Annotated in this window: 57 protein-coding genes (2 of these 57 only partly in view); 42 read left to right on the top strand and 15 right to left on the bottom strand. The window is 70.3% G+C overall.

Annotated features, from left to right (window positions below):
* The 6 genes in view from Amac_RS04140 to Amac_RS04115 are tightly spaced (at most 58 nt apart) and all read left to right on the top strand, a layout consistent with a single transcriptional unit that may run on beyond the window.
* On the top strand, nt 1-359 hold the 3' portion of the coding sequence (locus Amac_RS04140; RefSeq protein ID WP_246268068.1) for a PaaI family thioesterase. The gene continues 25 nt to the left of window position 1, outside the view; only the last 359 of its 384 coding nucleotides appear in the window; its start codon lies beyond the left edge, outside the window; the stop codon is at nt 357-359.
* Nucleotides 356-1,285, top strand: a complete 930-nt coding sequence (locus tag Amac_RS04135; RefSeq protein WP_155352950.1) for an amino acid ABC transporter permease — start codon at nt 356-358, stop codon at nt 1,283-1,285. The genes Amac_RS04140 and Amac_RS04135 overlap by 4 nt, the downstream gene beginning before the upstream one ends.
* On the top strand, nt 1,282-2,067 hold the full coding sequence (locus Amac_RS04130) for an amino acid ABC transporter ATP-binding protein (RefSeq protein ID WP_281356244.1): 786 nt from the start codon (nt 1,282-1,284) through the stop codon (nt 2,065-2,067). Before Amac_RS04135 ends, Amac_RS04130 begins: the two co-directional genes overlap by 4 nt.
* Entirely contained in the window at nt 2,064-3,089 is a 1,026-nt protein-coding gene (locus Amac_RS04125) for an ABC transporter substrate-binding protein (RefSeq protein WP_155352949.1), read from the top strand. The genes Amac_RS04130 and Amac_RS04125 overlap by 4 nt, the downstream gene beginning before the upstream one ends.
* A complete protein-coding gene (locus tag Amac_RS04120) occupies nt 3,086-3,943 on the top strand; it encodes an ABC transporter substrate-binding protein (RefSeq protein WP_170322309.1) in 858 nt (285 codons plus the stop codon). Before Amac_RS04125 ends, Amac_RS04120 begins: the two co-directional genes overlap by 4 nt.
* A 58-nt stretch (nt 3,944-4,001) precedes the next feature.
* Nucleotides 4,002-4,472 (top strand): MarR family winged helix-turn-helix transcriptional regulator, encoded by a 471-nt coding sequence (locus Amac_RS04115; protein ID WP_170322308.1) that lies wholly within the window; start codon nt 4,002-4,004, stop codon nt 4,470-4,472.
* 14 nt (nt 4,473-4,486) lie between these two features.
* On the opposite strand, the gene Amac_RS04110 is transcribed toward Amac_RS04115, so the two are convergent.
* Nucleotides 4,487-5,254 carry an SDR family NAD(P)-dependent oxidoreductase gene (locus Amac_RS04110; RefSeq protein WP_155352946.1) on the bottom strand — a complete coding sequence of 256 codons (768 nt, stop codon included), beginning with the start codon at nt 5,252-5,254 and terminating at the stop codon, nt 4,487-4,489.
* A 62-nt stretch (nt 5,255-5,316) separates the two neighbouring features.
* Here Amac_RS04110 and Amac_RS04105 point away from each other — a divergent pair, with 62 nt between their 5' ends.
* The 6 genes from Amac_RS04105 (at nt 5,317) to Amac_RS04080 (ending at nt 11,565) form a co-directional block, all read left to right on the top strand.
* Nucleotides 5,317-6,438 (top strand): mandelate racemase/muconate lactonizing enzyme family protein, encoded by a 1,122-nt coding sequence (locus Amac_RS04105; RefSeq protein WP_155352945.1) that lies wholly within the window; start codon nt 5,317-5,319, stop codon nt 6,436-6,438.
* 16 nt (nt 6,439-6,454) lie between these two features.
* Entirely contained in the window at nt 6,455-7,852 is a 1,398-nt protein-coding gene (locus tag Amac_RS04100; RefSeq protein ID WP_170322307.1) for a flavin monoamine oxidase family protein, read from the top strand.
* A gap of 88 nt (nt 7,853-7,940) precedes the next feature.
* Nucleotides 7,941-8,846 (top strand): transporter substrate-binding domain-containing protein, encoded by a 906-nt coding sequence (locus Amac_RS04095; RefSeq protein WP_155352943.1) that lies wholly within the window; start codon nt 7,941-7,943, stop codon nt 8,844-8,846.
* 50 nt (nt 8,847-8,896) lie between these two features.
* Complete coding sequence (locus tag Amac_RS04090; protein WP_155352942.1) at nt 8,897-9,856, top strand: amino acid ABC transporter permease; 960 nt, start codon at nt 8,897-8,899, stop codon at nt 9,854-9,856.
* The gene (locus tag Amac_RS04085; RefSeq protein WP_155352941.1) at nt 9,853-10,617 is read left to right on the top strand and encodes an amino acid ABC transporter ATP-binding protein; all 765 of its coding nucleotides are present in this window, start codon (nt 9,853-9,855) and stop codon (nt 10,615-10,617) included. The genes Amac_RS04090 and Amac_RS04085 overlap by 4 nt, the downstream gene beginning before the upstream one ends.
* A gap of 21 nt (nt 10,618-10,638) precedes the next feature.
* Nucleotides 10,639-11,565 carry a hypothetical protein gene (locus tag Amac_RS04080; protein WP_155352940.1) on the top strand — a complete coding sequence of 309 codons (927 nt, stop codon included), beginning with the start codon at nt 10,639-10,641 and terminating at the stop codon, nt 11,563-11,565.
* 96 nt (nt 11,566-11,661) lie between these two features.
* Here the strand turns inward: Amac_RS04080 and Amac_RS04075 are convergent, their stop codons facing one another.
* The gene (locus Amac_RS04075) at nt 11,662-12,372 is read right to left on the bottom strand and encodes a GntR family transcriptional regulator (RefSeq protein WP_155352939.1); all 711 of its coding nucleotides are present in this window, start codon (nt 12,370-12,372) and stop codon (nt 11,662-11,664) included.
* Between the two features lie 129 nt (nt 12,373-12,501).
* Here Amac_RS04075 and Amac_RS04070 point away from each other — a divergent pair, with 129 nt between their 5' ends.
* The 4 genes from Amac_RS04070 to Amac_RS04055 are packed head-to-tail and all read left to right on the top strand — an operon-like array spanning nt 12,502 to nt 16,367.
* On the top strand, nt 12,502-13,407 hold the full coding sequence (locus Amac_RS04070; RefSeq protein ID WP_155352938.1) for a dihydrodipicolinate synthase family protein: 906 nt from the start codon (nt 12,502-12,504) through the stop codon (nt 13,405-13,407).
* Between the two features lies 1 nt (nt 13,408).
* Complete coding sequence (locus Amac_RS04065; protein ID WP_155352937.1) at nt 13,409-14,533, top strand: mandelate racemase/muconate lactonizing enzyme family protein; 1,125 nt, start codon at nt 13,409-13,411, stop codon at nt 14,531-14,533.
* Nucleotides 14,534-14,544: 11 nt separating this feature from the next.
* Nucleotides 14,545-15,336: an SDR family NAD(P)-dependent oxidoreductase gene (locus Amac_RS04060; protein WP_155352936.1), complete on the top strand. Its 792-nt coding sequence runs from the start codon at nt 14,545-14,547 to the stop codon at nt 15,334-15,336.
* Nucleotides 15,333-16,367, top strand: coding sequence for a M24 family metallopeptidase (locus tag Amac_RS04055; protein WP_155352935.1), 1,035 nt, complete (start codon nt 15,333-15,335; stop codon nt 16,365-16,367). The genes Amac_RS04060 and Amac_RS04055 overlap by 4 nt, the downstream gene beginning before the upstream one ends.
* Nucleotides 16,368-16,412: 45 nt before the next feature.
* Here Amac_RS04055 and Amac_RS04050 read toward each other — a convergent pair whose 3' ends face one another.
* Nucleotides 16,413-17,111, bottom strand: coding sequence for an SDR family oxidoreductase (locus Amac_RS04050; protein ID WP_218040867.1), 699 nt, complete (start codon nt 17,109-17,111; stop codon nt 16,413-16,415).
* 256 nt (nt 17,112-17,367) lie between these two features.
* Here Amac_RS04050 and Amac_RS04045 point away from each other — a divergent pair, with 256 nt between their 5' ends.
* Together Amac_RS04045 and Amac_RS04040 are read left to right on the top strand one after the other, a co-directional pair.
* Nucleotides 17,368-17,547: a hypothetical protein gene (locus tag Amac_RS04045; protein ID WP_155352933.1), complete on the top strand. Its 180-nt coding sequence runs from the start codon at nt 17,368-17,370 to the stop codon at nt 17,545-17,547.
* A gap of 1 nt (nt 17,548) precedes the next feature.
* Nucleotides 17,549-18,295, top strand: coding sequence for a hypothetical protein (locus tag Amac_RS04040; protein ID WP_155352932.1), 747 nt, complete (start codon nt 17,549-17,551; stop codon nt 18,293-18,295).
* Between the two features lie 92 nt (nt 18,296-18,387).
* Here the strand turns inward: Amac_RS04040 and Amac_RS04035 are convergent, their stop codons facing one another.
* Nucleotides 18,388-19,284, bottom strand: a complete 897-nt coding sequence (locus Amac_RS04035) for a zinc-binding dehydrogenase (protein WP_155352931.1) — start codon at nt 19,282-19,284, stop codon at nt 18,388-18,390.
* A 100-nt stretch (nt 19,285-19,384) separates the two neighbouring features.
* On the opposite strand from Amac_RS04035, the gene Amac_RS04030 reads away from it, so the two are divergent.
* Complete coding sequence (locus Amac_RS04030) at nt 19,385-19,777, top strand: winged helix-turn-helix transcriptional regulator (protein ID WP_155352930.1); 393 nt, start codon at nt 19,385-19,387, stop codon at nt 19,775-19,777.
* 109 nt (nt 19,778-19,886) lie between these two features.
* Nucleotides 19,887-20,015 carry a hypothetical protein gene (locus tag Amac_RS57160; RefSeq protein ID WP_281356243.1) on the top strand — a complete coding sequence of 43 codons (129 nt, stop codon included), beginning with the start codon at nt 19,887-19,889 and terminating at the stop codon, nt 20,013-20,015.
* A gap of 89 nt (nt 20,016-20,104) precedes the next feature.
* Here Amac_RS57160 and Amac_RS04020 read toward each other — a convergent pair whose 3' ends face one another.
* Together Amac_RS04020 and Amac_RS04015 are read right to left on the bottom strand one after the other, a co-directional pair.
* A complete protein-coding gene (locus tag Amac_RS04020; RefSeq protein WP_246268067.1) occupies nt 20,105-20,965 on the bottom strand; it encodes an NAD(P)-dependent oxidoreductase in 861 nt (286 codons plus the stop codon).
* A 217-nt stretch (nt 20,966-21,182) separates the two neighbouring features.
* Nucleotides 21,183-21,941 (bottom strand): SDR family NAD(P)-dependent oxidoreductase, encoded by a 759-nt coding sequence (locus tag Amac_RS04015; protein ID WP_155352929.1) that lies wholly within the window; start codon nt 21,939-21,941, stop codon nt 21,183-21,185.
* Between the two features lie 91 nt (nt 21,942-22,032).
* Here Amac_RS04015 and Amac_RS04010 point away from each other — a divergent pair, with 91 nt between their 5' ends.
* The 5 genes from Amac_RS04010 to Amac_RS03990 are packed head-to-tail and all read left to right on the top strand — an operon-like array spanning nt 22,033 to nt 25,815.
* Nucleotides 22,033-22,440: a nuclear transport factor 2 family protein gene (locus Amac_RS04010; protein WP_170322306.1), complete on the top strand. Its 408-nt coding sequence runs from the start codon at nt 22,033-22,035 to the stop codon at nt 22,438-22,440.
* A complete protein-coding gene (locus Amac_RS04005; protein ID WP_170322305.1) occupies nt 22,440-23,198 on the top strand; it encodes an SDR family NAD(P)-dependent oxidoreductase in 759 nt (252 codons plus the stop codon). The genes Amac_RS04010 and Amac_RS04005 overlap by 1 nt, the downstream gene beginning before the upstream one ends.
* Nucleotides 23,188-24,378: a thiolase family protein gene (locus tag Amac_RS04000; protein ID WP_155352926.1), complete on the top strand. Its 1,191-nt coding sequence runs from the start codon at nt 23,188-23,190 to the stop codon at nt 24,376-24,378. The genes Amac_RS04005 and Amac_RS04000 overlap by 11 nt, the downstream gene beginning before the upstream one ends.
* Nucleotides 24,375-25,370 carry an LLM class flavin-dependent oxidoreductase gene (locus tag Amac_RS03995; RefSeq protein ID WP_155352925.1) on the top strand — a complete coding sequence of 332 codons (996 nt, stop codon included), beginning with the start codon at nt 24,375-24,377 and terminating at the stop codon, nt 25,368-25,370. The genes Amac_RS04000 and Amac_RS03995 overlap by 4 nt, the downstream gene beginning before the upstream one ends.
* Complete coding sequence (locus tag Amac_RS03990; RefSeq protein ID WP_155352924.1) at nt 25,363-25,815, top strand: nuclear transport factor 2 family protein; 453 nt, start codon at nt 25,363-25,365, stop codon at nt 25,813-25,815. The genes Amac_RS03995 and Amac_RS03990 overlap by 8 nt, the downstream gene beginning before the upstream one ends.
* On the opposite strand, the gene Amac_RS03985 is transcribed toward Amac_RS03990, so the two are convergent.
* From Amac_RS03985 to Amac_RS03970, 4 genes are read right to left on the bottom strand one after another with little or no spacing between them, the layout of a single operon-like run.
* The gene (locus tag Amac_RS03985; protein WP_170322304.1) at nt 25,805-26,422 is read right to left on the bottom strand and encodes a TetR/AcrR family transcriptional regulator; all 618 of its coding nucleotides are present in this window, start codon (nt 26,420-26,422) and stop codon (nt 25,805-25,807) included. The genes Amac_RS03990 and Amac_RS03985 overlap by 11 nt on opposite strands.
* A 41-nt stretch (nt 26,423-26,463) precedes the next feature.
* Nucleotides 26,464-27,456: an ABC transporter permease gene (locus Amac_RS03980; protein WP_155352922.1), complete on the bottom strand. Its 993-nt coding sequence runs from the start codon at nt 27,454-27,456 to the stop codon at nt 26,464-26,466.
* A gap of 2 nt (nt 27,457-27,458) precedes the next feature.
* Nucleotides 27,459-29,942 (bottom strand): ATP-binding cassette domain-containing protein, encoded by a 2,484-nt coding sequence (locus tag Amac_RS03975; RefSeq protein ID WP_155352921.1) that lies wholly within the window; start codon nt 29,940-29,942, stop codon nt 27,459-27,461.
* A 5-nt stretch (nt 29,943-29,947) separates the two neighbouring features.
* Nucleotides 29,948-31,066: a substrate-binding domain-containing protein gene (locus tag Amac_RS03970; RefSeq protein WP_155352920.1), complete on the bottom strand. Its 1,119-nt coding sequence runs from the start codon at nt 31,064-31,066 to the stop codon at nt 29,948-29,950.
* A gap of 257 nt (nt 31,067-31,323) precedes the next feature.
* Here Amac_RS03970 and Amac_RS03965 point away from each other — a divergent pair, with 257 nt between their 5' ends.
* Nucleotides 31,324-33,108 carry a flavin-containing monooxygenase gene (locus Amac_RS03965; RefSeq protein WP_155352919.1) on the top strand — a complete coding sequence of 595 codons (1,785 nt, stop codon included), beginning with the start codon at nt 31,324-31,326 and terminating at the stop codon, nt 33,106-33,108.
* A 52-nt stretch (nt 33,109-33,160) separates the two neighbouring features.
* On the opposite strand, the gene Amac_RS03960 is transcribed toward Amac_RS03965, so the two are convergent.
* From Amac_RS03960 to Amac_RS03950, 3 genes are all read right to left on the bottom strand, one after another.
* Entirely contained in the window at nt 33,161-34,057 is an 897-nt protein-coding gene (locus tag Amac_RS03960; protein WP_155352918.1) for a cyclase family protein, read from the bottom strand.
* Nucleotides 34,058-34,150: 93 nt separating this feature from the next.
* Entirely contained in the window at nt 34,151-35,716 is a 1,566-nt protein-coding gene (locus Amac_RS03955; RefSeq protein WP_155352917.1) for a class I adenylate-forming enzyme family protein, read from the bottom strand.
* A gap of 55 nt (nt 35,717-35,771) precedes the next feature.
* Nucleotides 35,772-37,484: a sigma-54-dependent Fis family transcriptional regulator gene (locus tag Amac_RS03950; RefSeq protein WP_170322303.1), complete on the bottom strand. Its 1,713-nt coding sequence runs from the start codon at nt 37,482-37,484 to the stop codon at nt 35,772-35,774.
* Nucleotides 37,485-37,705: 221 nt separating this feature from the next.
* Between Amac_RS03950 and Amac_RS03945 the strand changes: the two genes are divergently transcribed.
* The 16 genes from Amac_RS03945 (at nt 37,706) to Amac_RS03870 (ending at nt 52,954) form a co-directional block, all read left to right on the top strand.
* Nucleotides 37,706-38,698 (top strand): LLM class flavin-dependent oxidoreductase, encoded by a 993-nt coding sequence (locus Amac_RS03945; RefSeq protein WP_155352915.1) that lies wholly within the window; start codon nt 37,706-37,708, stop codon nt 38,696-38,698.
* A gap of 56 nt (nt 38,699-38,754) precedes the next feature.
* Complete coding sequence (locus tag Amac_RS03940) at nt 38,755-39,672, top strand: cyclase family protein (RefSeq protein WP_155352914.1); 918 nt, start codon at nt 38,755-38,757, stop codon at nt 39,670-39,672.
* Nucleotides 39,669-40,847 (top strand): acyl-CoA dehydrogenase family protein, encoded by a 1,179-nt coding sequence (locus tag Amac_RS03935; protein ID WP_170322302.1) that lies wholly within the window; start codon nt 39,669-39,671, stop codon nt 40,845-40,847. Before Amac_RS03940 ends, Amac_RS03935 begins: the two co-directional genes overlap by 4 nt.
* A gap of 19 nt (nt 40,848-40,866) precedes the next feature.
* Entirely contained in the window at nt 40,867-41,991 is a 1,125-nt protein-coding gene (locus Amac_RS03930; RefSeq protein ID WP_155352912.1) for an acyl-CoA dehydrogenase family protein, read from the top strand.
* Nucleotides 41,988-42,356 carry a hypothetical protein gene (locus tag Amac_RS03925; RefSeq protein ID WP_155352911.1) on the top strand — a complete coding sequence of 123 codons (369 nt, stop codon included), beginning with the start codon at nt 41,988-41,990 and terminating at the stop codon, nt 42,354-42,356. Before Amac_RS03930 ends, Amac_RS03925 begins: the two co-directional genes overlap by 4 nt.
* On the top strand, nt 42,353-43,063 hold the full coding sequence (locus tag Amac_RS03920) for an SDR family oxidoreductase (protein WP_155352910.1): 711 nt from the start codon (nt 42,353-42,355) through the stop codon (nt 43,061-43,063). The genes Amac_RS03925 and Amac_RS03920 overlap by 4 nt, the downstream gene beginning before the upstream one ends.
* A 31-nt stretch (nt 43,064-43,094) precedes the next feature.
* Entirely contained in the window at nt 43,095-44,219 is a 1,125-nt protein-coding gene (locus Amac_RS03915; RefSeq protein ID WP_155352909.1) for a thiolase C-terminal domain-containing protein, read from the top strand.
* Nucleotides 44,216-45,370, top strand: coding sequence for a thiolase C-terminal domain-containing protein (locus tag Amac_RS03910; RefSeq protein ID WP_155352908.1), 1,155 nt, complete (start codon nt 44,216-44,218; stop codon nt 45,368-45,370). Before Amac_RS03915 ends, Amac_RS03910 begins: the two co-directional genes overlap by 4 nt.
* A gap of 7 nt (nt 45,371-45,377) precedes the next feature.
* Nucleotides 45,378-46,283 carry a Zn-ribbon domain-containing OB-fold protein gene (locus tag Amac_RS03905; RefSeq protein WP_155352907.1) on the top strand — a complete coding sequence of 302 codons (906 nt, stop codon included), beginning with the start codon at nt 45,378-45,380 and terminating at the stop codon, nt 46,281-46,283.
* Nucleotides 46,280-47,071, top strand: a complete 792-nt coding sequence (locus Amac_RS03900; RefSeq protein ID WP_170322301.1) for an enoyl-CoA hydratase/isomerase family protein — start codon at nt 46,280-46,282, stop codon at nt 47,069-47,071. Before Amac_RS03905 ends, Amac_RS03900 begins: the two co-directional genes overlap by 4 nt.
* Before the next feature lie 24 nt (nt 47,072-47,095).
* Nucleotides 47,096-47,545, top strand: coding sequence for a MaoC family dehydratase (locus Amac_RS03895; RefSeq protein ID WP_218040866.1), 450 nt, complete (start codon nt 47,096-47,098; stop codon nt 47,543-47,545).
* Nucleotides 47,546-47,674: 129 nt separating this feature from the next.
* Nucleotides 47,675-48,760: an LLM class flavin-dependent oxidoreductase gene (locus Amac_RS03890; protein ID WP_155352904.1), complete on the top strand. Its 1,086-nt coding sequence runs from the start codon at nt 47,675-47,677 to the stop codon at nt 48,758-48,760.
* Nucleotides 48,750-49,904 carry an aromatic ring-hydroxylating oxygenase subunit alpha gene (locus Amac_RS03885; RefSeq protein WP_155352903.1) on the top strand — a complete coding sequence of 385 codons (1,155 nt, stop codon included), beginning with the start codon at nt 48,750-48,752 and terminating at the stop codon, nt 49,902-49,904. Before Amac_RS03890 ends, Amac_RS03885 begins: the two co-directional genes overlap by 11 nt.
* 17 nt (nt 49,905-49,921) lie before the next feature.
* A complete protein-coding gene (locus Amac_RS03880) occupies nt 49,922-50,818 on the top strand; it encodes an alpha/beta hydrolase fold domain-containing protein (RefSeq protein ID WP_155352902.1) in 897 nt (298 codons plus the stop codon).
* A complete protein-coding gene (locus tag Amac_RS03875; protein WP_155352901.1) occupies nt 50,818-51,327 on the top strand; it encodes a flavin reductase family protein in 510 nt (169 codons plus the stop codon). Before Amac_RS03880 ends, Amac_RS03875 begins: the two co-directional genes overlap by 1 nt.
* Nucleotides 51,328-51,337: 10 nt before the next feature.
* The gene (locus tag Amac_RS03870) at nt 51,338-52,954 is read left to right on the top strand and encodes an amidohydrolase (protein WP_155352900.1); all 1,617 of its coding nucleotides are present in this window, start codon (nt 51,338-51,340) and stop codon (nt 52,952-52,954) included.
* Here the strand turns inward: Amac_RS03870 and Amac_RS03865 are convergent.
* Nucleotides 52,951-55,281: an ATP-binding protein gene (locus Amac_RS03865; protein ID WP_155352899.1), complete on the bottom strand. Its 2,331-nt coding sequence runs from the start codon at nt 55,279-55,281 to the stop codon at nt 52,951-52,953. The two genes, Amac_RS03870 and Amac_RS03865, sit on opposite strands and share 4 nt — an antisense overlap.
* A gap of 91 nt (nt 55,282-55,372) precedes the next feature.
* Nucleotides 55,373-55,697 carry the end of an APC family permease gene (locus Amac_RS03860; protein WP_170322300.1) on the bottom strand. Its footprint extends 1,127 nt past the window's final position, so 325 of the gene's 1,452 nt are visible here — the last part of the coding sequence; its start codon lies off the right edge, out of view — the gene reads right to left on this strand; the stop codon is at nt 55,373-55,375.

The following is a 55,697-nucleotide window of genomic DNA, read 5'->3' as shown; positions in this document are numbered from 1 at the left end:
GCCTCGGCATCGAGGTGCTGTCCGCGGCTCCGTCGCGCGCCGCCGCCCGGATGCCCGTATCCGGCAACCGGCAGCCCAGGGGACTGCTCGCCGGTGGCGCCTCGTGCATGCTGGCCGAGAGCATCGCCTCCCTCGCCGCGAACCTGCACGCCGCCGAACTCGGCGCGACCGCCGTCGGCCTCGAGCTCAACGCCACCCACCACCGTTCGGTACGCCACGGGAGCGTCACGGCGGTGGCCACCGCCATCCGGCTGGGACGGCGGGTGGCGAGCTACCACGTCGTCATCACCGACGACGCCGGCGAGCAAGTGTGCACCGCCCGGGTGACCTGCCTCATCATCGATGAGACACCACGATGAGCGCCCCGCACCCGGCGGAGATCGGCACCGAGCCCGGACCGCCCCGGCCGGACACGCCCGCGCTGGCCGGTCGCCGGCACCCGTGGCGATGGGTGGCCGGCGCCGCCGCCCTGGCGATCGTGGCGGCCGGCGCCTCCTCCCTGGCCCGCAACCCCGCCATGGAGTGGGATGTCGTCGCGGCATACTTCCTGGCCACGCCGGTGCTGAAGGGGCTGTGGCTGACGGTGTGGCTCACCCTGGTCGTCACGACGCTGGGATTCGTCGCCGGCATCGCCGTGGCCGCCATGCGCCTGTCGGCCAATCCCGTCCTGCGGGCGATCAGCTGGGCCTACGTCTGGTTCTTCCGGTCGGTGCCCGTCCTGGTGCAGCTGCTGTTCTGGTTCAACATCGGCTACCTCTATCCCACCCTCTCCCTGGGGATCCCCGGTGGGCCGACGCTCATCTCGGGCAGCTCCAACGACCTGATCAGCGCCACGACCGCGGCCCTGCTCGGGCTGACGCTGCACGAGGCGGCGCACGCCGGTGAGATCATCCGCGGCGGCATCCTCGCGGTGGATCCAGGCCAGATCGAGGCCGGCACCGCGCTCGGACTGCGCCGGTCAAGGATCTTCCGCCGGGTCGTGCTGCCCCAGGCCATGCGCAGCATCGTGCCCGCGACCGGCAACCTGCTCATCGGCACCCTCAAAGGCACCTCGATGGTGAGTGTGATCGCCGTGAACGACCTCCTCTACTCGGTGCAGTTCATCTACAACCGCACCTACGCGATTGTGCCGCTGCTGGCCGTGGCCACGGCGTGGTACCTCATCGTCACCTCGTTGCTCTCGGCCGCGCAGTACTACGTCGAGCGCCATTTCGCCCGCGGCGCGCGGCGCCCGCCACCGCCGTCTCCGTGGCATCGGATACGGGCGGCATGGAGGAGCCGATGAGCGAGCAGCCCATGATCCGCCTGGTCGACCTGCACAAAAGCTATGCCGGCACGCCCGTGCTGCGCGGAGTCGACCTGGAGGTCGCGCGCGGCGAGGTGATCTGCCTCATCGGCGCCTCAGGGTCGGGCAAGAGCACCCTGCTGCGCTGCGTCAACCACCTCGAAGCGCCCGACGCCGGATTCGTCGAGATCGACGGCGAGCTGATCGGCTACCGTCCCGCCGGCGGCCACCGGCTGCGCGCCCTCCCCGAGGGCAGGATCCGCCGCCAGCGGGCCGACGTCGGCATGGTGTTCCAGAGCTTCAACCTGTTTCCGAACCTCACGGCCCTGGAGAACATCGTCGAAGCGCCGATCTCGGTCCGCGGCCTGTCCCGGGCCGAGGCGGCGGAGCGGGCGGGGGAGCTGCTGGCCCAGGTCGGCCTCGCGGGCCGGGAGCACAGCTATCCGCGCCAGCTCTCCGGCGGCCAGCAGCAACGGGTCGCGATCGCCCGGGCGCTGGCGATGCGGCCGAAGGTCATGCTGTTCGACGAGCCGACCAGCGCCCTGGATCCCGAACTCGTCGCCGAGGTTCTGCAGACCATCCAGACCCTCGCGGGTCGTGGCATGACGATGCTCATCGTGACCCACGAGCTGGCCTTCGCCCGGGACATCGCCGACCGGGTCGCGTTCGTCGACGAGGGCCGCATCCTCGAACTCGGCCCGCCGGAGTCCGTCCTGACCGCGCCCCGCCACGCGCGTACCCACGCCTTCCTGGGCCGCCTCACGACAAAGGAGCCGAGATGACCGACGCAGTGAGCACTGTCTGGTACACGCGGTGCCCCGTGCCGACGGCGTCCGGGATCGCGCTCGACACCGGGCGGCTGGCGGCGTCGCTCTCCGCCGCCGGGCTGGCCGTGGCCCCGCTGCGCCTGGCCGGGGCCGCGGAGGCGCATTTCGACCACCGCCTTCCGGCCCTGTTCCGCGAGGGCGGCAACGTGCCGGCGCTGTGGGCGCGGTCCCGCGGCGAGCGCACCCGCCTGGTCGGCCTGACCTGGGTCCCCGAGCTGCAGGCGATCGTCACCCGCCGGGGCAGCGGGATCACCGGCCCGGGGGACCTGGCGGGCCGGCGGCTCATCCTGCCCACCCACGGCGGCGACCGCGTGGACTTCTTCCGGGCCATGGCCCTGCGCGGGTTCGACGCCGCCCTGCGCGACGCCGGCCTCTCCCTGGCGGACGTGGAACTCGTCGACGCCCCCGCCCCGCTGCCGCAGACGGAGGACAAAGGCGCCGACGGCTTCTACGGCGCCACCGTGGCGGCGCTGCGCGCGGGCCTCGGCGACGCCGCCTACGTCAAAGGCGCACCCGGGGCCGACGTGCTGGCCCGCGACGACCTGCTGTGCGTGCACGACCTCACCCGTACGGCGGACCCGCGGCTCCAGGTCAACAACGGGACGCCCCGGACGCTGACGGTCAGCGAGGACCTCGCGACCCGGCGGCCCGACATCGTCGCCCGGTACCTCGCGGCGCTGCGGGAGGCGGCGCGGTGGGCCGCCGGACATCCGGAGGACACCGCGCGGATCGTCGCGGCCGAGACCGGCTCGACCCGCGCCGGGGTGGCCCGCGCGTACGGCGACACGCTGCACCACCGCCTCGAACCCGAGCTCAGGCCGGACTGGATCGGCCATCTCGACGACCAGAAACGGTTCCTGCTCCGCCACGGTGTGCTTCCCCGCGACTTCCCGATCGACGAGTGGATCGACCCTGGGCCGCTCGCCGCATCGGACGCCTACCTCACCCAGGACACGACGACGGAGGTCAGCTCGTGAGCATCATCATCGGCACCCACCCCAACAACCTGGCGACCTGGATCCTGAGCCACGTCGACGCCCTGCAGGAGCCGCTCCGGCGGGCAGCCCAAGACGTCCAGTTCGTCCGCTACGACGACGGACGCCGTACCACCGGACTGCTCGTCGACGGGGTGATCGACGTGGGCGCGACGGGGTCCACGCCACCGATCGTGGCCCAGGCGCAGGACCTGGACGTCGTCTACCTCGCCGCGTCCGAGCCGCACCCGGACCCCGGTGGCATCGTCGTGCCGGCGGACTCGCCCATCCGCACCCTGGCCGACCTGCGCGGCCGCAGCATCGCCTTCACGGTCGGCTCCTGGCAGACGCACGCCCTCGCCGTCGCGGTCGACCGGGCCGGGCTGGCCTGGGACGACGTGACAATCGTGGACATCGAGGCGACCGCCCAGGGTGAGGACTTCCTGGCCGCCGGCACCGACAGCTGGCTCGTGGTCGACCCGGCCTACAGCAGGCTGCGCCGGCTCGCCGAGGTGCGCGTCGTCGCACCGACACAGGACCTCGTGCAGAACCGGTCGGTGTTCTTCGGCCGGGGGAGTTGGGTGCGCGAGCACCCCGCCGAGGCCCGCGCGTTCGTGGACGCCGTCGCCGCCACTGAGGAATGGGCTGCGGCGCACCTGGACGAGGTCGCCGCCCTGCTCTCGCGCAGCAGCCGCGGCGGCGCGGCGGAGACGTGGCGTGCCGCGCTGGCCACGCGGCACTGGGGCGTGCACGCCGTCGACGGGCGATTCCTGGCCGAGCAGCAGTTCGCGGCCGACCTGTTCCACCGGTTCGGCGTCATCCCGAAGGCGATCGCCGTGGTGGCGGCGGCGCGATGAGACGGCGGCGGGACGTGGGCGACGCCGCGTCCCGCCGTTATACCCTTCGATGGTGTCGATGCCTGCGGCGAGGGAGCCGGACGAAGTCGTCTCCTCTCAGCAACTGCGGTTGCTGTACGCGATCGGCCGCCTCGATCGCGGCATCCAGCGGGAACTCGAGCAGGGCCTCAGGCCGCTCGGGCTCTCCCCGCACCAGTACGCCACGCTGACCGTGCTCCGCGCGCGCAGCGGCCTCAGCAACGCCCAGCTCGCCCGGCGGGCGTACGTGACACCCCAGGCGATGAGCCAGGTTCTCACCTCGCTCATCACCGCCGGCCTGATCTCCCGGAGCCCGTCCAACGACAACCAGCGCGTGCTCGAGACCCGGCTCACCCCCAAAGGGCTCGAGGTCACGGCCAGGTGCGACCTCATCGCCGACGAAATCGAGGACCGCATGCTGGAGGGCGTATCCCAGGCGGATCGCCACTCCCTGCTGGCCGTCATCCGGGCCTGCGTGCAACGGATCAACGCCGGCCTGCCAGGCACCTGACCGGCGGCGCGGCGTCAGTGCGTGTACGAGGCGCCGTTGACGTCGACGACCGCCCCGCTGACCCACTCGGCCTCGGGAGAAGCGAGCCAGGCGACCGCCGCGGCCACGTCTTCGGGGACAGCCAGCCGGGCCAGCGGGCTCTCCGCTTTCACCGCCTCCTCGGACATGTCCTCGATGAGCGACGCTGTCATCGGAGTTTTCACCAGGCCGGGTGCGACGGCGGTGACCGCTATGCCGTACGGGCCCAGCGCGATCGCGAGCGAGTGCGTCATCGCGTGCAGCGCGGCCTTGCTCGCGCTGTAGGCGATGGCGTCCGCCTGCCCGCGGAACGCCCCGCGGGAGCCGACGTTGACGATCCGCCCGCCCGCGGCGGTCTCCGGTCGCTCGCGCAGGTGCCGGGCGACCTCCCAGGCCAGGTCGGCGGCCGCGAACAGGTTCACCGCGAAGACGTCCTCCCAGTCCGCTCGCCACTGCGCGAGGCTCGGCTCGGTGATGAGCGTGCGTCTCGTCACCCCCGCGTTGTTCACCAGTACGTCGATGCGCCCAAGACGGGAAACCGCGTCATCGACGATCTTCGTGGCCGCGCCCTGCTCCCGGAGGTCGCCCGCCACGACCGCGTGGCCGTCGCCGGCGAGCTCGCCGGCGAGCTGATGGGCGGCCCGCTCCGAGTGCCCGTAGTGCACGGCCACCCGATGTCCTGACGCGGCGAGCGCGCGGGCGATCGCGGCGCCGACTCCGCCGTTTGCGCCGGTGACGAGGGCTGTTCGGGCGGAATGTTTCATCTGTGTAGCCCTTCAATCGCATCTCTTGACACCATCTATCGATTATCTACAGACTACTATCCATGTCAGATTTTGAGATCATCGATGTCGAGGCTCATTACCTGAAGATGCCGTCGATCCGGGAGCGGACCGACAGCTCGCAGGACACCCTTCTCGTCCGCATTTCCACCAACGCGGGTATCACCGGAATCGGCGAGGTCGATTCGAGCCCGCTGGTGGTCAAGTCGATCATTGAGGCGCCGTACTCCCACGAGATGGTGAGCGGCTTGCGGCACCTGCTGGTGGGGGAGAACCCGCTGGAGATCAGCAGGCTGTGGGACAAGATGCTCCGCGGCACCATTTACTATGGCCGGGGCGGAGCGGTCATCCACGCCATGGCCGGAGTGGATCTCGCGCTGTGGGACCTGAAGGGCAAGATCCTTCAGCGGCCGGTCTACGAATTGCTCGGCGGCGGCTATTCCACCGAGCACCGGGTCTACGCCAGCCACATGTTCTCCTTCACGCCGAAGGAGAACGCGGAACGGGCGGCCGCCGCCGCCGATGCCGGATACACCGCGATGAAGTTCGGCTGGGAACCCATGGGCCCCGACCCTGACCTGGACGAGGCGCTGGTCGCGGCGATCAGGAAGGGCGCCGGCACGGCCGACATCATGGTCGACGCCGGCCTGGCCTGGGACGCCAAGACCGCGCTGAGCCGGGCCCGCCGTTTCGAGCAGTACCAGCCGTTCTGGCTTGAGGAGCCGTTGATGCCAGGAGATCTGCGCGGCTACGCGTTGCTGAGCGACGCGACGGACATGCGGATCGCGGCGGGGGAGCAGGAGTGCACCGCCGAGGGTTACCTGCGCCTGATGGACCAGGGCCGGGTGGACGTCGTCCAGATCGACGTCACCCGGACGGGGCTGACCGAGGCGGTGCGGATCGCCCGGCTCGCCGCCGACCGCGGGCTGCCGGTGTGCAACCACAACTTCACCACCGACATCAACACCGCCGCGTCGCTGCACCTGCTGGCGTCGATCCCCAACGCGCTCATGCTCGAGTACTGCGTCGAGGAAACCGACCTGAGCAAGTCTCTCGTGCGCAACCCCCCGCGCATCGAGGGCGGCACGGCCTACGTGCCGGCCGAGCCGGGACTCGGCGTGGAGCTGGATGACGCCACGATCGAGAAGTACCTCGTCACCATCTGAAAGCGGGCGCTACACCATGAGCAACTCCCCTGTGACCGACTACGACGTCGTCATCGTGGGCGGCGGCATCGCCGGCCTCTTCTCGGCCTGGCGGCTGCGCGATCGCAAGATCTTGATCCTCGAGGCGGACGAGCGAGTCGGCGGGCGCATCAAGTCCGTACGCCGCGGCGACTACTGGGTCAACGTCGGAGCTCATGTGTTTCCGCACACCGACACCCACATGGGCCAGCTGGCGATCGAGCTCGGCCTGGATGTCCGCCAGGTCAAGGGATCGGTCACGGGCATGGGGTTGGGTGCGAGGATCGTCGACCCTGCTCGGGTGGAAATGCTGCCCTTCGTCCTCCCGCTCACCCTGCGCGAGCGCGCCTCCATGATCAAGGCGGGCCTCAAACTCGCGCTCGGCGTCAGGCAGGTCAACCGGATCGAGGATCATCAGCCGCAGACCCCCGCGGACGAGGTGAAGCAGCGCCACCGGCTCGTCGAGTTCCGCAACGACCAGACGTTCGAGGAATACCTCGGCCCCCTCCGCGGCCGGGTCGAATCGATCTTCGACTGCATCGCCCGGCGCGCCGCCGCCGACTCCTACGAGGTCTCCAGCGGCACCGCGCTGCTGTGCTGCGCGCACGTGATGGGGCCCAAGGACGCCCCGGGCGCCACCGCGCGGGTCGTGATCGGGGGGACGGAGGAGGTCGTCCACGCGCTACACGCCCGGCTCGGCGACCACATCCGGGTCGGCGCCCCCGTCGAGCGGGTCACGGACCAGGGCGATCACGTCGAGGTGCGGTTCCTCGACGAGACCGTTACCGCCCAGTCGGTCATCGTCGCGACGCCCGCCCACATCGCGCGGGACATCATCGACGACGTCCCGCCGCCCCTGGACGAGGCGCTGCGCCACGTCACCCATGGAGCGTTCCTCAGCATGGCGATCTTCACCTCAGAGTCCGGGCCGCTGCCGATCGACGACGTCTACGCGGTGACGACACCCGGCCATGAGATCGACTTCCTGTTCAACCACGCCCAGGTGACCCGTGAAGGGGAGCGCAAGAGCGGTGGCAGCCTGATGTGCTACCGCGGCGGCCCGCGCGCCGCCGAGCTGATGGCCGAGAGCGACGAGGTGATCGAGCGCACCTTCCTGCGCTCGGTGCTCGAACTGGTGCCGCAGCTCCGCGGCAAGATCACCGAGACGGTGGTGCAGCGCTGGCCCCTGGGGACGATCTACGCCGCGCCAGGCCGCGCCGCGTTCCAGCCGGCCCTCGAGCGTGGCTTCGACCACGGCCGCATCGCGCTCGCGGGCGACTATTTCGACCCGCTCAGCGGAATGGAGCAGGCCGCCCGGTCCTCCCTCCGGGCGGTCCTGCGGGTCTCGGAAAATCTGCGATCCGCCGAGGTCGCCAGCGGGAGAGGAGGCCAGTAGGCGAGCCGGCCGATGTCCAGGCCGGCTGCGTGACCTCCGCGTCGCGCGACCAACCACATTCGGGGGCCACCCCTCATATGGAGAGCACATGAACCAAAAGCCCTACTTCTCCCTCGCGGCGTCGGCCGCGCTGCTGGCCTTGGCCGTCACCGGCTGCGGAGCGTCCGGCACCGCCTCCGAAACCTCCGCGGCCTCCGGAGGAGACACCACCGCTCCCCTCTACCAGAGCGTGCCCGAAGAGTTCCGGGACGGCATCACGGTCGCCGTGCAGGTCAACGCGCCGCCCCTGTCCTTCAAGGGCACCGACGGCACCGCGCAGGGTGAGGACCCCGAACTTCTCGCGGCGCTGTCCAAGCAACTGGGCATCCCCATCAAGATCGAGCAGGTGTCCTTCGAGAACATGCTGCTCGGGCTCAACCAGAAGAAGTACGACTTCATCACGCAGACCAACATCACCACCGAGCGGATGAAGATCTACGACCAGCTGTCGCAGTTCAACGACGGGTACAACTTCATCACCCTGAAGTCCACGGCGGACTTCGGCTCCACGATCGACGACCTGTGCGGCCGGACGATCGCCTCCCAGACCGGCGATCAGGCGACCGAGTACCTGCAGGGCAAGTCCGACGCCTGTACGGCCGCCGGGAAGCAGGCGATCAAGCTGGTCCAGCTCCCCTCCCTGCCGGAGGGGTACCTGACGGTGGCCAGCGGGCGGGCGGAGGCCGCGGTCGCCCCCACCTCCACGTTGAGCTACTTCCTGAGCCAGGAGAAGCAGCAGCTTGGCAAGGAGTGGAAACTGACCGGCCCGTCAATCCTGTCGGTGTACGCCGGTTACTCCTTCCCCAAGGGTTCCAAGCTCATCACCGTGGTCCAGCAGGGGATCGACGCATTGATGAAAGACCGGACATATGAGGCTATTCTCACCAAACACGGTCTAAGTGAGAATATTGCGGACTCTGCGCAGGTCAACCCCACCCCTCCGTCGGCCGAATAACCCCTGATCCGCTGACGCTGCCATCGATCCCCCATAAGGAAGGTTCAACCATGCGCCCGAGTGATCCCAGCGCCTTGGCCGAGGACGACCCGGTGCCCAGTCCGACCAGCGAACCAGCCAGGCACGGGCGCATGGTTGAACTCGCCGGGTTGCCGATCAGGCAACGTGGCGGCCACCGGCGCGAGATCATCGCCGTCGCGGTGCTCGCGGTCCTCGCCCTGGCCGTGTGGAGCGTCGTCTCCAACGAGGCGTTGCAGTGGGACATCGTCGGCCGCTACATGCTCGACATCCGGATCCTCAACGGGGTCTGGGTGACGATCGGCTTGACGGCGGCCTCGATGGCGGTGGGCCTCGTGCTGGCGGTCATCGTCGCGCTGATGCGATTGTCGGGCAATTGGGCCCTGCGTCAGGCGGCGCTGCTGTTCGTCTGGTTCTTCCGCTCGACACCCGTCCTGGTGCTGCTCATCATCACCTTCAACCTGTCGCTGTTCTATCCCACCCTGACCATCGGCATCCCGGGCGGCCCCACCCTCATCTCCGGCGAGACCCACACGCTGATCTCGCCCTTCATGGCGGCGGTCCTCGCCTTCGCGCTCAATGAGGCGGCGTACTCGGCCGAGATCCTGCGCTCGTCCATCACCGCGGTGTCCACGGGGCAATGGGAGGCCGGCACCGCGCTGGGGATGACCAGGGCCAGGATCTACCGGCGGGTGGTGCTGCCGCAGGCGCTCAGGATCGCGATCCCGCCGCTGGGCAACGACACGATCAACATGCTGAAGGGAACCTCGCTTGTCGCGTTCATCGCGGTGTTCGACCTGATGTACACCGCGCAGTCCATCTACCAGCTGACCTACGAGGTCGTCCCCCTCCTGGTGGTCGTGACCTTGTGGTACATCGTGCTGGTCACCGTCCTGTCGGCGGTGCAGTCCTTGCTGGAACGTCGCCTACGCGGCCGGTCGCGCAAGCTCGGCAACGCCGCGCGCGTGGTCGCGGGAGGGAAGCCGGCATGAACGACGTCGTACTCGAAGCCGTCAATCTCAGCAAGAGATACGGCGACGATCTGGTCCTCGACGGCGTCACCCTGCAGGTGCAGCGTGGCCAGACCGTCTGCGTCATGGGCCCGTCCGGCGCGGGCAAGACCAGCTTCCTGCGCTGCCTGAACCACCTGGAGAAACCGACGTCCGGCGCGGTCTTCATCGACGGCGAACTGCTGGGATACGAGCACCGCGGTGATCACCTGGTCGAACTGCCCAAGCGTGAGATCGCCCGCCAGCGCCGCGAGGTGGGCATGGTGTTCCAGTCCTTCAACCTGTTCACCCACATGAGCGTGCTGCAGAACGTCATGGAGGCGCCGGTCGGCGTGCTCGGCCTGGACCGCAAGCAGGCCAGGTCCCGCGCCGAGGAACTGCTGGAGACCGTGGGCATGGCCCACAAGGCGCACGCGATGCCCGAGCAACTGTCGGGCGGCCAGCAGCAGCGCGTCGCGATCGCCCGCGCCCTGGCGATGCGGCCCAAGGTGATGCTGTTCGACGAGCCGACCTCCGCGCTCGATCCCGAACTCGTCAGCGAGGTCCTGGAGACGATGCGCAGGCTCAGCGACCTGGGCATGACGATGATCGTCGTCACGCACGAGATCGGATTCGCGCGTGAGGTCGCGGCCCGCGCCGTCTTCATGGACGCCGGCAGGATCGTCGAGGACGGCACGGTCGAGGACGTCTTCAGGGGCGCCGCGAACGCGCGCGTCCGCGACTTCCTCGGCAAGGTCCTCTAGCTCGCACTGAAAGGGACTCCGATGTTCTCCTACCCCTCCGTGCTCGACGAGCTCGCTCTCGCGAGCAGGCGTCTGCCCGACTCCCCGATCCGTTTCGACGACGGCGGTGAGTACCGAATCGAGATCCCGAGCGTGGAAAGCACCGAGGCGTTCCGCATCGTCATCCAGGAGTGCGAGCGGCAGGGCGTGCCGCTGCACCGGATCTCGCAAGGCAGCGGCATCACCGTTCTCACCGACGACACGCTGCGCGAGTACGTGGCCATCGGCGCCGACCACAACGTCGAGGTCTGCCTGTTCATCGGCCCGCGCGCCGCGTGGGACGGCAACGCCGCGTCGGCGCTGACCGCGGACGGCGGCATTTTCGGCGCCCGCCATATCGGTGTCGCCGCGCTGCGCGCCGCCTGGGAAGACGTTGAGCGCGCCGTCGATTCCGGGCTGCGCAGCCTCCTGGTCGCCGACGAGGGACTCATCGCCCTCATCGGTCAGGCGCAGGCCGCCGGCGACCTGCCGAGCGACCTGATCGTCAAGGCGTCGGCGCTGATGGGCATCGCCAACCCGCTCGGCGCCCGCGCGCTGGAGCAGGCGGGGGCGCATTCGCTGAACATCGCCAGTGACACCACCCTCGGCGATCTGGCCGCGTACCGGCAGCTCACGCGGGGTGCGCTCGACATGTACATCGAGGGTCAGGACGGCCTCGGTGGTTTCATGCGCTACCACGATCTCCCCGAGATCGTCCGGATCGGCGCCCCCGTCCACCTGAAGTTCGGCCTGCGTAACGCCCCGGCCTTCTACCCCGCCGGTGAACACCTGGCCGCCGTGGTCGCATCCTCGGCGAAAGCGCGGGTCGCCCGGGCTCGGGCCGGGCTCGAACACCTGTGGCGCGGCAGGCCCGACGCGGCGCCCTCAGCGGTCGACGGCAAGCGAGACGGCGTGCCCGTACCGGCATGACACCGCGCCGTCCTGGGAGTCGCCCGGCCCGCGGCCTGCCGTGGGCCGGGCGGTCGCGCGGCGGGCCGACCGGCTTTGCTTAAGCGGGCGTGGGAATCAGCCGGCGTCCCCTGCCCCGAGCAGGCGCAGGGGAGTGATCTGGACGTGCTCGGTGATGACGGCCTTCAGCTTCTCGTCGTCGCCGTCGCGAATCGCGTCGACGATCTGCTGGTGTTCGGCGACGATGTCATCGGCCGCGTGATGGCGCGGCGCGAGGGCGTAGATCTGTGCCCTTATGCGCGGCTGGACACTACGCCACAACTGCAACGCGTGGCTCGACGCGGACGCACGGACGATGGTCTCGTGGAAGCGCACGTCCAGCTCGTTGATCGTCAAGCGGTCGTTGCGTTCCGCGGCGACGCGCATCTGCTCGATCAGGTTCTCCAGGTCGGCGATGCCACCGGCGCGCAGCGCCGGCGCGGCGGCGGTCACCGCGAACATCTCGATCGCCAGGCGAACCGGGATCAGCACCCCGATCAGGTCGGTCGCGGAGATGTCGGCGACGAACACGCCCCTGTTCGGGAAGTGCTCCACCAAGCCCTCGTTCTCCAGGACGCGCAGCGCTTCCCGGACCGGTCCGGGACTGACACCGAAGTCTTCGCGAAGCTCGTCCTGCTTGAGCTGCTGACCTGCTTTCAAGGTCCCGGAGACGATCTCTTCACGCAGCAGGTCGACGATCTGCTGCGGCCGCGAGGCGACCGGGATATGCGCTCTACGCGAAGCCGGGCGCAACGCCTCGCCCGCTGGCCGACTGATCTCGGTCGCCATTTAAACCTTCCGTTTCCGATTCTTCGTCCAATGGTGGCTGATCATCACTGGCTCGCCTAGGGTTGACTAATCATCGATTGTCTATAATCCTATCATCGACTACGTGCCCTTCTAACACCTGGAGCCCTCGTGTCCAGCGATCCGATCTTCGAAGGCATCTTCCCCGCGCTCGTGACCCCCTTCACCGCGGATGGAGAATCCGTCGACGATGCCGTGCTCAGGCAGGTTGTCGAGTTCCAGCTCGACGCCGGCGTCGGCGGTGTGATCCCCTGCGGCAGCACCGGTGAGTTCATGAACATGACCACCGATGAGCGCAAGCACGTCACCGAAGTCGTCTCCGCGGCCGTCGACGGCGCGGTGCCGGTTGTTCCGCATACCGGTGCCCTGACCACCAAGGAGACGATCGACCTGAGCCGGCACGCCGAGCGGAACGGCGCCGCGGCCGTGATGGTCATCCCGCCGTACTACGAGCCGGTGACCTGGCCGGAGGTGCTGGCGCACTTCCGGGCACTCTCCGACGCCATCAACATTCCGATCATGTACTACCACATGCCCGCGGCCACCGGCCTGCCGCTGACCCGCGAGCAGTTCGAAGAGCTCGCCGCCATCGAGAACATCAAGTTCACCAAGGACAGTAGCGCCAACGCCGTACAGCTGGGCGAGCTGTTCCAGGAGATGCCCGACAAGCTCAAGGTGTTCAACGGCGAGGACAAGCTCACCTTCTTCGGGCTGACCTCGGGCGCGCGGGCCTCGGTCTGGGGCGCCGCCAATTTCTTCCCCGGCCTCGCGGTCGAGCTGTACGACGCGATCATCAAGAAGCAGGACCTCCCGGCGGCCCAGGCGGTGTGGAAGCGGCTGTGGCCGATCATGACGACCGTGGGGGAGCTGGGCTACCAGAGCGCGGTCAAGGCCGGCTGCGAGGTCGTGGGCCTGCCGGTCGGCAACCCCCGGCTCCCGCTGCTGCCCGCCCCCGCGGACTTCAAGGCGCGCCTCGCCGACGTGCTGCGGTCCTCCGGCGTAGCGGTCAAGGGCTGACATGGCGACCATCGAGCGGGTCCACGTGATCGGGGTCGGCCCCGACATCCCGCGTACGACATGGGCGAGCATGCCCCCGCAGTTCATGCTGATGACGATCGTCCAGGTCTTCGACTCCGACGGTGGCGTGGGCGTCGGCTGCACGCAGAGCTACGGCTCGGGGGAGTACGACTTCGCCACCTTCGAGTCGATCCGCACGCTCGGCCAGTACATCATCGGCAAGGACCCGTCCAACATCGAGGCGCGCTGGCGCGACCTGCACACGTACATCACGCCGACGGCGCCCGGCGCCATCGCGGCCATCGACATCGCCCTGTGGGACCTGGCCGCCAAGAAGGCCCGCCTCCCGCTGTACAAGATGCTCGGCGGCTCGCGGGACTCGATCCCCGCGTATGCCTCGACCGCGGAGCTGGAGACCACGGCCGACTACCTCGACCACGTCGAGGAGATGATCGCCGACGGCTTCACGGCGATCAAATTCCACGCCTGGAACGTTCCCGAAAAAGATCTTGAAATGCTCACGACGGTGCACAAGAAATTCGGCGACACCGTCACCTTCATGCACGACGCGGAGAACCGCTACGACTTCAACGGCGCGGTCAAGGTCGGGCGGGCCCTGGAGGAGATGGGCTTCCGGTGGTTCGAGGCGCCCTTCCGCGACTACGACCTGGCCAGCTACTTCCGGCTGCGCGAGCGCATCAAGATCCCGATCGTCCCGCACGGCCTGTGGCTGATGGACCTGCAGGAGATCTACCACCACGTCTCGCGCTTCCCCTGGGACGCGGTGCGCTTCGACGCCTCGATGAGCGGGGGCATCACCCAGGCCCGCAAGATGGTGGCCATCGCCGAGGCGCTCGGCCTGCCCGCCGAGCAGCAGAGCTGGGGCTACTCCCTGATCCAGGGGGCCGCCATCCATGTGGGCCTGGCGTCGCCCGTCAGCAGCTACTTCGAGCTTCCCATCCCGTACGACGCCTACGAGTACGGGATCGTGAACCCGATCCGCTGCGACGAGAACGGCGAGGTGCGCGCCCCCGACGGCCACGGCATCGGCCTGGAGATCGACTGGGACGCCATGAAGCGGGCCACCCTGGCCGAATACGACTGCAAGAGCGTCGACGATCTGTGAAAGGGCCGAGCATGCCAGCCGATTCCAACCGGCGGAGCGTCGTCGTCATCACCGGTGCCAGTAGCGGAATCGGTCAGGCCGCCGCCATTCTCGCGCTGCGCGGCGGCGCGCGAGTGGCGGCACTCGGGCTCGCCCCGCCGAGCGCGCCGACCGGCGAGTGGTCGGCCGCCGAGGAGGCGGGCGACCTGCTCTTCGCCGAGTGCGACGTGCGCGTCGAAGGCGACGTCGAGGCGGCCTTCGCCCGCGCGTCGGCCGCGCTCGGCCCGGTCACCGGTGCGATCTGCAGTGCCGGCATCGACACCGGGGCCCCCAGCCACGAGCTGTCGATGGAGACCTGGCACAAGGTGGTCGAGACCAACCTCACCGGCACGTTCCTGACCTGCCGTGCGGCCATCCGATCCTTCCGCGAGTCTGGCCACCCCGGCGCGATCGTCTGCATCTCGTCGCCGTGGAGCTTCGTCGCCCCGCGCGTGGGTGGCGCGGCGGCGTACGCGGCCTCCAAGGGGGGCGTCAGCTCCCTCGTCCGGGCGCTCTCCGTCGAGTACGCGGGCGCGGGCATCCGCGTCAACGCGGTGACCCCGGGCGCGACCGAGACCGAGCTGATGTGGGCCAACGTCGCGCCGGAGGACCTGGCGAGCACCCGGGTGAAGATCAACGAGGAGGTGCCCTTCGGCCGCCTGGCCGACCCCGAGGAGCCCGCGCGCGCCGCGCTGTGGCTGCTCGGACCCGAGGCCGGCTACATCACCGGCGCCAACCTGACCTGCGACGGCGGCGTGCTCGCCGCGGGGGTCCTGACCGTATGATCGCCGGCTCGCCCGCGCCGCGGGACGAATGGGAGCGCGTGCTCGCCGGGCGGCATGAAGACGTGCGCGAACATCTCCGGGAGGTGGGCGCGCACGTCCTCATCGCCACCGATCACGCCAGCGTGCGCTGGATCGGCGGTCGGGACGTGGAGGCCGGCACGGTCGCCCTCGCCGACGACGAGACCGTGCGGCTGATCCGTCCGGGCACCCGGGCTCTCGCTCAGGAGCTACTCGACGAGGCCGGTCTTCGCGCCGGCCGCGTGATCGCCGTCGAAACCACGGCGCTGCCCGCGGCCCTGGAACCCGTGCTGCGCGGGCACCCCCTCGTCGACGTCGCCGCCTTTCTGGCGGGGCGCCGGCTCACCCATGGGCCGGCTGACCTGGAGCGGATCCGCGCCGCCGCCCGGTACGCGAGCCGGGGGCAGGACGCGCTCCGCCGCCACATCCGGTCCGGGATCTCCGAGCTGGAGCTGTTCGACGCCGTCAACGCGGAGCTGACCGCTCATACGGCCCCCGCCGCCGCGATCGTCGATCTGATGTTCGGCGATCGTTGCGAGCAGGTCGGCCTTCCTCCCACCGGACGCCGCGTGCGGCCCGGCGAGACGGTCATCTTCGACTTCGCGCCGCTGCTGGACGGGATCTGGGGCGACTCGTGCTCGACGACCGTCCTCGGACCTGTGCCTCGCGAGGTGCGGCGTCTGCACGATCACGCGATGCGGGCCCTGGATCACGGCATCTCGATGCTGCGGCCAGGAGCCGTCGTGGGTGATGTCGATCGCGCCGTACGGGGGGTGATGGCCGAGGGAGGATATGAATATCCCCATATGACCGGCCACGGCATCGGCTACAAGCAACAGGACTTTCCGCTGTTCGACCCGGCGTCGAAGGTCGTGCTTCAAGCGGGCGCGGTCCTCGCCTTGGAGCCTGGTGCGTACCTTGACGGCTACGGGGTCAGGGTCGAGCACCTGATGCTGATCGAGGAGGGCGGGGCCAGCCTGCTGACCTCGCACAGTCTCAGCCTTGAGCCGTGAGGGGGGCGGTGCCCGGCCCGAGGAAATCGGGCCGGGCACCGGCGTTCAGATTGCGGTGACCATCCCGCCGTCGGCGAGGATCGCCTGTCCGGACACGAATCCGGCGCCGTCCGACAGCAGGAAGGCCGCCAGCTTCCCGATCTCCGCCGGATGCCCGTAACGCCCGGCCGGGATCGTCGCCACGCGAGCCGGGTCCTGCGGGTGGGTGGCGATGTACCCCGGCAGAATGGTGTTCGCGCGCACCCCCGCAGGCCCGTACTCGGTCGCGTAGAGCTTGATCCACGCTTGCAGCGCCGACCGGAAGACGGATGAGACCGGCATCGTCGGCTCTGGGGTGCGCGCCGCGTACGAGGCCACCGCGACCACGCTCCCCGTCCCCTGGCGGACGAAGACCGGAGTGACGAGCTTCACCAGCGACATCACCGAGCTCAGCACCAGGTCGTAGCCGGCGCGCCAATCGTCTTCCGTGAGATCGAGCAACTTGCCCTTGGGCGGGTGTCCCGTGTTGATGGCCACGGCATCGACGCGTCCGTAGCGGTCGAGCGCCGTCGTCACGAGCCGGTCAAGGTCGTCCCCCGAGCGGACGTCGCCGCGCACGGCACAGGCGCCAAGCTCGCGTGCCACGTCCGAGATCGCATCCGACCGCGACATGACCACCAGCTCGTGGTCAGCCGCCAGCTCCTGCGCGATGGCCTTCCCGATCCCGGCGCTCGCCGCCGTAACGATCGCCACCTTACGATCCATCACATTCCCTCCCCTATTATCGATAATAGATTGTCATGGAATAATAGCAGGAAATTTCGTGGCGACCTGGGCGGCTAGGCCAGGCCGGCCAGCAGCGCTTGACCCAAGGTCATGGCAGCGACATCGTGAAGCTGCCCGAACTCAGGCCGCCTTCTTCCTGGGCGCCGCCCGCTTCGCCGGTGCCTGACCCGGCGAACGAAGGGAGGAACCGACATGAGGAAAAAGTTCAAGGCCGGATCTCGGCGAGGCTGAGCACGTGTGGCTGCTGTACGCCCTCGTTCTGTATGTCCGCGTCAAGAACCGGCTGCCCAAGAACTTCGACCACAACGCGGCCGTCGAGCGCCTGGCGCGCCGGCTGTCCGCCCGTACCGCGATGCCGGGCGACGACCACGAGGCGTTCTTCCTGGGCGCGACCCAGCTGATCGGCCTGCCCTGAGATGAACGAGCAGCGCGTCGTGCGGTACGGAGATCGCGCCACCCGACAGTATGCGGACCAATTCTGTGAGCTCTTCCGTCGCCTCATACCAGCGAATCAGCAAATGTCGCCGACGATTATCCTCGGCCATGCCGCCGACCGGCGGCTTGCAGACTTCTCGCGCGAAGGCGACCCACAGCCGATCGATTACTCCCTCTATCTCGCGGTGCAGGGCGACCGTGTGGTCGGCTTCCTGAATCTGCTCACCAGCGTCGATCGCAACTACGCTCTCATCGACTACCTGGGTGCGCTGCCGTCTACCGGAAGCGTCAGCTGGGAGATGCTGGAAACCGCCTGGCACGACCACGCGAAGACCCTGAAATCCCCGTTCATGCTGATGTTCGAGATCGCACCGCCCGTCGCCGAGTCAGCCCGATCACGCGCGAAGGCACGACTGTTCACTGAATACGCCCGGATGCGCGGCCTGGCCACTCGGAAAGCGCCCATCGACTATGTCCAGCCGGACATGGACTATAAGGCGATGGAGGGGACAACAGAACTGCCCGCGGACCTGTACATCGCGTCGAACCCCGATGCGCTGGCCGCCATGACAAAACTGAGTTACCTCCGGCTCGTCGAGTCGATCTACTTCGATGGTTATGTGCGCACCGTCGGCATCGACGAAGACTACATGCGCTACATATCGCGCCTCTACGAAAAGCTACGCGCGAGCAACGAGGATGATCCTTCCACTTCGAATTCAGGGTAAGGCCATCTGTTCCAGGGCTTTGGTGCCCGCCCGGGTTTGCCCGGGCGGGCGTTCGCGCGTCGAGTCGGGTCAGGGACACATCAGGGCCGCCCTCACGGCACCAGCAGCCACCGCCCCCGTTGGCCGCCGCCGGCGACCTTGTCGTACGCCGTCGCGGCCTCGGCCAGCGGCACCCGGCCGGCCACCCGCAGCTCCAGAACGCCGGAGGCGGCGAGGGCGAGCAGCTCGGCGAGCCGCGCGCCGTCGGGCTCGACGTTCACGATGCCGATCTCGATGCCCCGCTCGGACGTCGCGGGAGACGCCGAGACCACGCCGACGAACGTCCCGCCGTCGCGGACCGCGACGAGGGCCGCCGCGTGCAGGACGGCGCCGTCGAGGACGGCGTCGAACGACGGCCCCGGCAGCTGCGTGACGAGCTCACGAGCCCCGGCTCTCCGTACGAAGTCGCGGTCGGACTCGCGCGCCAGTCCGGTGACGGTCCAGCCCGCGTGGGCGGCCAGCGCGACGGCGTACCCGCCCACGGCGCCGGCGGCGCCGGTGACCAGCAGGGTCCGCCCGTCGGCGGGGCCGAGCCGGTCCACCATCTGCGCCGCGGTCGAGGCGTTGAGCGGGAGGGAGGCCGCGTCGACCGGATCGAGGCCGCCCGGCAGCAGCGCGGCGGCCGCCCCCGGCACGACGGTCTCCTCGGCGTGTGCGCGGACCGGGGCCGTGAAGTCGCCATGTACGGCGGCGACCGGGTCGCCGACCGAGAAGCCGGTGACCTCGGCCCCGGTCTCGGTGACGACGCCGGTGAGGGACAAGCCGAGGCCGACCGTGCCGGTGAGTCCGAAGATCACCCGGGCCGGTCCGCCGGCGAAGAGGGTGTCGACGGGATCGACCGATGCCGCCGTGACGCGGACCCGCAGGTCGCCGGGTCCCAGCGGGGGCAGCGTCACCTCCTCGAGGGTGAGCGCGGCGGAGTCGGGCTTGGACACGAGTGCGAGCGTCATGTGGATCTCCTTGCGATAGGTGGACTGCACCACCATCGGTGACCTACTCTCTTTTAGGAAGTAGACACTTTGAAGTGGTGTAGGCACCCAGAGGTGAGCCATGGACGTGACCACTGCTGACGGGCCGACGATGCGGTTCGATGTGTTCGACGCCTTCTGCCCCAGCCGGCGGCTGCTCGACACGATCGGCAACAAGTGGGCGAGCCTAGTGATCGTGGCACTGGGCCTGCAGGGCCGGATGCGCTATTCCGAGCTCTCCGCGCGGATCGCCGGGGTGAGCCAGAAGATGCTGACCCAGACCGTCCGGGGCCTCGAGCGAGACGGCCTGCTGACCCGCACGGTGACTCCATCGGTACCCGTCCGCGTCGACTACGAGCTCACGCCATTGGGCCTGTCCCTCCTGGACACGATTCGCCACCTCAAGGAGTGGGCCGAGGAGCACATGGCCGAGGTGGACAGGGCACGCGAGGAGTACGACCGGAAAAGCGCCTGACCCTGGTCGGCCCGGTCAGCTGGCGATCCGCGCCGCGCCGGCCCGTTCGTGGAACGTCCGCCGGTAGGCGGCGCGCGGCCGCGACATCTACGCCATCACCGCGCCGATCGTGGTGGAGGCCGCCGAGCGGATCCTGGCCGGCCGGGCCACCGGCGTCGGCACCGCCGGGGAGATCTTCGATGCCGAGGACTTCCTGCGGTCCCTGCCGCTGGACGAACTGTCGCTGGGCAACGGGTGATCTCCGGCCTCATGGCCGACACACTTCCCGTACGCGCGGCGGACGCTTCGGTGACGAGCGCGGGCCAGGAAGTGACGTGATCCATCTTGTCAGCGGGCGGCCGGTCTGAAGTGTTCGATGATGCGCGCGTAGCTGTCGAGCGCGTGTCCTTGGGCGATCGACTTCTCGATGAGTGCCTTGGTGTATTCGGGGATCGTGGCGTCGACGCCTCGGGCGTGGCTCTCGTGGACGAGGTGGCCGATCGGTGGGAGCTGGGTTTCGAGGGTGGCGTCGGCGGCCAGGTATTCGCCCTTGTCGATCTGCTGCGCGTAGGTCGACATGAACGACGCAACGCCGCCCAGCCAGCTGGTCGCGAACGGCAGGAATTCCGTGGCCGCGACGTTCTCGGTGCCTACCAGGGCCAGGGAGTGCATGAAGCTGTTGAAGGTGCCCCACATGATGCCGAGCAGTGCCACGTCGTACAGCGAGGGGATGCCCGCGTCGGCGCTCAGATGGGTGGTCCCGCCGCCCAGCACCCGCAAGGTCTGCTCGTGTTCGGCGAACAGGTCCGGCGATCCGCCGTACAGGATGACCGTGTCGGGAGCCCCGATGCCAGGGGGTGTCATCATGATCGCCCCGTCGAGATAGCCCGCGCCGTGCTCGCCCGCCCACCCGGCCAGCGCACGCGCCTCGTCGGAGGCTCCCGACGTGAGGTTCAACAGCACCCGGCCTGACAGTGCCCCGCGCACCGGAGCGAGGATCTCCCGAACCGCGTCGTAGTCGCGTACGCACACGATCAGCAGCGAACCGGCGCTGACGGCGTCCGCGGCCGTGCGGGCCTCACGCACGCCCGACGCGATCAATTCAGCGGCCTTGCCGGGCGTCCGGTTCCACACCGTCGTCGGGTGACCGGCGGCCGCGAAGGCGCCCGCCAGAGCCCGGCCCATCAAACCCAACCCGATCACTGTCACCGCTGTACGGTCCGTGCCCACAGTCGCCACCTGCTCTTCCTCTGGTCAGAACGCACTGCTCGAAGCGACCGACCTGCCGATCGAGAAGATCAGCGAACTCAGCGGACTCGGCAGCGCCGGCAACCTGCGCCACCATTTCACGCACCATGTCGGGGTGGCCCGTCCACTACCGGCGAGCCTTCCCCACCGCGCCGAAGCCGCACGCCTCGAAGGATGCTCAGGCGAACGCCATACCGCCGTCCACGAGCACGGAGGAGCCGTTCATGTAGGTGCACCGCGGGGACACCAGGAATGCGGCGACCTCGGCCTGTTCGGCGGCGGTGGCGAGGCGGCCGAGGGGGATCCCGCTGACGAAGGTCTCCTCGCCGTTGCTCTCCCGGCCCGGTGGGTTCACCATCGGCGTGTCCGTGGCACCGGGGAGCAGGGCGTTCACCCTGACCCCGTGCGGGCCCGCCTCGGTGGCGGCGGCCCTGGTCAGGGCGATGACCCCGGCCTTCGTCGCGGCATAGGGCCCCATTCCCGGCACATTGCGCACCGCGCTCACCGAAGCGATGTTGAGGACGCGGCCCCGGCCTTGGCTGATCATGATCGGGAGACCGTGCCGGAGCCCGAGGAAGACCCCCTTGAGGTTGACCGCTACGAGCCGGTCGAAGAACGTCTCGTCGAACTGGGCGATCGGCGTCGGACCACCCGAGATGCCGGCATTGTTGACCAGGATGTCCAGCGAGCCATGGCGCTCCGCGGTCGTCCTGAGCAGGTGCTCCATCGCGGCCGACCGCGTGACGTCCACGGTCTGGAACTCGGCCGCGCCCCCCATGGCGACGACGGCCGCGCAGGTCTGTTCGGCCGCTTCCGCGCGCCGGTCGGCGGCGACGACGAGCGCGCCGTCCGCGGCGAGCCGGAGCGCGATCGCCCGGCCGATGCCGCCGCCGGCTCCGGTGACGACCGCGACGGTGCCGGAGAGAACGTGTTCCATGGATCGGAGCGTACGCAGCCGCCGCCGGAGTGCTCCGAGCCGTTTCAAAGTGGGACGTTACGCGTCACGTCCGCTCGGCCATGGTCGGAAGGTGGAATCTAACCGGCAGCTTCGCGACGAGGTGATGGACCTTCACGCGCGGTACGCCAATGCCATCGACGACGGGGACGCGGAGGCGTGGGCCCGCTGTTTCACCCCGGACGGGGTGTTGCGGACGAACCGTCCGCTCGAGGTGACAGGGCGGTCGGCCCTGCGTGAGTTCGCCGAGTCCTGGATCGCGTCCCGGCCCGGGCCGTCCCGCCACATCACCTGGCACCACCTGGTCCTGGAGGCGGAACTCGCGGGCCGCTGCTCGGCGGGACTGCTGGTGACCACGGCCGAGGGCGTCTCGATGAGCTACACGGCGGTCTACCGGGACAGGTTCGAACGGGTCCGCGCCGAATGGCTCCTGAAGGAGCGGGTGGTCGCGATCGACCGCCCCGAACGCTGGGAGAGCTGATGAGCATGCAGGGCAAGGTCGCCGTCGTCGCGGCGGGTGGATCCGGCATCGGCCGGATGACGGCGCTCGGACTGGCCGAGCGGGGCGCCCGGGTCGCGGTCATCGACCTGGACAAGGCAGCCGCGGAGGCGGTGGCGGCAGAGATCGGGGGCCAGGCGAGCGCTCATGTGGCCGACTGCGGAGTGGTGAGCGAGCTCAAGCGGGTGGTGGCGGAGATCTCCTCGCTCGTCGACCACGTCGACATCCTGTTCAACAACGTCGGCATGCCGAACCCGCACGGGATCATGGACATCACCGAAGAGCAGTGGCAGCGCTCCGTGGACGTCAACCTGAAGAGCGGCTTCTTCCTCACCCAGCTGCTGCTGCCCCTGATCAGGAAGTCCGGCCGCGGTGGCTCCATCGTCTTCACCTCCTCCGCGGCGGGACTGGTGGCGTCGTACACGACCCCGCTCTACTCGCTCACCAAGGCGGGGGTCATCGGTCTCGCCAAGGCGCTCGCGGTTCACCTCGCCCCCGAAGGCATCCGGGTCAACGCGGTCTGCCCCGGTCCCGTGCGTACGCCCATGCTGGCCGGATTCATGCAGAAGGACACCGCGTTCACCGACGAGGTCGCCGACCTGTACGCGTCGCGGGTTCCCCTGGGCCGGGTCGCGGACGCGCGCGAGATCGCCGAAGCGGTCATCTTCCTGGCCAGCGACGCCGCGAGTTACATCACGGGCGTGCCGTTCCCCGTGGACGGCGGCTACGTTGCCCAGTAGCCCGCAGGTCTATGTCGTCGACGCGGTCCGGACCCCCATCGGCAAGGCCGGTGGAGCCCTGGCGCGGGTCCGCCCCGACGACCTGGCGGCGCTGGCCATCAGGTCGCTCCTGGACCGCAACCCCCGGCTCGACCCGGCCCGGGTCGACGAGGTGTACTTCGGGGCGGCGAACCAGGCCGGTGAGGACAACCGCAATGTCGCCCGGATGGCCGCCCTGCTCGCCGGGCTCCCCACCTCGGTCCCCGGTTCGACGACCAACCGGCTGTGCGCCTCGGGACTCGACGCGGTGATCGCCGCCGCCCGCGCGATCAAGGCAGGCGACGGTTCCCTCTACATCGCCGGTGGCGTGGAGTCCATGTCAAGGGCCCCCTGGGTGGTGCCCAAGCCCGAGCGTGCCTTCCCCGTCGCCGACACCACCCTGTTCTCGACCACGCTCGGCTGGCGCATGGTCAACCCCCGGATGCCGGACGCCTGGACGGTCAGCCTCGGTGAGAGCACGGAACAGCTGGCCGGGAAGTACGGCATCACCAGGGACGCCTGCGACGAGTACGCCGCCCGAAGCCACCGGCTCGCCGCCCTGGCCTGGCGGGAAGGCCGGTACGCCGGCTCGGTGATCCAGGTGCCGGACGCCCCGCTGGACCGGGACGAGGGCATCCGCGACGGCGTCACGGCCGAAAGCCTCGCGCGGCTCAGGCCCGCCTTCCGCGACGCGGGTACGGTGACCGCGGGCAACGCCTCCCAGCTCTCGGACGGCGCGGCCGCGCTGCTCCTGGCGGACGAGCACGCGGTCACCGACCTCGGCGTCGAACCTCTCGCGCGCCTCACCGCCTCGGGCGTGCACGCGGTCGAACCCCAGCTGTTCGGCATCGGCCCGGTCGAAGCCGTCCGGCGGGCACTGGGCAGAGCGGGCCGGACGCTCGGGGACGTGACGGTCCTGGAGCTGAACGAGGCGTTCGCCGCCCAGACGCTCGCGTGCCTGGGGGAGTGGCAGGGGCTCGACCCCGCGGTCGTGAACCCCCTGGGCGGAGCGATCGCCATGGGTCACCCGCTCGGCTGCTCCGGCGCCCGGCTCGCCGGTTCGCTGGCGCACCAGCTGGCCCGGGCCGGGTCCGGCCTCGGGGTGGCCACGCTGTGCGTCGGTGTGGGTCAAGGGCTCGCCATCACGTTGGAGCGGGGATGACGCGGCCGCTCAGGCGGGGTCTGGTGTTCGCGACCGCCGAGCTCGATCCCCTGGGCGACCTGGCCAGGCAGGCCGAGGCGGCGGGCTTCCAGCGGGTCTGGACGACGGAGTATCCCCATCGCGACGCGGTGGTGCGCGCCCTGGCGGTGGCGCTGCGCACCGAGTCGATCGAGATCGGCACCGGCATCGCCTACGCCTTCGCGCGCGTCCCCCTGGCGATGGCGGCGATGGCCGCGGACGTGCAGCGCCTCTCCGGCGGCCGGTTCTCGCTCGGCCTGAGCCCCGGGACGCGAGGCGTACGGCGATGGTTCGGCGCGGACTTCGAACCGCCCGCGCCCGCGCTGGTGGCGTACGCCGCGGCGCTTCGTGCGGCGTGGAGCCAGAACGAGGACCTGGCGGACCGGCCACCGCCCGTCTTCGGCGCGGCGCTCAACCCGGTCATGGGCCGGCATGTGGCGGCCCACCTCGACGGCGTCCTCCTGCACCCGCTGGCCATCGCCAGGCGGCACCTGGTCGAGCGGCTGCTGCCCGCGGTGGCGAAGGGGTCGAGCGCCCGCGCGGGACGCCCGCCCAGGGTGATCGCCTGGTGCGTCACGTCGATCGACCCCGACGAGGAGGTCGCGCGGGCCCGGGCCAGGGCCCAGCTGGCCTTCTACTTCTCGACGCCGAGCTACCGGACCGTGGCGGCGGGAACCGGCTGGGAGCACATCCCGGCGGAGGTGCAGCGCGGCTTCAAGGCGGTCGGCGGCTCGTGGGCCCGGCTGGGCGAGCTGATCCCCGACAGCGTCGTGGACGAGCTCACCGTCTCCGGCACGCCGGCGACCGCCGCCCGCCGCGTCCGGCGGCTCGAACGCGAGCTGGGCGACCTGGGCGTCACCGAGATCGCGTTCCAGACCGTGGGCGCGGAGGTGGGCGGCGCCGCGTTCGTAGCGAGCTGCGAACAGATCATCCACAGCCTCGCACCCGGCGCGACAGGAGAACCCGATGTCTGACTACGAGGCGATCCGCCACCTGACGGCGGAGTACACGTTCCGGCTGGACGACGGCGACTTCGCCGGCGTCGGCGAGCTGCTGTCCGACGCCGTGCTCCGTCCGGTGATGGCCGGCGTACGCGGCGACGAACTCCGCGGCCAGGCCCAGATCGAGGCGTTCTACGCCGACCAGGTCATCACCTACAAGAAGGGCAGTCCGATGACCCGGCATCTCCTCACCAACCAGGTGATCACCCTGACCGGCGACGAGGCCACGTCCCGCTGCTACTTCACGGTGCTTCAGCGCCCTCCGGGGCTGCCGTACCGGATCGTCGTGGGCGGGCAGTACTTCGACAGGTTCATCCGGCGGGCCGGGCAGTGGCGGTTCGCCGAGAAGACCATCCAGGTGGACCACCTGAACGAGATCGAGTTCCACTTCCGGATCGATGAGCGCGTCAGGCGGTGACGATGCGCAGCGCCAGTTCCGCGTAGCCGCGCGCGACCGACTGCGCGTTCTTGGCGGTCGAGGGCCGGTACCAGTCGGGCAGCGCGGCGACGGCCGACAGGATGAAGAACGTGGCGAGCTTCGTGTCCAGCTCCCGGTCCGCGGCGCCCTCGTTCTTCGCCCCTTCGATCAGGGTCATGACGACCTGGTCGTAGTACTGGCGCTGGGCGAGCATGAGCTTCCGCAGCTCGGGGTCGGCGTGGCGCCACTCCCGGGCGTACAGGCTGGCCCTGCGCAGGTGGAGCAGGGACCAGTCGGCATACCGCTCGATGAAGACCTGCAGGCGTTCGATGGACGGCAGCTCGAGGGCGACGGCCGCCTCGGCGATCGCGCGCACCTCGGCGTGCGAGTCCTCGAAGATCTTCTTGAGCAGGTCGCCCTTCGAGTCGATGTAGTAGTAGAGGCTGCCTTTGAGCATGCCCAGGGCGTCGGCCACATCCTGCACTGAGGTGGCGGAGTAGCCCTTCTCCCAGAACAGGTTGACGGCGGCCTCGATGACCTCCCGGTCGCGCGCCCGACCGCCGTCCAACGACTTCTTGGCAGTGCTCGCCTTGCTTGCCGGTCGCACCCGAATCTCCTCGCTCAGACCTTCCAAACGTTAGTTTGACTCTATCCTGTACGCCGGGCGCCCGCCCCCGCGAGCGTGCGCAGGCAGACGGCCAGCCCGATCGCCACCGCCTGAGCGAGCAGCTGGATGGACGTCGGCGCGCCCGCCGTCAGCAGCAACTGCGTCAACTGGGTGAGGAACACGGCCGCGACGCCGCTGGCCACGACGCTGCCCTTGCCGCCCGCCAGCGACGTGCCGCCCAGCACCACGGCGGAGATCGAGGCGAAGAGGTAGTCGTTGCCGATCCGCACCGAGGCGGACTCCAGGTACCCGAGCAGCAGGATCGCGGCGAGGGCGGCGCTCATCGAACCGAACACGTACGCGCCGATGACGTACCGGTCCACCGGCACGCCCGCCGACTTCGCCGCGGCCGGGTTCACCCCGGCCGCCACGAATCGCCGGCCGAGGACCGTACGGCCGGCGCCGAAGGCCACGACGGCGACGAAGCCCACGGCGACCCAGAACACCAGCGGGACGCCGAGGACCTGGTGCGTCGCGAAGGAGACGAGCGCCGGCGGCGCGGCCACCGAAGGGAGGCCGCCGCTGTAGGTCAGCAGGGCGCCGAGCAGGAGCGAGTTCACGGCCAGCGTCGTGATCAGCGGCGTGATCCCGGCCTTGGTCACCAGCAGGCCGTTGAGGAGACCGACGCAGCCGCCGATCAGCAGCGTGGCCACCAGCGCCACCGCGAGGGGGACCCCGGTTTTCGAGATCAGCAGCGGCGGAACCATCGCGCACAACGTCACGGCGCCCGGCACGGACAGGTCGATGCCGCGCTGCTGGACGACCAGCGTCTGCCCGACAGAGACGACGATGAGGACGGCCGAGAAGCTCAGCAGGGAGAGCACCGAGGACGCGGACAGCGACCGCGGCGCGACCAGCGCGCTGAGCACGAAGACACCCGCCGCCGCGGCCCAGATACTGCGGTACTCCCAGCCGGACAGCGGCGCGTTCCCGCCGGTCGCGCGGGGCGTGCCGAGCATGGTGGTCTGGTCCATTGCTAGGCGACCTCGCTCATCTGGCGTGACTTCGAGAACGTGGCCACCGCGACCAGCGTCAGCGCACCGACGAGGTAGGACTCCCACGCCGTACTGAGGGACAGGAAAGGGATCGCGCCGAGGATCTGCTGGACCAGGAGCGCGCCCAGGACGGCCCCGAGGAACGAGCCGCGCCCGCCGAAGATGCTGGCGCCACCGATCGCCGCCGCGCTGATGCTGGTCAGCGTGTACGTCGTCCCCGCCGCGGGATCCCCGGAACCGACCTGGGCGATCAGGCACACGGCGGCGGCCGCGGTCAGCAGCCCGCAGCCGGCGAACGCGGCCAGCCGGACCGCCGCCGCGCGAGCACCCGCCAGGCCCGCGCGCCTCTCGTCGGATCCCACCGCGCGAAGGGCGAGCCCCGCCCATGATCTGCGCAGCGCGAACTGGAGCGCGACCGCGCCGGCCACGGCGACCAGGAAGGCCACGGGGACGACGCCGATCTGGGCTCCCAGGCCGGTGACGATCCGGGTGTCGATGACACCACCGGGCTGGGGGCGCAGGAGCAGCGATCCGGACTGGAGCGCGAAGAAGGTCGCGAGGGTGGCGACGAGCGGGGGGAGCTTGAGCGCGTCCACCAACGCCCAGTTGAGCGCGCTGACCGCGATCGCCACCACGACGATCAGGATCCAGCCGAGCGCCTGACGGCCCTGGGCGTCCTCAGCGGTGAGAAAGAAGGAGCCGACGACCACGAGGAACCCCATGAGAGGGCCTACCGAGAGGTCGATCGCGCCGACCATCATCACCGTCGTCTGCGCCATCGCCACGAACATCAGCGGCACCACGAGGGCGAGCAGGGACGAGATGTTGAAAGTCGAGAGGTACATCGGGTTCCGGGTCGCCACGTACACACCGAGCGCGACCATCGCGGCGGCGATGAGGATCGCCGGCGCGGAGTCGCCCGCCAGCCAGGACAGCAGCCGACCGGCGCCGCCTCTCGCGGCCTGCCGCCGGCCGGTCGAGGCCGTCAGGGCCGCGGCGGTGATCGTCTCCTCGGTCAGCTCCGGACCCGACACCTCCGCCACGACGGCTCCTCTGGAGAACACCAGGACCCGGTCGCAGAGCCCGGCGAGCTCGAGCGCGTCGGAGGAGACCACGAGGATCGCCGTGCCGGTGCCGGCCGCGAGCCTCCTGAGGTAGGAGTAGATCTCGACCTTGGACCCGACATCCACGCCCTGGGTGGGCTCGTCGATGAGCAGGACGCGAGGGTCGGTGGCGAGGATGCTCCCCAGCACGGCCTTCTGCTGGTTGCCACCGGACAGGCTCGCGATCGGCGCCGACGCGCTCGCCGCCTTGACCGCGAGCCCGTCCAGGGTCGCGGCGACCAGCTCGCGACTCCGCCGGGCGCTGACCACGCCCCACCGGGACGCGGAGCCGAGGTTCCGGAAGACGATGTTCTCGGCGACGCTGAGCTCGCCGAGCACGCCTTCCCGATGGCGGTCGCCGGGAAGGAACGCGAACCCGTGCTTCCTGGCCGACTGGGGGCGGTGCACCCGGACGGCGGTCCCGTCGACGCGGACCTCGCCCCGGGAGCCGCCGAGCCCGGCGAGCGCGCGCAGCGTCTCCCGCTGGCCGTTCCCCTCGATCCCGGCCAGCCCGACCACCTCGCCAGGGCCGACCCGGAGGTTGACCCCCTGGAACCCGGCGCCCCGGAAGTCGGCCAGTTCGAGCCGCGGGGGCGCCTGGAGCGCGGCCGGGGCGGGCTTGGCGGGGAAGGTCGCGTCCAGAGTCCTGCCGATGATCAGGGCGACGATGTCGGACTCGGACAGCGCGCCGACGGGATACGTCCCGCGGACCCGTCCGTCCCGGAGCACGGTGATGACGCCGGCGACCGCTCGCACCTCGCGGATCCGGTGACTGATGTAGATCACCGCGCAGCCCTGCCGCGCCAGCGCCCGGACCTTGCCGAAGAGGCGCTCCACGTCCCGTTCACCGAGGTGCTCGGTCGGCTCGTCCAGGATGAGCACCTTCGGACGCGAGGACAGCGCGGCCGAGATCTCGACGATGAACCGCTCCTCGGCCACCAGCTGGGACACCCGGGCGTCCGGACGGATCCGGGTCTCCTGGTCCCACTCCCGCAGGCACCCCTCGGCCCACCGCGACATCGCCCCCGGCTGGGGGCGATGCGCCGGTGGGACCTTGAGGTACAGGTTCTCGGCGACGGTCAGGTCGGGGAGCAGCGCGGGTTCCTGCCGCACGATGGCCACGCCGAGCGCGCGCGCCAGGTCCGGCCCGCCGTCCATCGCCCGGCCCGCGACCTCGACCGTGCCGCGGTCGGGAACCAGCGCTCCGGAGATCACGGCCATCAGCGTCGACTTGCCCGCGCCGTTCTCGCCGACGACCCCGTGCACCTCGCCGGCCCCGACCTCCAGCGCGACCTCGTCCAGCGCCGTGACGCCGGGAAACGTCTTGGTGACCGCGCTGACCTGAAGGGCTGTGGTTGCCATCTCCGCTAGCTCTTGAACAGCTCGGTGAGCTGCGACTCGGTGAGGTCCGCGGTGAGGTCCGCATCCGGCGGCAGGGCCGGCTTGCAGTCCGGCGCCGTGCCGTTGGGGAGGTAGGTGAACGGCTCCGGGTGCAGCTTCGCCGACTCGGTGTTGGCGGTTCCCTGGAACGCCGCGACTCCGATGCGGAGCGCGAGCCTGGGCAGGCTGGAGGTCTGGCCCATGACGAGGAACGGGTACGGCTTCTTCGCCCAGTCACAGCCGATCTCGTTGTTGCTCGTGATCGAGGCGACGACCGGCCGTTCCATGTTCGCGCTGTCGTAGGCCTGGATGGCGCCGGTGTCGGGTCCGTTGAAGTCGCTGACGATCGCGTCGATGCGGCCATGCTTGGACAGCAGGCCGGTCATCACCTTCCGGCGCAGGGCCGGGTCCCAGTTGGTGTCCTGGACCCGGTCGTCGACGATCTCGATCTCGGGGTACGCCTTCATGGCCTTCTGGAAGGAGGCGAAGAACTGGGTGCTCGTCTCGTTGCCCGGCGTGCCGCCCAGGAACGCGACCGTGCCCTTGCCCACCTGCTCGTGCAGGAAGTCCGCCCACTTCTTGCCGATGAAGTCGGTGTCGAAGGTGACCGCGTCCACGAAATCGGTTCCGGGCTTCCCCCCGGCGTCGCCGAGGATGGTGACCACCTTGACCCCGGCCTGGGTGGCCTTGCTGATCGCGGGGAGTTCGGCGACGCCGTAGTCGGCGGAGATGACCAGGACGTTGACACCCTGCGCGACATAGCTGGTGATGTCGGAGATCGCCTTCTGCTGGTCGTTGATCGCCTGCGCGAACAGCGCCTCCGTCACGTTGCCGCATTTGGCGGCCTCGTCCTTGAACTCGGCGGCGGCCTGCAGGACCCAGGTGTTGCCGCCCGCGCTCTTGAGGAAGCCCACCTTCATGGGCTTGGTCCCGCAGAACTTCGTGATGTCGCCGCCCGAGCCGGACTGCTGGAATCCTTCTTCGGCCTTGCGGGGGCCGCCCGCCGTGGCGGTGTTCGCGGTGGTGTTCTCGGTCGAGCACGCGGCCGCCAGCGCGAGGCCGACCACGCTCACCAGGAGCATTGTCGTGGACTTGCGTCGATGCATGATTCGGTTCCTTGCTCTTGCACGGCCGGGATGGAGCCCGCTGCGGGTTCCATGCACTCCTGCTCAGAGCAGGGCGCCGTCGGATGCCCAGATGGTGCCAGCGCGGGTGACGACGATTGGACAACGTCTCAAGTCGAGACACTGGAGGTCTCACACGACCGGGCGTATTGAAGTGAGACAGTCGGCCCGCTGGAGCGGCGGCCACACTCGCCACAGGGAAGGGCGGAAGTCCGCTCCACGGTGGCTAGGAGGAACACGTGGCAGATATCGACGTAGATGTGGAGGCTCTGCGCGAGAAGTACCGCGAGGAACGCGACAAGCGGCTCCGGACGAACGGAACGGACCAGTACAAGTTCGCCGAGGATCAGTACGCCCACTTCGACGATGACCCGCACGCACCCCCGCCGCCGCCCAGGGAGCCCCTCCACGAGGAACTGGACGTGCTCGTCATCGGTGGCGGCTTCGGTGGCTTGCAGGCCGCCGCGACCATGCGTTCGGCCGGCATCCACGACTTCCGGATCCTCGACGTCGCGGCCGACTTCGGCGGCACCTGGTACTGGAACCGCTACCCGGGTATCCGCTGTGACGTCGAGTCGTACATCTACCTGCCGTACCTGGAGGAGACCGGGTTCATTCCGAGCGAGCGCTACGTGACCGGAGCGGAGATCTTCAGGTACTGCCAGAAGCTCGGCCGCCACTTCGGGCTGTACGAGCGCGCGCTCTTCCAGACCAAGGTCACGGGCCTGGAGTGGGACGAGGAATCGGCGCGCTGGACCGTCAGCACCTCGCGAGGCGACCGGCTGAGGCCGCGATTCGTCGTCACGCAGAGCGGCATCTTCAACCGGCCCCAGCTGCCCGGCATTCCCGGCATCGAGACCTTCCAGGGCCACATGTTCCACAGCGCCCGCTGGGACTTCGCGTACACGGGCGGCGACTCCACGGGTGGCCTCGACCGGCTTCATGACAAGCGCGTCGGGGTGATCGGGACCGGGGCCACCGGGCTGCAGATGGTGCCGAAACTGGCCGAGGGCGCGCAGCACCTGACCGTCTTCCAGCGCACTCCGACCGCCGTGGGGGTCCGGGACAACGGCCCCACCGACCTGGAGTGGTTCAAGTCCCTGCCGGCGGGCTGGCAGAAGGCGCGCGAGGACAGCTTCAACCGCCTCATGTCCATGGAGAACGTCGACTGTCCCGTCGACGACGGGTGGGCCCGCTTCTTCCGGCACCAGCTGGAAGCCGTCGAACGCCTGCCCGAGGCGGAGCGGACCCCCGAGGCGATCGGGTCGGCGACCGAGGCGGCCGACTACGAGTGGGGCGAGAAGCTGCGCGCCCGGGTCGACACCATCGTCCATGATCCGGGGAAGGCCGAGCTGCTGAAGGCCTACTACCGAACCCTCTGCAAGCGGCCCGGCTTCAGCGACGACTACCTGCCCGCCTTCGACCAGGGCAACGTGAGCCTGGTCGACGTGAGCGGGGGCATCGAGCGGATCACCGAGCGCGGAGTCGTGGTGGACGGCGTTGAACACGAACTCGACTGCGTGATCTTCGCGACCGGGTTCGAGCTGGGTACGACCTGGTGCCACCAGGCCGGCTACGACGTCGTCTCCCGCGGCGGCGCGCGGCTGTCGGAGAAGTGGGCCGACGGCATCAAGACCTACCACGGTCTTTTCAGCCACGGCTTCCCGAACAGCTTCTTCATGGGGCTCACCCAGACGGGTACGACGATCAGCGTCCCGCACATGTTGCAGGAGCAGGTGAACCACATCACCCACATCGTCAGGCACTGCCTCGACGCGGGGGTCACCCGCGTCGAGGCCACGGTCGAAGCCGAGCGGGAGTGGCAGGAGGTCATCGCGGCGAAGACCGCGCTGCGGCGGCCGTTCCAGGAGGCGTGCACCCCTGGCTACTTCAACGCCGAGGGCAAGCCAGAGGACATGCGGAGCGCCATCGGTTCCGGGATGTACTTCCCCTCCACCGAGTTCTTCGCCATGCTCGCGGACTGGCGGCGGTCCGGGGACTTCGCGGGGCTGGAGCTCAGCTGATCCGCATGAACAACGACCTCCCTCTCACCTGGAGAGGGAGGTCGTTCTCGTTTCAGCCCACGGCGACGGGGTTCACCGGGCTGGCGGTGGCTCCGGTGATCCGCAGCGGGCTCACCATGAAGAGGAACTCGTGGCACCCGTCGGCGGCGAGCTCCGACAGGTTGAGATGCTCGATGAGGTATATGCCGTGGCGGACGAGCAGCTCGACATGGCCGCCGAGGAACTCGTCGCGGTCGAACGGCTGAGCCTCGACCGCGGTGTTGTCGGAGCACACCGCCACGACGTCCCGCGAAGCGAGGAAGGCGGCCGCCTCGAGCCCGATCCCCGGCTGCACCAGGGACATCTCCTCGCCGTTGGCGAAGAACCAGTCCACCCAGCCCGTACGGATCAGCGCCGCGTCACCCGGTTGCAGCTGGACGCCCTGGGACTTGAGGGTGTTCTCCAGGTCCTCCTGGGTGATGACGTAGCCGGGTTCGAGCCAGTCGACCTGCTTGTACCGCGCGACGTCGATGAGGACCCCCCGCGTGACGATGGGGTCGGCCTTCTCGATGCCGCATCGGGCCGCGCCGCCGTACGTCTCCATGGCGTCGTTGCCGAAACCGTTGTACGTCCTGCCGTCGGCGTAGACGTGGCAGAGGGCGTCCATGTGCGTCGAGGTGTGTGACGCGAGCGTCAGCACGTCCTCGTGACATCCCACGCCGGGCTTTCCGCCGTACGGCTCGTACATGTGCTCGTCGAGATGGTTCAGCAGGGTCAGCCGCTGCGGAGTCCCCCGGTAGTCGACCAGGGGGATGCCCGCTCGCTGGATCGGCAGGCCCAGCGGGTAGACCTTGCCGGTGCGGGAGACCCTGGTCGCCGCCAGCGTGGTGCCGGGGTCCAGCAGGTTCAGCGCACCGCGTTCGTCGTCGGCTCCCCACCGGCCCCAGTTGCCGATCTTCTGTTCGGTCATCTCACGTCCTCCTCGGCTCAGTCGCATGTCAGGCTAGGAGCGGGCGGGCCCGAGGTGGCCGGATCGTCTCGCACTGAGACAGGTCTCGCGTTGTTAGGCGGTCAGGCGGGAGACCACCTGTTCACGAAGCCGGACGCGGGAGATCTTGAGGCTGGTGGTGCGCGGCAGTTCGGGCATGAAGATTACCTGGGTGGGCTTCTTGTAGCCCGCGAGCTCCCGCCTGCAGTGCTGGATGACCGCGTCCTCGGTCAGGTGCGAGCCGTCCGGCCGCTTCACCACGACGGCCACGACCGCCTGCCCCCAGCGGGGGTGCGGCACACCGACGACCGCCACCTCCCTGACCTCGGGGATGGCGGCGATGCATATCTCGACTTCGCTCGGGTAGACGTTCGCGCCGCCGCTCACGATCAGGTCGGTCCGCCGGTCCGAGACCGTGACGTACCCGTCCGGGTCGATGGTTCCCGCGTCACCCGTGCGGTACCAGCCGTCGGCGAGCGCCGCCGCGGTGGCGTCCGGGCGGCGCCAGTAGCCCGCCATCAGCGCCGGAGACGAGAGACAGAGTTCGCCGACCGAGACACCGTCGTGGGGCAGCTCCGCTCCCTGGCCGTCCACCACCTTGATGTCGACGTCCACCGCCGCCCGCCCCACACCGGCGAAGATCCCCGACTGGCGGGTGGCGCCCAGATAGTCGCTGGGCACGGTCGCGGTGGCCAGCCCGCCCGAGTGCTCGGTCATCCCCCAACCTTCGATCAGACGGCTCCCCACCACGTCGTAGAGCGCCCCGAGGTGGTCGGCACTGGCCCGGCTGGCGGAGTGCAGCACGGAGTCCAGGGACTGCCACGCGGCCCGGCGGCGAGAGAGCGCCTCGGTCACCTCGGGCAGGAGCGGGGACGGCACATAGGTGAACGTCGCGCGATCGCGTTCGATGACGTAAAGCAGCGAGTCCGGGTCCCATTTCCCCATGATCGTGACCGTTCCGCCGAGGCTCAGCGCGCACAGCACGTGGGCGGGCACCACGGCCACGAACGACATCGATCCGGTCAGCGCGACCACCGGCCACCCGCTCAGCCGGAACGACCGCGCGTTCATCCGGGCGATGGCCAGCACGCTGCGATGGGTCAGCATCGCCCCCTTGGGCTTCCCGGTGGTGCCGCTGGTGAATCCGAGGATGAAGAGGCTGTCCGAAGCCGGCGGCGGGAGCTCCAGCGAGGCCCCACCCGCCACGAGCGCCTCGTACTCATGCCCGAGGCCGCTCCCGGGCGGCGAGACGAGAAGCAACTCGCCGGACATATCCGGAAGCGAGGCGACCCGCTCCTCCAGACCAGGAGTCCAGAGGAGCGCGCGGGCCTCGCTGTCCGCCAGGATGTACGCCGCCTCGGAGGCGGTGAAGCGCGCGTTCACCGGGCAGACCACCAGCCCGGCCTTGGCGCAGGCGAAGTACACCTCGACGTGCTCGGCGCAGTCCTCCATCCAGGCCGCGACGCGATCCCCCGGCTTCAGGCCAAGACCCACCAGCCCGTTGGCCAGCCGGGTGCTGCGTTCGTGCAACTCGGCGTAGGTGCGTTCGGTGCCGGCCCGATCCCTGACCGCCACCCTCGCCGGCGCGCGACGCGCGCCGATCGCCACGATGTCCCCGACTGACTGCGGATAGGTCTTCACACCAGTGAATCCTGGCGGGATCCCCGCCGCCCGGGCCGTCCCAATGTGAAACGCCTCAGCCCCCGAGCAGGTCGGGATCCAGTTTGTAGGCCTTCATCTTGCGGTAGAGCGTCGCCCGCCCGATCTCCAGGAGCTCCGCGGCCTGGGTCTTGTTGCCCCCCGCCTCCGTGATCGCCTGGATGATGGCGGAGCGTTCGATGTGCTCGATGCGGCGCAGCCGCCGGCTGCCTCGCTGGTAGTGCGCGGGCAGGTCGGACAGGGTGATCTCGGAGCCGCGGCTGCGGTTGAGCATCGCGGAGAGCACGCTGTCCAGCTCGCGGACGTTGCCCGGCCACTCGTAACGCATCAGGGCGTGCAGCACCGGCGGGGCGATCCTGACCCGGGCGCCGCGGCGGCTGATGAGGGCGGGAGCCAGGTCCAGGATGTCCTCGGGCCGTTCCCGCAGCGAGGGAACGGTCAGCCGGACGCCGAAACCCGCCGCCTTCGCGACACGCGCGGCCGAGCCGGAGGTGAGCGTGGCGATGACCCGGCTGGCGTGGTTCTCGGCGGTCTCCGCGAGCGTCGCGAGGTGGCTGTTGAACTCCTCAGACCGGTCTCCTATCCCCTTCACGATGACGCAGCGCGAACCGGCGCTGAGCACGTCGCCGAGCTCGCGGAGCAGGTTCGCCTCGTTGACGCTGGGGGTGTTGCTCACGTCGAACACCACCGGCTTGCCGGTGCGCCGCGCGATGAGCTTGGCGACCGTGAACTTCCCCGCGCCGGCTTCACCGTCGATCACGAGCGGGAAGGTCGAAGAACCGACCTCCTGGATCCGCTGGTTGACGTGCTTGGCCGCGGGGCTGCGGCCCAGGAAGCCGAACTCCTTCGGCCCGCCGAACCGCCCGGTGACGACCGTGCCCGGCGAACGGCGCGAGGAGCTCGCCGGAATGGTCAGCTGCACGAGCGTCCCGATGCGGCGGCCGGCCAGCCTGATCTGCTCGAACCTCGCCAGGGCGACCTCGCCGTTGCTCAGTGGCACCTCCTCCGGTCGCCGCTCCGCACCGTCACCGAGGTCCTCGGCCCGCTGTCCCAGCAGCGCCCTGTCGTCCGCGCCGAGCAGCTTCGAGGCCGCCGCGGAGCTGAACTCGGCGCGGTCGCTCAGGACGACGACCGAGCGGCCCGGGCGCTTGGTCGCCGACATGAACGCCTCCAGGAGGCAACGCTCGGCGGCCGAGCCGAGTTCGACGAGGCGGTCCTCGATCGCCTTGGCCGCCTGCATCGCCATGGGCATCATCAGAGGGCTCGCCCGGTGGAGCAAGGTGGTGAGGTCGACGGCGCCCTCCAGCCGCTGGGTGAGCGGGTTGACGATGGGAACGGCCGCGCAGGCGAGATCCCGCAGCACCTCGAGATAGTGGTCGTTCCCCGTGGTCCAGGTCGCGATGCGCTCCTCGAGGGCGATCCCCACCGCGTTCGTGCCGGAGAACTCCTCGCTCCAGACGAACCCGGGCGCGCTCTGACCGGCTTCCAACCGCCGCGAGAGCTCGTCGTCGTCGCACCGGATCAGCAGCAGCTGGCCGGCGGCGTCGGTGAGCACGGCCGAGGTGCCGCACCCGGGCAGCCACTCGGCGAGCCGGTCCATGACCGGCTCCGCGGCGCGCAGGAACCTGCCACTCGCCTCGAAATCCGCCTGGTAGGGGAGCGTCAGGCTGTCCCCCCGGTCCAGGCCGCACATGCGGGAACGCTCCCAGGAACGAAGGATCAGCGGCTGTCCCGAAGGTGAGGGAGTCATGCTCGCTCCATTCAACCAAACGGTAGGATGGGAGCACCCTACCCCTCTGACCAGCGCGGCACCAGACCCGCGACGGCATCGGCTCGGCGGGGAACCCTGACTCACCGGCTTGACTGTCCCAATCTGGAACGGTCGCCCTTCGCCCGCGGGCCGCCCCGACCAGAGTGGCGCGACAGGCGGGCGGTGCCGTTCCGGCATCCGGTGAGAGAGGGCTGACCCAGATGGCTCCCAGCAGATTCGGCGTCTTCTACGACTTCCGCAACCCGGCTCCCTGGCGCGAGCCGTGGGACGTGCGCTATCGCAAGATCCTTGAGCAGATCGACTGGGTGGAGTCCACCCCGGCTTTCGGTGAAGTGTCGGTCTCCGAGCACCACTTCGTCGATGACGGTTACACGCCGTCGGTGCTCGCGCTGTCGGCCGCGATCGCCGCCCGTACGACCCGGGTCGGCGTCTCCACCAACATCCTGCAGCTGCCGCTGCACCATCCGCTCCGGGTGGCCGAGGACGCCCTCACCGTGGACGCGCTGTCGGCGGGACGGTTCCGGCTCGGCGTCGCCGTCGGCTACCGCGAGCTGGAGTTCGAGGCGCTGGGCACGTCGACGCGGGACCGGGCCTCCCGGATGGAGGAGGCCCTCCAGATCCTCCGGCTGGCGTTCGCCGGGGAGCCCTTCCGGTTTGAGGGCAGGCACTGGTCGATCCCGGAACTCGGCGTCCGGCCGGGACCGGTCCGCCCGGGCGGACCGCCGATCTGGCTGGGCGGTACGGCTCCCGCCGCCCTCGACCGCGCCGCGCGGACCGCCGACGGCTTCATGGCGTCGGTCAACGCGGAGGTCGTCGCGTTCCACGGGGCCTGCGAGCGCCTGGGCGCCGGCCGGAAGCCCGCCTCCCGGACCGCGTGGATGGTGGTGGACGAGGATCCCGAGCGGGCCCTCGCGGCGCTCGGCGAGCACATGCTCTACCAGGTGAACCAGTACATCGACTACGGGTTCCTGAAGGTCCCGCCCTACACCGACCCGCGCCGGCTGATCCAGGACGGGTTCTACACCTTCGTGGACGCGGAAGGCGCGCTGGCCGCGCTGGCCGAGGCCGGTGCGGCCGGTGTCGACGAGGTGCACTTCTTCGGCATGCTGCCCGGCGAGGACGTGGCGGCGGCGACCGTCCGGCTGGAGTACCTCGCCGCGAAGGTGTTGCCGCGGCTGGCCTCCGGCCGTTGACAGGGCTGGTCAGAGGCACTTAATCTACCAAACATTCGGTAGAATTCGGAGGGAAGATGAGACCGGCGTACGACCTGCTCCCCGTGCTCGACGGGCTGGGGCTCCCGCACGCGTGGGACGTGCTCGATCACGAGCTGGGCAGCCTCTCGCTGCTGACGCCAGAGCTCAGACGGGAGGCCGCCGCCCTGGTCAGCGCCGGTGAGTCCATCTCGCTCGACCTTCCCCTCGGCCTGATCGACCCGCCGCTGTACGGCCGGGCGGCGCACCGCCATCGCCACGTCCAGGTCGGCCGGAACACCTACGAGGACGTGATCGACGACTTCAACCCGCAGTCGGGTTCCCAGTGGGACGGGCTCCTCCACGTCCGGGCCCGGGAGTTCGGCTTCTTCGGCGGGGAGACCTCGTTCGAGCAGGCAGCACGAGGTCCGGGGATATCGCGGTGGGCGCGCGCGGGCATCGTGGGGCGGGGCGTGCTGCTGGACATCGCCCGCTGGGCCGAGGCGCAGGGCTCGCCCATCGACCCGCTCTCCGGGCACGTGATCGGCGACGAGGACCTCCGCGCCTGCGCGGAGCAGCAGGGCGTCGAGCTCAAAACCGGAGACATCCTCTGCGTCCGCACCGGCTGGGTCTCGGCCTACCGGAGCCTGGACGCGGGGTCCCGCGCGTCCCTCGCCCCTCGCTGCACGGGGCTCCGCGCCGACGCCGCCATGGCGCGGTTCCTCTGGGACGGCCAGGTGGCCGCGGTCGCGGCGGACAACCCCGCGCTGGAGTCGACCCCGGGCGACCCGGCCGTGGGGTCACTCCACCGCCGCCTGATCCCCCTGCTGGGGATGGCCGTGGCCGAGTTGCTCGACCTCGACGCCCTGGCCGCCAGGTGCGCGGACCTCGCCCGGTGGGAGTTCCTCTTCGTCGCCGTGCCCCTTCCGCTCGCGGGCGGGGTCAGCTCGCCCTCCAACGCCCTGGCGGTGCTGTGAACGCCACGCTTCTCGACCATCACGTCCTGGGTCCCGCGCTCCCGCGAGCCCCCTACGACCATCCCTTCCGCGCCGAGTTCCGCGCCTGGCTGCGGGAGCACGCCACCGGAGAACCGGAACCGCTGGACCAGGACGCGCGCTTCGAGTTCCGCAGGCGCTGGCACCACACCATGGCCGGGGGCGGCTGGACCGGCCTGCACTGGCCCGTCGAGTACGGCGGCCGCGGCGCGGACCCGGTCCTGCAGTTCATGTACTACGAGGAGCTGGCCCTGGCCCGGGCGCCGGAACCGGTCAACACGCCGGGCCTGATCCTGCTCGGCCCCACCCTGATGGCGCACGGCTCCGACCTGCTCAAGCGCGCCTTCCTCCCGGGGATCCTGTCGGGCGGCCAGATGTGGTGCCAGGGCTTCTCCGAGCCCGACTCCGGCTCCGACCTCGCCTCGCTGCGGACGCGGGCCGAACTGGACGGGGACGACTGGGTGGTGACCGGCCAGAAGACCTGGACCACCTTCGGCCAGTACGCCGACTTCTGCTTCGTGCTGGCCCGCACCGAGCCCGGCTCGGCCCGCCATCACGGCCTCAGCATGCTCATCTGCTCGCTGGACCAGCCGAACGTGACCGTCCACCCGATCCAGCAGATCAGCGGCGACGCCGAGTTCTGCGAGATCTTCTTCGAGGGCGCCCGGGTCCCCCGCGACTGGGTCCTGGGCGAGGCCGGCCAGGGCTGGCAGGTGGCGATGACCCTCTTCCAGTTCGAGCGGGGCGACCAGGGCTACACCGACCATGCCCGGCTGCTCGTCCGCCTGCTCGACTGCGAACGCGTCCTCGGGGAGGCCGGCGACCTCCCGCCGGAGCGGGTCCGCGCCGCGCGCGAGGAGCTGCGCCGGCTCTGGGTGCGCTGCCAGGAGCTCCGCCTCCTCAACTACCGGGGGACGCTGCTGGCCGCCGCGGGCCGGAGCCTGGGGGCCGTCGGGTCGATGACCAACCTGGTGTGGGGCGAGCTCGAGAAGGATCTCGGCAGCCTGCAGGCCGAGGTGGCCGGCGCGCGCGGCCTGGTGCTCGGCCGGGCCGACACCCATCACCGGCTGGCCAGCCGGGCCGCCTCCATCTACTCCGGCACCAGCGAGATTCAGCGCAACATCATCTCCGAGCGTCTCCTCGGACTACCGCGATGAGCCAGGAAGGACGCAGCCGGTGATCACCGACCCGCTCACCTCAGACGATCATCTGGAGATCGGCGCGATCGTCGGCGACTTCACCCAGCGCGTCTTCAGTTCGGACCGCGTGCGCGAGGCCGCCGCCGGCGCGCCCGGGTTCGACGAGCTCGCCTGGAAGCAGATGGTCGAGCTCGGCTGGTCGGGCCTCGGGGTGCCCGCCGTGGCGGGTGGTGCGGAACTCGGCGTGTTCGTCCAGTGCATCGTGCACCGTGAGCTCGGCGCCCGGCTGGCGCCCTCGCCGTACCTGGCGACGGCCGCCTTCGCGGCCACGGCCCTGGACGAGCTCGCGGATCCGGAGCTCTCCGGCGGCCTGCTGGCGGCGATCGCGGGGGAGCCGACCCTGCTCGCCCTGGTTCTCGGGCACGGCCGCGGCTGGTCGTCCGCGCCGTCGCCGCTGGTGACCGCCACCCGCTCCGGTGCGGGCTGGGTCCTCGACGGTGCCGTCCCCCTGGTCCCCGACGCGGCCCGAGCGCAGCGGCTGATCGTCGTCGCGGCGATCGACGAGCGAAACTGGGGGCTGTTCCGAGTGGACGCCAAAGGCGTCAGCCACCCGGTACGGACGGTCGACAGCACCCGCGCCTTCGGTGACCTGCTGCTGCGGGAGACGCCGGCTGTGGCCCTGCACCGGGAGACCTTCGACCGGGCCAGGATCGACGGTCTCGTGGACCGCCTGGCGGTCTTCCTGGCGGCCGAGATGGTGGGCGCCGCGATCGCCTGCCTCAACCAGACGCTGGACTATCTGCGCACCCGCCGCCAGTTCGGCCGGCCCATCGGCTCCTTCCAGGCCCTCAAGCACCGCTGCGCGGACCTCGCCGTCGGCCTCACCACGGCCCAGGAACTCGTGTTCGCCGCCGCCGAGACCGCCGATACGGGTGACGCCGCGGCCCTGGCCCTGTTCGCCCCGCTGGCCCTGGCCAGGGCGGGGGAGGTGCTGAAACGCACGTCAGAGGAGGGCATCCAGCTCCACGGCGGCGTCGGGTTCACCGACGAGTTCGACATCGGCCGGTACTACAAACGGGCCCTGGCCGACCTGGAGATCCTGTCCGGACCGGCCACCGCGTACGCGCGGATGGACGCGGTCCGCAGGGGGTGGCCGGCATGAGACCCGTGCTGATCCGGCCCGCCGACCCGCGCAGTCTCGACGAGGTAGGCGACGGGCTGCGAGCCGCGTTCGTCACGGTGCGGGACGCCGTGGCCGAGGGCCGCCCGGTGGTGATCCTCGTCCGCGCGGGCGACCTGCTCGGGCATCACTCGGTGTACGGCGCGGCCTACGCGAACGGCCTGGCGGGGATCGCGCGCGCGGCCGGGTTCGAGGGCGCCCGTGCCGGCTGGCAGGTCAACGTCGTGGCCCTCCCCGACGAGGACGCCGGGGACGAAGAGGCGATCATCACGGCGGTCCGCGACCTCGGGCTGACCGGCCAGGTGCTGACGCTCGGCGCCGGACTCGCCGGGAAGGTGATCCCATGACGCGGATCGCGGTCGTCACCGGCGGCGCGCGCGGGCTGGGACTCGCCATCGCGCGCCTCCTGGCCGACCGTGGCCACGCCCTCGTGCTCGTGGACCGGGACGACGCGGTGCGGGACACGGCCGAGCAGTTGCGTACGGCGAGCGCGGTCGTCGCGGACCTGACCGCCGACGAGGACGTGCGCCGCGTCCGTGACTTCGTCCGCGAGACCCACGGTTCGGTGGACGTCCTGGTCAACAACGCCGGGATCACCAGGGATGCCCGGCTGGCCACGATGGCGGAGGCGGACTTCACCGCCGTGGTCGAGGTGAACCTGCTCGCCGCGATGAGGCTGACCTTCGCGCTCGAGGCGGAGCTCCGGGACGGCAGCTCGGTCGTCAACATGAGCTCCAGGGCGGCGCTCGGCAACTTCGGCCAGGCGAACTATGTCGCGTCGAAGTCGGGGCTGATCGGCTTCACCCGGGGCCTGGCGCTGCGCTGGTCCCCCAGGGTCCGCGTCAACGCCGTGGCGCCCGGTCTCATCGACTCCCCGATGAGCAGGGCGATGCCGCCGCGGGTTCTCGACGGCCTCGTGGCCAGGATCCCCGCCGGGCGGATCGGCGAGCCCGAGGACGTGGCGAAGGCGGTCGCCTTCCTGGCGTCCGACGACGCGTCCTACATCACGGGCCAGGTCCTGACGGTGTGCGGAGGGCGCAGCATCGCCCCGTGAAATTCTCCCAAACGGAAGGTCTAACCCCCTCATGAGTTACGCACCCCGGCCCGTCGCGGTGGTGAACAGCGCGCAGACCCTGTTCAAGCCGTCGTGGGCGGACCGCCAGCATGTCGACCTGATCTCCGAAGCCGTCACCGGTGTCCTGAAGGGCACCGGACTCAGGATCGACGACGTCGACTTCGTGATCGACTCAGGCAGCGACTTCCTCGACGGTCGCAGCATCTCCAACTGCGGCTTTCTCGGCGCCATGGGCGCGCACCACAAGGAGGAGTCCCGAGTCGAGGAGGACGGCCTCTGGGCGCTCTCCTACGCGATGAACAAGATCGCTTCCGGCTCGGCCTCGGTCGGGCTGGTCGTGGCGTACGCGAAGCCGTCCGAGCTCGACGCGCGCTCGTTCTGGTGCACCCTGCTCGAGCCCTTCACCCAGCGGCCGGTGGGACTCGACCACCTCTCCGCGGCGGGCCTGTACGCCCATCGCTACCTCACCGCGGCCGGCCTGAAGCCGAAGGACCTCGAGGTGGTCGCGCGGCACGCGTGGGAGGCGGCCGTGCGGAACCCGAACGTCGACCTCGACGAGGTGCCCTCGGCCGAGCCCTTCTGGCACGAGCGGGTGGCCAGCCCGCTGCACGGCTCGGACTTCGCCCGCCCGGTCGACGGCGCCGTGGCGGTGCTCCTGGCCGCCGCCGACGTCGCCGACCAGATCACCACCCGGCCGGTACGGCTGACCGGCCACGGCTCGGCGATCGACCAGCACTTCCTCGCCGCCCGGGAGGCCGACGCGCTCCCCGCGTGCGCGGCCGCGGCGCGGATGGCGCTGGGGACGGCGCGGGCGACCGCCTTCGACATCGCCGAGGTCTCGGCCACCTCCACGGTGGGGGAGCTCATGGTGCTGGAGGCCCTCGGCCTCGCACCCCGGCACAAGGCGCTCGACCTGTACGACGGCGGGGGCGCCACCGCCGTGAACCCGTCGGGCGGCGCGCTGCCCGCCGACCCGATCATGGCCACCGGCCTCGCCCGGTTCCACGAGGCGGCCGCCCGGCTGGCGGGCAGGAGCGGGTTCGCGGCAGGCGAGGCGAGGACCGCGCTCGTCCACGGCACCGGCGGATTCGCCATGCAGAACCACTGCGTGGTCACGATGGAGGTGGCTGCATGAGCATCGCGATTGTCGGAACCGGCCAGACCGCCCACGCGCGCCGGCGGACCGACGTCAGCCAGGCGGGGCTCGCCAGGGAGGCCGTCGTCGAGGCGCTCCAGGACGCGGGACTGACCATGGACGACATCGACAGCGTCGTCGTCGCGAGCGGGCCCGCCATGTTCGGCGCGGTCAACCAGCCAGAGAAGTGGCTGGTCGACGCGCTGGGCGCCCGGTTCAAGCCGGTCGTCCGGGTGACCAGCGGCGGGGGCACCGGCCTGGCCGGCGCGCTGGCCGCGGTGAACCAGATCAAGGGAGGCGCCGCCCGCCGGGTCCTCGTCGTGGCCTACGACAAGCTCTCGGAAGGGGCCCTGCAGGCCTCCATCTCGACCCTCTACGACCCGTTCTGGGGGCGGGAGTTCGCCGTCGGGATCATGGGCTTCTCCGCGGCGTACTGGCGGGCCCGGATGGACCGGCTCGGCCACACCCAGGAGGCGGCGGCGATGGTCGCGGTGAAGAACCGCCGCCACGCGCTGGCCAACCCCAAGGCGCACGTCAGGAAGGAGGTCACGGTCGAGGAGGTGCTGGCCTCCCGGCCGCTGTGCTGGCCGATCAAGGTGCTCGACGTGCCACCGATCTCGGACGGGGCCTGCGCGGTCATCCTCGCCGCGGACGAGGACGCCCTCGCGATCACGGACACCCCGGCGTGGATCAACGGGATGGCGTACTACAGCGAGGCCGACAACGGCGCGGATCGCTCGATGCTCCAGTCGGAGCCGCTGCAGATCGCGGCCGCCCGGGTGTACCGGGACGCGGGCATCACCAACCCGTTCCGGCAGTTCGACGTGGCCGAGTTGCAGGAGCCGTACACCTGCTTCGAGCTCAGCTACTACGAGGGTCTGGGCCTGTGCCCAGCTGGAGGGGCCGCCGACCTGGTGGCCTCCGGCGAGACCGCCATGGGCGGCTCGCTTCCGGTCAACCCGTCGGGCGGCTGCATGGGCGCCAACCCGATCGGCGCCACCGCGCTGATCCGGCTGGCCGAGGCGGCGATGCAGGTGACGGGCAAGGCCGGCCGGCACCAGGTGCCCGGCGCCTCGCTCGCGCTCGTGCAGGCGGGCGGCGGCTGGGCCAACCTCCGCGGCGTCGCCGTGGTGAGCTCCGAGAAAAGATGAGGTGACGATGATGACCACAATGGCCACCCGGATCCAGATGCCCTACACGCTGACTCCGGGCGAGGCGACCGGCGTCTTCCTGGCCGAGCTCGGCAGGCGGCGCCTCATCGGGTCGCGCCATGGGGACAGGATCCTGGTGCCGGCGCAGGACTTCGACGGCTCGACCGGAGAGCCGGCCGAGGGCTTCGTCGAGCTCGCCCCGGCGGGGCGGCTGGAGGCCTTCACCGTCACGGCGCAAGGTGTGCTGGGCCTGGTGCTGGTGGACGGCGCGGATGTCCCCTTCCTGCACCGCATCGTCGGTTTCGCGGAGGCCGACCTCACGATCGGCGCGCGGGTGGCCGCCGTCTGGGCGGACGAGCCCACCGGCTCGGTCCTCGACCTGGCCGGGTTCGGACCGGCGGGTGACGGGCCCGGCTTCAAGCCACGCATCGCGCCCGACGGGCTCGCCCAGCCGTTCGAGCAGGTCGAGTACACCATGACGCTCGACTATCAGCACTCCTACGGCCACTACTACGGCACGCTCTTCGACGCCGTGCGGACCGACCGCAGGCTCCGGGGGGTGAAGTGCTCGCAGTGCCGCCGGACGCTGCTTCCTCCGCGGGCCAGGTGCGACGTCTGTTTCGCCCCCACTGCGGAGTGGGTGGACGTCGAGGCGGTCGGCGTCGTGCAGGCCTGCTCCGTGGTGCACATCGAGTTCATCGGCCAGCGGCTGAAGCCGCCGTACGTGTACGCCGAGCTGGTTCTCGACGGCACGTCGACGCGGCTGATCCACATGGTCGGCGGGATCGATCCCGCGGAGGCGAGGACCGCCGTCGCTCCCGGCAGCCGGGTGCGCGCGGTCTGGAGCGACCGGCGCACCGGCAGCCTCGCCGACATCGACTACTTCGAGCTCATCCCGGGGGAGCCGTCGTGATCGGGTCCGGCGGCGTCCTGACCGTGTCCCTGGCGGACGGCCTGCTCGAGCTGACCCTGGCGCGGCCCCAGGCGCTCAACTCGCTCAACCTGGAGCTGAAGGAGCGGCTGGGGGAGGTGCTCGGGCAGGTCGCGTACGACGACAAGGTGCGCGCCGTGCTGGTCACGGGGGAGGGCCGGGCTTTCTGCGCGGGCGGAGACCTCTCGGAGATGGATCCGAAGCGTTCCCCGGAGGAGGCGCGGGCCCGGCAGCACAAGCTCCTCAACCAGGTCTTCCTCCCGCTGGCCCGCCTCTCCAAGCCGGTGGTGGCGGCCGTGCACGGGCACGCGCACGGGGCGGGGCTGAGCCTCGCGCTGGCCTGTGACGTCGTCGTCGCCGGTGAGTCCGCTCCGATGTCGTTCGGCTACGTGCACCGGGGCCTGACCCCGGACTGCGGCATCACCTACGTCCTGCCGCGGCTCGTCGGCATGGCTCGCGCGAAGGAGCTCCTGTTCAGCGGCAGGCGGTTCACCGGCGCCGAGGCGCTGGCGATGGGCCTCATCGCCGAAGCGGTGCCGGACGGCGACGTGATCGAGCGTGCCAGGGCCCGCGCGCGGGAGCTCGCCCGGGGAGCCACCGTCGCCCTCGCCCTCACCAAGCGCATGCTCGACCAGTCGACGCATCTCGGCTTCGAGGACGTCATCGAGCTCGAGGCGTACTCGCAGGCGGTCACCCGGGCCACCCAGGACCACGCCGAGGGCATCGCCGCCTTCGCCGAGAAGCGGATCGCGGTGTTCACCGGCCGCTGAGCACGTACTGAAGGAGGATCTATCGTGACGACATACGCCATCGACGGGCTGGCCGACCTGGTCGGGGCCGAGCTCGGGACGAGCGAGTGGCTCCTGGTGGACCAGGAGCGCATCGACCGATTCGCCGAGGCAACCGGTGATCACCAGTGGATCCACGTAGACACCGCCCGAGCGGCCGGCGGACCCTACGGAGCCACCATCGCGCACGGCTATCTCACCCTGTCCCTGCTGCCCATGCTGGTACGGCAGGCATGCACCCTCGAAGGCGCATCCCGCCGAGTCAACTACGGCCTCGACAAGGTGCGCTTCCCGCAGCCGGTGATCGCCGGATCGAGGGTCCGCGCCGTCGTGACGCTGAGGTCGGTCTCCGAGACCAGGGGCGGCCTCCGGCTCGGCCTCACGTGTGTCCTGGAAATCGAGGGTGCGGAGAAGCCGGCCTGCGTGGCCGAGACGCTCACCCTGCTATTGATCTAGCCGTAACTCCGCGCGCTCGATTCAGGTACCTGTCGGGGATTCCTCCCGTTACTTGACCTGGGGTGTCGCTGCCAGCCTTCTCGTAGTCGGGCATGGACGGGTGCCCCGAGCCACGGAAGGGGAGATCAGATGCGGGTGAATCTGCTGTGCATGTTCACGGGCAACAGGGCCGCGGACGACGTCCAGATCTACAAGAGGGAGCTGCGGCTGGCGCTCGACGCGGAAGCCATGGGCTTTGACCGGGTGATGGCGGTGGAGCACCATTTCACCGATTATGCGTTCTGCCCGGACAATGCCCAATTCCTGAGCTATGTCGCAGCCAAGACGAGCACGATAGAGCTGTTTCCGGCCGCCTTCATCCTTCCCTGGAACGACCCCGTCCGCGTGGCGGAGAAGGCGGTGATGCTGGACCACCTCAGTGACGGGCGGGTGGTGCTGGGGCTGGGGCGCGGCCTGGCTCGCGTCGAGTTCGACGCGTTCCGGCAGAGCATGGCCGAGTCGCGTGATCGGTTCGATGAGGCCGCGGCGATGGTGCTTGATGCGCTCGAGACCGGATTCATCCAGGGGGACGGCCCGCATTACGTCCAGCCGCGCGTCGAGATCCGGCCGCGGCCGTTCCGGTCGTTCCGCGATCGGTCGTACATGGTGGGCACGTCGCCGACCTCGATCGACATGGCGGCGCGGCTGGGCCTCGGCGCGATGAAGTTCGCCGCCGCCCCGTGGGAGTACGCGGTCGACGAGGTCAACCAGTACCGCGCGAACTTCACCGCGCACCACGGCACGACGGCGCCCCCGCTGGTCACCGGAGACGTCATGGTCTGTCATCGCGACGACCGGCGGGGCGAGGAGCTTGCCCGGGTGCACGCCCGCAACTATTTCGTCTCAGTCCTGAGCCATTACGAGCTGCTGAGCGATCACTTCAAGGAGACGCTCGGCTCGTACGCCCATTACGCGAGCATGGCCGAAGCCATGCGCGGGACCTCGGAAGAGGAATCCTTCGAAGGTTATCTGAGCGCCAATCTCTGGGGAGATCCCGCCCGCATCATCGACCAGCTGGCCAAGCGGCGGGAACTGCTCGGGGATTTCGAACTCGGCGTGGCCGTGAACTTCGGCGACATCGACTTCGAGCAGGCGCGCAGCAGCATGCGCCTGTTCGCCGAGCGGGTCCTCCCCGAGCTGAAGAGCTGGCACACGGAGGCCACCGATGCCGTCTGAGCTGCTGACCGAAGCCGAGATCGCGGCGACGATCCAACCTCTCGACCAGGCCCGATGCCTGCCCGGCCGGATCTACCACGACCAGGAGATCTACGACGCGGAGATGGAGCACATCTTCCGCCGTGAATGGGTTGCGGTCTTCCACGCGGCCAAGCTGCCCAATCCCGGCGATTACCTCGCCGTCGAGCTGACCGGAAAGCCGCTGCTGTTCGTACGCGACGCCGCGGGAGAGATCCGCTGCTATAGCAATGTCTGCCGGCACCGCGGCATGCAGGTCGCGCTCGGCCAGGGCAACAAGAAGAGTTTCCAGTGCGGGTACCACCGGTGGGCGTACGACCTGTCGGGCGCGCTCATCCACGCGCCCGAGATGCCCGAGCTGAAGGACTGCGGCATCAAGCTTCCCGAAGTGCACACGGCCATCTGGCAGGGCATCGTCTTCGTCAATTTCCGGGAGGACCCGCCCGACCTGCACGAGCAGCTGGCTCAGCTCGGCTCGATCCTGGAGCCGTGGCACGCCGGGGACCTTGAGCTGGTGTACGAGCGGCCGTACTCGTGCGACTGGAACTGGAAGATCATGTTCGAGAACGGCATCGAGAGCTACCACATTCTCGGCACCCATCGCGCGTCGCTGGAGGATCCGCTGCCGACGCACATCAGCTACGGCGCGCCGGGGGACGGCCGCAACTACGCGGAGATCCACCTTCCGTTCAACCTCGCGGCCGGGGACCTGTTCGCCGAGGACGCCGTCGTCCCGGCCCTGCCCGGCCTGCCGTCCTGGGCGTCGGAGAAGTTCGTGTTCTGGGCCGTGTATCCGAATCTCATCATGAACCAGACACCGGATGGCCTGCAGACCTACATCACCCTCCCGCACGGCCCGCAGGACTCGACGTTCACCTGGGCATACGTGACGAACCGGGAAGCCAAGGCGTCGCCGAACTACGAGAAGTTCAAGAAGGCCCAGGAGGACTTCGCCGACCTCGTGCAAGGGGAGGACGCGGTGTGCACCCGGCCGGTGCAGGAGTCGATGAACTCCGGTGATTACGAGCCGGGGCCGTACAACCAGCGTGAGCTGCCCGTCTGGGCCTTCCACCGCTGGTACGTCCACCGCATGGCCGACGGTGCCGAGGGCACCGCGAGCTGGTAGCCGAAGGAGACATCGCCATGCCCAGCCCTCAGCACGAAGCGATCGTGCACTATCTGCTGAACGCGCAGGCTCCCGCCGACCCCACCCTGGCGGAGCTGAGAGAAGGCTATGACCAGAACCTTCTCGCTTTCACGCCGGTCGAAGGGACCACTGTTTCCACCGAATCCGCGGACGGGATCAGGGTCGATCTCGTCACGGCTCCCGGTGCGGACCCGGAGCGCCATGTTCTGTTCGTCCACGGCGGCGGCTTCGTGCTGGGTTCCGCCGAGGCCTACCGCGAGTTCGCCAGCCGCATCTCGGCGGCGACCAAGGCCCGGGTGGCCGTCGTCGACTACCGGCGCGCACCGGAGGCGACCGCCCCCGCCGCCCTCGACGACTCCCTGACCGCCTACCGATGGCTGCTCGCCCGGGGCGCCGACCCGGCCAGGACCGCGTTGGCCGGAGACTCGGGCGGCGGCGGCCTGGCGTTGCTGCTCGCGGCCAGGATCGCCGCCGCCGGGCTGCCCGCGCCCGCCGCCGTGGTGGCGTTCTCGCCGTGGATCGACATCAGCTTCCGCCCGGACATGCCCGACGAGCGGGAGAGCGACGACCCGATGCTCACCGTCGCCTACCTTCGCTGGCTCGCCGCCACCTACCTGGCCGGCGCCGCGGCCGACGACCCCGCGCACAACGCGCTGTTCGCCGACCTCACCGGCCTGCCCCCGGTCCTGCTGCAGACGGGTACGAGAGACCTCACGCACCAGGACTCGGTGGTGTTCGCCAAGCGGGCCGAGGAAGCCGGCGTCGAGGTCGTCCTCGACGTCTACCCGGAGCTGATCCACGACTGGCACGCCTTCGGGCCGGATCTGCCGGAGGGCCAGGAGGCGCTGGCCCGGGTCGGTGATTTCCTCGCCAAGCGCCTCGCGAGCGGCTGATGCGAAGCGTGGACGCGCAGCGCTTCCGTGCGGTCCTCGGTCACGTCCCGACCGGCGTCGTCGTGATCACCGGCACGGACGACGACGGCGCGCCGCACGGCTTCGCCTGCGGCTCGTTCTTCTCGGTGTCGCTGGAGCCGCCCCTGGTCGGCTTCTGCGTCGCGAAGACGTCGACGTCCTGGCCGCGCATCGCCGGGGGCGCGCGGTTCTGCGTGAACGTGCTGGCGGAGGATCAGCAGGACGTCAGCAGCCGGTTCGCCGCGAGCGGCGGTGACAAGTTCGGTGGCCTGCGGTGGCACCGGGGGTCGTCGTCGTTGCCGTACCTGAGTCACGCGCTGGCGTGGATCGCCTGCGACATGGCCGCCGTGCACGATGCCGGCGACCACGTCATCGTGGTGGGATCGCTGGCGGAGCTGTCGCTGAATCCGCGGCCGCTCAAGCCGCTGGTGTTCTACCGCAGCCGGTACGGGGGCGTCAGCGAGCTCGCCCGGCGCCACCACGCTTCCTGAAGGACAGCCCGTGCGGATAGACGCGATCTACACCAACGCCCGCATCACCACCCTCGACGGCTCCCGGCCCACGGCCCGGCGCCTCGGTGTGCTGGCGGGACGTGTCGTCGGTCTTGACGAGGATCTCGACGGGGTGAGCGCCGCCCAGCTCGTGGACCTGGGCGGCGCGCCCGTCGTGCCCGGTTTCAACGACGCTCACTACCACCTCAGCGCGTACGGCATGCGGTTGCTGCAACTCGACCTCCGTGCCGACACGGTGCGCGACCTGGACGAGCTCTACCGCAGGGTCGCCGAGCACGCGGCGACCCTGCCGGCCGGGGCCTGGGTGATCGGCGCCGGTTACGACCAGAACAAACTCGGCGCGCACCCGCGCCGGGCGCGGCTCGACGAGGCCGGCGGCGGCCGGCCGGTCTGGCTCCAGCACTGCTCCGGGCACATGTGCGTGGTCAACTCCGTGGCCCTGGAACGGATGGGCATCGGGTCGGTCGCCGGCGGAACGATCGACACGGACACGGGCCTGCTGACCGAGCGGGCGGCCGAGCTCGCCGCCGAGACCGTCGGCCCGGCGTCGGCCGAGCACTTCGTCACCGCGATCGGCCGGGCCGCCGAGGAGGCGGTCGCGTCCGGCATCACGTCCGTGACCGAGCCGGGCATCGGCACTGCCGGGATGCTCGGGAACAACTGTGCCGATCTGGCCGCTTTCGCGCGGGCGCGGGAACGCGGGTTGCTGCGGGTGCGGACCAACGTCATGCCGGTCGCGGAACTGCTGCACGAGATCACCCCGTACGAGGGCGACCGGCCGTGGTTCGGATTGGACCTCGGCTTGGCGAGCGGGTTCGGTGACGAGTGGCTGAAGGTCTCGTCGGTCAAGTTCGTGGTCGACGGATCGCTCGTCGGCCGGACCGCCAGCATGTCGGAGCCGTACGCGGACGCGGAGTCCGGCTTTCTCCGCGAGGAGCGCGATGTCGTCATCGACCGGATCGTCCGGGCGCACGAGTTCGGCTGGCAGGTGGCGGCGCACGCGATCGGAGACGCCGCGATCGACCTGGTCCTGGACGCCTACGAGCGTGCCCGGCGGCTGCACCCCCGGCCCGATCCGCGGCACCGCATCGAGCACTGCGCGGTGACCCGGCCCGACCAGCTGCCGCGGCTCGCGAGGCTGGGCGTGATCCCCGTCCCCCAGGGACGCTTCGTCAGCGAACTGGGCGACGGCATGATCCGCGCGCTGGGCTCGCCGCGCGCCGACTGGTGTTACCGCGGCCGGACCTTCCTCGACGCCGGCCTCGATCTCCCCGGCAGCAGCGACTGCCCGGTGGTCCGCGGCGAGCCCCTGCTCGGGATCCACGACCTGGTCAACCGCACGACCTCCGGCGGACAGGTCCTGGGCGCGGGCGAGCGGCTGACCGCACGGGAGGCACTGCGGGCCTTCACGATCGGCTCCGCGTTCGCGGCGCACGAGGAGAGGGTCAAAGGCAGCCTGTCGCCAGGAAAGTTCGCCGACTTCACGGTGCTGTCCGACGATTTGCTCCGGGTCTCTCCCGATCGGCTGGCCTCCCTCTCGGTGGGCGCCACCGTGGTCGGCGGGGAACTGCAGTACGACGCCGGTGGCGTCGCGCGACTGTCCTAGCCCGCGGCCGACCGGGTTCCGGGACCGCCCGAGTGTGAGATCCACCAGGCCGCCACCTGCGCCCGGGAGGTACATCCCAGCTTGCGCAGAATCCGCTCGACGTGACCCTCGGCCGTACGCTGCGCGATGACCAGGCGTTGCGCGATCCGCTTGTTCGTCAGACCCTCGCTGACCAGCTTCGCGATCTCGAGTTCCCGGGGCGTGAGCTCGTCGATGTGGGTCCTGGCGGGCGAATCGTGAGGCGACGCCTTCTTCTTGAGGACGTGGTCGATCGCGGTCGCGGGCGTCATGTGCTCGCCCCGCTGGTACGTCTCGTCGAACGCCGCCTCGCCCAGCGACGCACGCGCGTACGCGCAGGCGTCCGCGTGCGCCTCCCCCCACGCGGCGTACTGCAAGAGCGAGATTCCCGCCTTGCCCCAGGTCGCGTGGGCGGCGCCGAGCAGCCAGGCCGCCGAGTCCGCGTCCTCCCGCCCGCTCGCCACCCAGGACAGCGACTCCAGGCACGCGCCGATGACGGTGGGGTCGTCGAAGTCGCGGTTGATCTCCAGGATCTCCTTGAGCAGGCGGGTCGCCTCATCGAGGTCTCCCTGCAGGCGCCTGAGATCGGCGAGGATCCACTGGAGATACGACTGGTTCCAGCGCGCGCCCCGGCCGGCGCACTGCTCGATCGCCGGACCGCACAGCGCCACGCCCGCGTCGATCTCGCCCAGCACACCCAGCACGCCGGCCAGGTCCGCGGTGACGAGCCAGTGCCCCGGCCGGTCGCCCGCCCGGTCGTAATGCTCCCGCGCCGCGCTCAGCAGGGCCTTCGCCCCCGGGTAGTCGTGGTCGCAGGCGGCGGCCAGCCCCCGGACATAGGTCGCGTACGCCCGGCTGAGGTCATCGCCGAGCCGCTCGGCCAGCGCGGCGCTCTCGTCGCCGTGGCGGTGGGCGGCCGCGATGTCCCCCTGATAGAACGCCAGCCACCCCGCCAGCCACAGCCCCCGGACCTTGGCCGCGTCCGCCTCCGCGCCCCTCGGCAGCGCGGCCAGCAGTCGCTCCACATGGCGTCTGCCCTCGCTCACCGCGTGCACCAGCCAGAACGGCCACAGGTCCGCGGCGAGATACAGACCCTTGATGGCCTCCTCAGGAGTCGTCAGGCAGTACTCGATCGCCGCCCGGATGTTGTGCCGCTCCGCCTCCAGCCGCCGGCTCCAGTGCCGTTGCTCCGACTCCGCCCACCCCGTCGTCGCCCGCGCGGCGAGCGCGCGGCACCAGTCGCGGTGCCGCGCCCTGGTCGCCTCCAGCTCGCCCGACCCGGCCAGGCGGGCCCGGCCGAACTGCCGCAACGTCTCGAGCATGCGGTAGCGGCGGTCATCCCGGATCACGATCGATCTCTCGACGAGGTTGTGCAGGCGATCCAGCAGCGACTCCGCCGGCAGCTCGCCGTCACAGCACACCGCTTCTGCCGCCGCGAGGTCGAAGCCGCCGGTGAAGACGGTCAGCCTCGTCCACAACGTACGGTCGAGCGGATCCAGCAGGTCATAGCTCCACTCGACCATCGCCGTGAGCGACGTCTGCCGGGTCTCCCGGCCCCGGTGCCCGATGGTCAGCAGCTGAAACCGGTCATCGAGACGAGCGACGATCTCCTCCACGGACAGCGAGCGCATGCGGACCGCGGCCAGTTCGATGGCGAGGGGAATCCCCTCAAGATCGCGGCACAGGCGGGCGACCAGCGGGCCGTTCCCGGCGTCCAGCCGGAAACCCGGGAAGACCGCCTGTGCCCGGCTGACGAACAGGCTGACCGACTCGTAGCGCAGCAGAGCCTCGGCCGGCGCCACGGCCGAGGTCTCCAGCGGCACCGTGAACGGCGGGACCTGGAAGATCTGCTCACCCTCCACGCCGAGCGGCTGCCGGCTGGTGGTGAGGATCCGCAGGCTCTCGGACGCCCGGAGCAGGGCCCGGGCGAGCTGAGCGCAACTGTCGACCAGATGCTCGCAGTTGTCCAGGAGCAGCAGCCCCTGCCGGTCGGACAGGTAGTCGATCAGCGCCTCCGTCCGCGACGTGGAGGACACGTCCGGAAGGCCCATCGCCGCCGACACCGTTTGCGGGAGCAGGCTCGGGTCCGTCAGCGTGCTGAGGTCGACGGACCAGACCCCGCCGGGGAACGCCCGGTGCTTCGTGCGCGCCGTGTGCAGGGCGAGGCGGGTCTTGCCGATGCCGCCGGGACCGGTCAACGTCAGCAGCCGGCTCGACTCGAGCAGGCGCCGGACGTCGGCGGCCTCCTCGCGGCGCCCGATGAAGGGGGTCAGGTCGGCGGGGAGCAAACGACTCGGCGGTGAACCCACTGGCTCGCCACCTCCTGATCTACGGCGAAACGACCGTTTGGTGAGCACTTGTCCAATTTGGGCAAGTGTAGGGTGGCGGATCTGGTGACGGTCAAGCCTCCCGGCGGCCCATCCGGCGGTAGACGTCCGGGCGTCGCCGGCGGTACGCGAGCGCGACGACCACGCCGAGAACAGCCGTCACCACGGCCACCGCGAGCAAGATCCCCGGCAGGGTGCCGGAACTGCCGCTCAGCAGGGGGAAGTTGCGCACGCCGAGCACCGTGACCGTCGCGAGCAGGGCCGCCGCGGCCAGGGGCGCGACGGCGGTCCGCCAGAGGCCGCCGGCCGGCGTGTCGCTCCGGCGGAAGTAGACGAACACCGCGGCGCTGGCGAGCGTCAGCACCACCATGAGCGTCAGCAGCCCCGCGGCCCCCAGC

Origin of the sequence: Acrocarpospora macrocephala, assembly GCF_009687865.1 — a bacterium.
Classification (GTDB): Bacteria; Actinomycetota; Actinomycetes; order Streptosporangiales; family Streptosporangiaceae; genus Acrocarpospora; species Acrocarpospora macrocephala.
Note: the sequence above shows the minus strand (reverse complement) of the source record. Positions and strands in the feature narration are given on the sequence as shown.

What these genes read in the sequence shown, in the direction of transcription:
- Amac_RS04135 (WP_155352950.1), top strand. Translation starts at nt 356, where the DNA reads ATGAGCGCCCCGCACCCGGCGGAGATCGGCACCGAGCCCGGACCGCCC.
- Amac_RS04130 (WP_281356244.1), top strand. Translation starts at nt 1,282, where the DNA reads ATGAGCGAGCAGCCCATGATCCGCCTGGTCGACCTGCACAAAAGCTAT.
- Amac_RS04125 (WP_155352949.1), top strand. Translation starts at nt 2,064, where the DNA reads ATGACCGACGCAGTGAGCACTGTCTGGTACACGCGGTGCCCCGTGCCG.
- Amac_RS04115 (WP_170322308.1), top strand. Translation starts at nt 4,002, where the DNA reads ATGCCTGCGGCGAGGGAGCCGGACGAAGTCGTCTCCTCTCAGCAACTG.
- Amac_RS04110 (WP_155352946.1), bottom strand. Translation starts at nt 5,254, where the DNA reads ATGAAACATTCCGCCCGAACAGCCCTCGTCACCGGCGCAAACGGCGGA.
- Amac_RS04105 (WP_155352945.1), top strand. Translation starts at nt 5,317, where the DNA reads ATGTCAGATTTTGAGATCATCGATGTCGAGGCTCATTACCTGAAGATG.
- Amac_RS04100 (WP_170322307.1), top strand. Translation starts at nt 6,455, where the DNA reads ATGAGCAACTCCCCTGTGACCGACTACGACGTCGTCATCGTGGGCGGC.
- Amac_RS04095 (WP_155352943.1), top strand. Translation starts at nt 7,941, where the DNA reads ATGAACCAAAAGCCCTACTTCTCCCTCGCGGCGTCGGCCGCGCTGCTG.
- Amac_RS04090 (WP_155352942.1), top strand. Translation starts at nt 8,897, where the DNA reads ATGCGCCCGAGTGATCCCAGCGCCTTGGCCGAGGACGACCCGGTGCCC.
- Amac_RS04085 (WP_155352941.1), top strand. Translation starts at nt 9,853, where the DNA reads ATGAACGACGTCGTACTCGAAGCCGTCAATCTCAGCAAGAGATACGGC.
- Amac_RS04080 (WP_155352940.1), top strand. Translation starts at nt 10,639, where the DNA reads ATGTTCTCCTACCCCTCCGTGCTCGACGAGCTCGCTCTCGCGAGCAGG.
- Amac_RS04075 (WP_155352939.1), bottom strand. Translation starts at nt 12,372, where the DNA reads ATGGCGACCGAGATCAGTCGGCCAGCGGGCGAGGCGTTGCGCCCGGCT.
- Amac_RS04065 (WP_155352937.1), top strand. Translation starts at nt 13,409, where the DNA reads ATGGCGACCATCGAGCGGGTCCACGTGATCGGGGTCGGCCCCGACATC.
- Amac_RS04060 (WP_155352936.1), top strand. Translation starts at nt 14,545, where the DNA reads ATGCCAGCCGATTCCAACCGGCGGAGCGTCGTCGTCATCACCGGTGCC.
- Amac_RS04055 (WP_155352935.1), top strand. Translation starts at nt 15,333, where the DNA reads ATGATCGCCGGCTCGCCCGCGCCGCGGGACGAATGGGAGCGCGTGCTC.
- Amac_RS04050 (WP_218040867.1), bottom strand. Translation starts at nt 17,111, where the DNA reads ATGGATCGTAAGGTGGCGATCGTTACGGCGGCGAGCGCCGGGATCGGG.
- Amac_RS04040 (WP_155352932.1), top strand. Translation starts at nt 17,549, where the DNA reads ATGAACGAGCAGCGCGTCGTGCGGTACGGAGATCGCGCCACCCGACAG.
- Amac_RS04035 (WP_155352931.1), bottom strand. Translation starts at nt 19,284, where the DNA reads ATGACGCTCGCACTCGTGTCCAAGCCCGACTCCGCCGCGCTCACCCTC.
- Amac_RS04030 (WP_155352930.1), top strand. Translation starts at nt 19,385, where the DNA reads ATGGACGTGACCACTGCTGACGGGCCGACGATGCGGTTCGATGTGTTC.
- Amac_RS04015 (WP_155352929.1), bottom strand. Translation starts at nt 21,941, where the DNA reads ATGGAACACGTTCTCTCCGGCACCGTCGCGGTCGTCACCGGAGCCGGC.
- Amac_RS04005 (WP_170322305.1), top strand. Translation starts at nt 22,440, where the DNA reads ATGAGCATGCAGGGCAAGGTCGCCGTCGTCGCGGCGGGTGGATCCGGC.
- Amac_RS03995 (WP_155352925.1), top strand. Translation starts at nt 24,375, where the DNA reads ATGACGCGGCCGCTCAGGCGGGGTCTGGTGTTCGCGACCGCCGAGCTC.
- Amac_RS03990 (WP_155352924.1), top strand. Translation starts at nt 25,363, where the DNA reads ATGTCTGACTACGAGGCGATCCGCCACCTGACGGCGGAGTACACGTTC.
- Amac_RS03980 (WP_155352922.1), bottom strand. Translation starts at nt 27,456, where the DNA reads ATGGACCAGACCACCATGCTCGGCACGCCCCGCGCGACCGGCGGGAAC.
- Amac_RS03975 (WP_155352921.1), bottom strand. Translation starts at nt 29,942, where the DNA reads ATGGCAACCACAGCCCTTCAGGTCAGCGCGGTCACCAAGACGTTTCCC.
- Amac_RS03970 (WP_155352920.1), bottom strand. Translation starts at nt 31,066, where the DNA reads ATGCATCGACGCAAGTCCACGACAATGCTCCTGGTGAGCGTGGTCGGC.
- Amac_RS03960 (WP_155352918.1), bottom strand. Translation starts at nt 34,057, where the DNA reads ATGACCGAACAGAAGATCGGCAACTGGGGCCGGTGGGGAGCCGACGAC.
- Amac_RS03950 (WP_170322303.1), bottom strand. Translation starts at nt 37,484, where the DNA reads ATGACTCCCTCACCTTCGGGACAGCCGCTGATCCTTCGTTCCTGGGAG.
- Amac_RS03945 (WP_155352915.1), top strand. Translation starts at nt 37,706, where the DNA reads ATGGCTCCCAGCAGATTCGGCGTCTTCTACGACTTCCGCAACCCGGCT.
- Amac_RS03940 (WP_155352914.1), top strand. Translation starts at nt 38,755, where the DNA reads ATGAGACCGGCGTACGACCTGCTCCCCGTGCTCGACGGGCTGGGGCTC.
- Amac_RS03925 (WP_155352911.1), top strand. Translation starts at nt 41,988, where the DNA reads ATGAGACCCGTGCTGATCCGGCCCGCCGACCCGCGCAGTCTCGACGAG.
- Amac_RS03920 (WP_155352910.1), top strand. Translation starts at nt 42,353, where the DNA reads ATGACGCGGATCGCGGTCGTCACCGGCGGCGCGCGCGGGCTGGGACTC.
- Amac_RS03915 (WP_155352909.1), top strand. Translation starts at nt 43,095, where the DNA reads ATGAGTTACGCACCCCGGCCCGTCGCGGTGGTGAACAGCGCGCAGACC.
- Amac_RS03910 (WP_155352908.1), top strand. Translation starts at nt 44,216, where the DNA reads ATGAGCATCGCGATTGTCGGAACCGGCCAGACCGCCCACGCGCGCCGG.
- Amac_RS03905 (WP_155352907.1), top strand. Translation starts at nt 45,378, where the DNA reads ATGATGACCACAATGGCCACCCGGATCCAGATGCCCTACACGCTGACT.
- Amac_RS03890 (WP_155352904.1), top strand. Translation starts at nt 47,675, where the DNA reads ATGCGGGTGAATCTGCTGTGCATGTTCACGGGCAACAGGGCCGCGGAC.
- Amac_RS03885 (WP_155352903.1), top strand. Translation starts at nt 48,750, where the DNA reads ATGCCGTCTGAGCTGCTGACCGAAGCCGAGATCGCGGCGACGATCCAA.
- Amac_RS03880 (WP_155352902.1), top strand. Translation starts at nt 49,922, where the DNA reads ATGCCCAGCCCTCAGCACGAAGCGATCGTGCACTATCTGCTGAACGCG.
- Amac_RS03875 (WP_155352901.1), top strand. Translation starts at nt 50,818, where the DNA reads ATGCGAAGCGTGGACGCGCAGCGCTTCCGTGCGGTCCTCGGTCACGTC.